Raw genomic sequence first — 57,671 nt, 5'->3', positions numbered from 1 at the left:
AGCTGGCAGCAGCAATTAAACTGGCTGGGCAACTTACAATTAACGCAGATCCAACCAGGCCAGTTCTGGCCGGACTATAGCGGTGAGCTAAATGGCAATATGCAGTTTACCGGTAACCTGACTGAGCAAGGTGGCTGGCAACTGGCACTGCCCGAACTTAAGCTTAATGGCACTTTACGTGATTATAAACTATTGCTTGAAGGTAGCCTCACTGCTGCAGATCACAGCGGACAAGGCGACTACCAGGTGAATACCCCCGGCTTGACACTGCGCCATGCGCAAAACCAGATCCAGCTGACTGGTTCGCTGGATAAAGACTGGCAACTGGCAATGGATATTGCCATCCCAACGCTGGAGCAAACCATAAGCGGTGCCAGCGGCGATATCAGTGCAAATTTCCAACTAAGCGGTAAACGCGACACACCGCAGCTTACAGGTAAGCTTAATGCCCGCAACTTGCAGTGGCAGGAAGCCAGCCTGGAGCAGTTAACTCTGGATACGGATCTTAGTTTAAGCAGTGAGCAAAACCTGACGACGGCGCTGTCACTACAGGCTATTAACGGCACATATCAACAGCAAAGTGTTGACCAGCTAAACCTGACACTTAACGGCACAGAGTTACGCCATCAGCTAACGCTGGAACTGACCAGCCCAGAGCACAACGCCAGCATTGAAATGAGCGGCAGCTTAAAAGCCGGCGAGTACTGGCAAGGCAAACTGGTATCTGCGCAACTGGACAGCCTGCTGGGGCTCTGGCAACTGGTTGACAGTACAGCACTGGATTACCGCTTTGCCAGTGCGCGCTTAACAGTACAGCCGCACTGCTGGCAACAGGAGCCAGCTAATTTATGTGCTGTTAAACCACTAAAAATCAGTGCTGAGCATATAGAGCTGGACCTTGCGCTGCAGCAGTTTGCCTTGTCGGCACTGGATGGCTTTTTACCAGAGCAGATGGCACTACAAGGCAGCGCCGATGCACAAGTCAGTGCCAACTGGCAGCAAGGCAAACAGCCACAAGCACAGGTTAAACTCAGTGGCAGCAGTGGTAACTGGCAGTATCAGATTGAACAACCACTAACACTGGGCTGGCAAAACTGGAAATTGGAGGCCGCACTGGCCAAAGATACCTTAACCAGTACTTTGCAATTGCAGCTTGATAACAACGCCAGCTTGCAAACTGAAGCCACCATCACCGACGTACAATCTGCCTCGCGTAATGTAGAAGGCAGACTGCTGCTGCAACAGTTCAGCCTGGCCTTTTTACAACCCCTGCTGGATCAAAGCAGTGAGCTTGCCGGCATGCTTAACAGCGACCTGCGCTTTAATGGCGACTTAACCAACCCGGCCATTAACGGCAACCTGGCACTGAGCGGCTTTAAACTCTCTGGCAGACAGGCGCCGCTGGACGTTACTGATGCCAACATAGAACTGAAGTTTGCCGGGCAACAAGCCACGCTCGATGGCCTGGTGAGTACCAGCAAAGGCGAGATTAATCTGAATGGCGATGCACAATGGCCGCAACTGGATAACTGGCAAGCAGCACTTAAAGTGAAAGGTGATGAGCTAAGCCTGCAAATTCCTCAGGCACGGCTACAAATAGCGCCAGACTTAACGCTGAGCGCCAAACCGGGCCTTACGTCACTTAAAGGCACAGTGCAAATTCCTTTTGCGCGGATCAGCATTGACAGCCTGCCGCAAACTGCGGTTGGGTTATCGGACGATACGGTGTTGCTGGATGAAGAGCTACAGCCTATACCGACAGAAGAAAAAGCCGCCTTTGCGCTGCAAACCGATATTAATGTCGTACTTGGCAGAAGAGTGCACTTATCGGCTTTTGGTCTGGAAACCCGCCTCAGCGGTAATTTACGCGTACGTCAGCAGCCTAACCAGCAACCTACGGTAAATGGTGATGTAAACCTGCAAAACGGCACCTTTCGTGCGTATGGCCAGGATTTGCTGATCCGTCAGGGCAAAATGAATTTTAATGGCCCATCCGACCAGCCCTTTTTAAATGTTGAGGCTATCCGCAACCCGGACAACATGGAGGATGCAGTCATTGCCGGTATTCGTGTTACCGGGCCGGCAGATGAGCCCACCATCACGATTTTCTCTGAGCCGGCAAAACCTCAGGCTAATGCGCTGGCCTATTTGTTAATGGGTCGCGACATCGGCAGTGACTCCGGCAGCACCAGTTCAGCACTGACCACCAGCCTGATTGGTATGTCTATCTCATCTACCGGTGCTTTAGTGGGCGAATTAGGCGAGGCCTTTGGCGTCCGCGACCTGACTCTGGATACTGCTGGCGCCGGCGATAACTCTCAGGTAACGGTGAGTGGTTATTTGTCACGCGATCTGCAGATAAAATACGGCTATGGCATTTTTAATGCCATCGGTGAATTTACCCTGCGCTACCGGCTGATGCGCAGCTTGTATCTGGAAGCCGTCACCAGCCTGGATAACGCCGTTGATTTACTGTACAAATTTGAATTTGATTAACCGGCTCTGAGCACTAAATGCTGGTAGCGCCCCAGCGAGGCATAGGGCTCAGTGCGGTTGTACTGTAGCTCCAGTGTCAGCAGTTGTTCAAACTGGCTCTGCTGCAAAGTGCGATCGCGCAGGTAATCATGAAAACAACGCACGCCGGTTTTACCCAGCAGGCTAAAACCGGCCTGGGCACACCAATGCAATACGTCCTGCGGCGCCAACGGATGCTGCGGGTTTAAACTGACCTTTTTCTTTACCTGAAAATCTGCTGCAACATAATCAAAATTACCAAACAAGATATTGCCAAATCGCTTGGCATCTTTGTTATAAAACATCAACGATAATATCCCACCCGGTGTCACCAATTGCCGTAGCTGGGCAATGGCCAACTGTGGCTGGGCCAGCCACTCCAGCATGGCATGGCACAACACCAGCTTATACTGCTGCTTGTGCGTTGCCGCCAGCTCCGCCAGCCCTATCTGGCTAAATGTTAACTGCGCCATTACCTGCTCTGTGGCTTGCTGCTGCGCCAGCTGCAGCATTTCGGCAGAAATATCGGTCAGATGCACGCTATGCCCCTGCCCGGCTAATGCCAGCGCTAACTGGCCCTGGCCCGCCCCGACATCAAGGATCTGACAAGGCTGGTGCAATACATCAAGCTCAGCTAAATCACGCATTAGCACCAACTGGCGCAGCTTACCTTTGGTACTGCTATAGATGTTGCGGCTAAATTTGGCGGCTATGCCATCAAAGCTACGATCGGTTTTTTGCTTCATGCCGGGTTATCAATATCAATAAATTGCACTTCAAGCCCCAATTGGCGGGCGATAAATTCGCCCAGCGCTTTTACACCATACCGCTCTGTCGCATGATGGCCGGCGGCAATAAAATGAATGCCCAGCTCACGCGATAAATGAATAGTTTGCTCTGACACTTCACCGCTAATAAACAACTGGGCGCCGGCAGCGGCAGCCTGTTCGATATAGCCCTGACCACCACCGGTACACCAGGCCAGTTTGCTGACAGCCGCACTATTGTCAATGGCGTGCAGCAATACCTTGCGACCTAAGGTGTTTTCCAGTTGCTGTGCTATATGCTCTGCACTTAACACGGCCGCCAGCTCGCCCTGCATCAGCACACCGTTTGGCTCCACCGCAGCAACAGCCGTGATATTTTCTGCGTTAAGTAACAAGCCTAACTGCGCGTTGTTGCCAAGTGTGGGGTGCACATCCAGCGGTAAATGATAGGCCAGTAAATTGATATCATGGCATAGCAACGTTTGCAGGCGTTTTTTCTTGATGCCGGTTACCTGGGCAGTTTCGTTTTTCCAAAAATAACCGTGGTGCACCAGTATTGCATCGGCATTAACGGCAACCGCAGCATCAAGTAACGCCTGGCTGGCGGTAACCCCGGTGACAATACGGCTAATAGTAGCTTTACCCTCAACCTGTAAACCATTGGGGCAATAATCCCGGATTTTTTCACTTTGTAATTCGTTGTTCAGAAATTTAACTAACTGGTCGCGATCTATCATCAACTGGTTTTCCGCTGCTGTTAATAGCCGCATTGTACTGCAACAGGTAAAAAAATCAGGCACATTTGTCTAACAGTGGCAAAATGTTGTATAAATAGCGAGCTAGTTGCTTAAATAACGTCTGTTAAGGATCCGTATGACTAAATTGGACAAAGATCAGGTTGTTGCCGAGTTTACCGCTGCTTATAAAGCTGCGTTTGGTAAAGCGCCGCAACTGGAACAAAAACCCGGCTGGTTTAGCGTAGATGGTGGTAAGAATCTCCGTCTGGCAGAGCTGGCTGAATTAGGTGCAAGTTACAGTGCCGACAAAGGTGCAGCTCAAAGTGCAGCCAAAAGTACAGCTAAAGCCAAACCGGCAGCAGAGAAAAAAGCTGCACCGGCCAAAGCAGCAGCCAAACCAGCTAAAAAGCCGGCTAAAAAAGCTGCCGCCAAGCCCGCAAAAGCAGCCAAGACTAAAAGTGGTAATGGTCAGTCTGCGGCTGATATCTGGGCAGCACAGTTAGATGACAAACAACGCCAGCCCCGCGGCTATCGTTAAGAGACTATCGTTAATCAGCGTCAGTCTGGCTGTGTTAATGCAGCCAGACGCGTTTTTGCTTCAATCCATTGCCCCATAAATTTAGTACTGCGGTAGTTATGGTGCCTGAGCATAAGTCCGGTAAAGTTCGCCTGACGGTGCCGCTGTAAATCCTGCATGACCACATTAAGCTGGTGCCAAATACGCGACTCATGTTGAGCCAGGCTGAATTTTTCCTGCACTATGCTAAAACCGCTACTTTGTAAAGGTTGCCATAGCTCGGGCTGTTGATACAACGCCACCGCCGCCTGGGCGATAGTATCGCTGTCTTGTGCGATAACACCGCCCCAATCACCCTGTAGTGTCATTCCTTCCGCACCCACCGCCGTGGTTACATTGGGCGTGCCGCAGCGCATAGCGTCCAGCAGCTTACCTTTTAACCCGGCACCAAATGCCAGTGGTGCCAAACACACCCGGGCTTGTTGCATCACGGCTAAGGCATCATCGGCCCAGCCTTTGACTAAAAACCCCTGCCTGGGGTTATGCAGTGCCGTGGCTTTGGGCGGCGGATAAGCACCATAAATATGCAGTTCAGCCTGTGGCAGCTGCTGGCGGATTAACGGCCAGATTTCCTGCTTTAACCACAGTACAGAGTGCCAGTTGGGCGCATGGCGAAAGTTGCCGATGGCAATAAAGTGTTGCCGCGTGTTAAAATCCGGCACCGCTGTTAATGGCAATTCATCAAGCAAAAACGGGCAGTAGCACAGCAACGCCGGTGGTACCTGGTAATGTTGCTGCAATAACTGCAGTTCAAACTCTGAAATGACCAGTGTTATATCACAGCGGTAAATGGCCGCTATCTCACGCAGTGCCAGTTCCGAGTTCAAATCTTCAGCAGCTATTTCTTTACCGGCATTAAAACTTTGCTGACGGGCTTCACGCAGCGCATGACAATCTTCCATATCCAGAATACGTAATGCCTGCGGGCATGCCTGCTCTACCCGCCAGCCAAATTGCTCTTCAAGCATAAAGCGATCAAACATTACCGCTTGCGGTGCTTGCTGACTGATCCACTGATCAAAGCTACTGTCGTTTAAACTGATACACTGCTCAGTTACGCCCAGATCTGCCAGTGGATAACGATGCTGCCCCAGCTCGGCCGCGCTGGCAAAGGTCACTTGCCAGCCACGTGCCAAAAACAGCTTAATTAAACTCAGCATACGGTAACCGGCTGCAGACGAGTTTGGTTCAGGCCAGACATAACCAATAATAATTAATAATGGCACCTTACTAAGGGGCATAGCTCCTCCGGATAAAACTGGCATTCTAACGGCAATTGTTGCCCGGTAACAGCTTGGCAGCGGGCTATGTCATGCTAAGATGCAGCATGCTTTCGCTGGTAATCTGATATGACAACCACTCACTACTCTCCCATTGAAGAACACTTACATGCCATAAGCCACGGTATTGGCGCAGTACTCAGCGTTGTTGCGCTGATATTAATGTGGCAGTTATCTGTGCAGGCAAATGACAACTGGCGTCTGTTTAGCAGTATTGTGTATGGCGGCAGCCTGATCCTGCTGTACAGCAGCTCTACGCTATATCACTCCATTCACCGTATTGAAATTAAACGTCGTCTGCGGCAACTTGACCATGCAGCAATCTTTATTCTGATTGCCGGCACCTACACCCCTTTTACACTGGTGAATTTACGTGATAACTGGGGCCTGCCGCTGTTTGGCCTGATCTGGCTGGTGGCATTAGTGGGGGTAATAATAGAGCTGGCTACTGCACTAAAATACAAAAAATTGTCATTAGGCCTGTATCTGGGTATGGGTTGGCTGGTAATTATTGCCATACAGCCGATGCTGAATCATGTAGATACCGGCGGCTTATTGCTATTACTTGCCGGAGGCTTAAGTTACTCTTTTGGCGTTATATTTTACGCCTGGAAACGTCTTTTTATGCACCATGCTATCTGGCACTTATTTGTGCTAGGTGGCAGCGTACTGCATTTTCTCGCGGTGTATTACTACGTACTACCGGTGTAAAAAAACAGGCCGGAACATGCCGGCCTGTTTGTTTTTATCAGTACTGATAACTGAAGGTTACACCACTAAAGGCCGTGTAGGCACGGATCCCCACATGCCAGGTACCGGCTTGTGGATTATTAATGGTACAGACTTCATTGTTACCGGTCAGATAAGGCCGGCAGGTGTACGCTGTTGTGGTAGGCTCGCTGCCATAACGTACATACAAATCCGCATCACCTGTGCCACCGGAGATCTGGAAGGTTACCGCAGATACGCCTGACGGGATCTGATAGCTGCCTCTTAACCACTGGCCACTTGCGGCAGACAAGTTAGGGAAAGTTGCACCACCGCCTTCTGGCGGTTCGCCACCACCTGAGCCGTCACAGCCATTGTTAGTCAGGTAATCATGCGCAGCTTTCGCTTTTACAATACCCCAACCGTAAGAGGTATCACGCCCGGCGGCCCCACGGTCTTCTGCAGTAGCATTAAGCGCATTACGAATTTGTGCCGGTGTACATTGTGAGTGATTGCTCCACACCAAGGCAGCAACACCCGCTACGTGAGGCGATGCCATAGAAGTGCCGCTGATGCTGTTGTAACCACCGTTGTTCCAGGTGGAGTTGACGCCAACGCCTGGGCCGGAAATTTCTACCTGAGAATTACGCTGTGAAAAACTGGCTAAGGCACCACTGGAGTTTACCGCTGCAACAGACACCACAGCATTATAAGACGCCGGGTATGAGAAGCTGGTATTGCCATCATTACCTGCGGCTGCCACTAACAACATACCGCCATTGTAGAAGTTGTTCATGGCCGTATTTTCAGTTTGGTTAGACGAACCACCACCCAGACTCATGTTTACCACTTTCGCACCAGCATCTTTACAAGACTGAATAGCCGTGATCAGGTTTGACGCTGTGGTCCAGTTGCCAGAGTTATTGAAGATTTTAACAATGTGCACACCGGCCTGACCTGAGCCAATAACACCCACTACACCGCTGTTATTGTTTAATGCCACCATAGTACCGGCAACATGAGTGCCGTGGCCATTACCGTCCTGATACCAGTTACCATGACCAGAAAACGAATACCCCGTCACGCCTGAGCTTTGTAAATCTTCATGGCCCGATGTCCAGCCGGTATCAATTACACAGGATTTAATATTGCCAGCGCTGCTATCACTTACCTGATTGGCCTGCACCATGGTAATACCATAAGGCGTGGTTTGAGCCATAGGCGTGATCACATCCATCAGATAACGTTTATGATCCTCTTCAATGTATTCAACCTCAGGATTTGCCTGCAGCAGCTTTAGCTGTTTAGGTGTCAGCTCGGCCACACTGGCATGCACTGATTTTAAATGCGACAGTGCATTAACGTTGGCTTTTTGTAATACTTGTTGTGCGCGTTGCACTGAAAATTCAGCACGCTGCTCTGTGCCGGTGGCACTCATTTGTGCCACTGGTTCTTTAAATTTAATAATGTAACGGTTGGATTTATCTTCAGTCAGCTCAGCAAGGCTAAACTCACGCTCTGTTGCCGGCTCTGCTTTTTTTATACCTTCTGCTACCGCTACCGACGTCAGGCTAAGTGCAAAACAACCAGCAGACGCGACTGCCAGTATAGTTGTCATTTTTTTCATCGTGTTTTTCATTATAGTACCCTTGGATTATAAGTTAAGGTCCATGTTGTACGTTCCGCATCCTGCTGCTTAGCAATTAACCAGATAACCGCCGTTGCCACCATTACAAAGGTCTTATAAATAATTTACAAATGTATGAGATAAACCCATTCCAGAAAAAATAGACAACCATCAGAAACAAAATGTTTTTTTGAGGTACAGCCATAAAGTAAAGATCAGTGATAAATACGTTTGTTAATATTTTAATCTGTTAAGACAGGTTGATGCTGTTGGGCCAATTTAAACCAAAACACACTGCCTTGCCCGGCTGAAGTGGTAAAGCCAATTTGACCATGATGGTTTTCGATGATTTTTTTACAAATAGCCAGGCCAAGCCCGGAGCCTTCTTTTGCCCGGCTGTCAGAGGAATCTGCCTGAGAAAATTTACCAAAAATATGCTTTTGAAATTCTACAGGAATACCATTGCCAAAATCTTCAACTTCAAACCGTATATTTTGCTGCACCTCAATCAGGCGCACCATTACCACACCTTGCACAGGTGAGAACTTCACTGCATTAGAAATAAGGTTGTCAATTACCTGCCGGAGCCTTAAAGCGTCGGCCTCTACCCACAAAGGTTGCTCCGGCTCTGATGCCAGCTGCAGTTCAACCTGATACCGGCTGGCATAAGGCTGCATAGCATTAACCGCGTGCCGGGTTAGCGCGCTAATATCCAGCCGGGTGATATTCAACGTGAAGGTACCGGCGGCAAATTTTTGTAAATCCAGTAAGTCGTTAATCAATTGAGCCAGGCGTTCACTGTTGGTTTGGGCAGTTTGCAGCATGTCCTGGTAAAGCGCAGAATCGGCAGTGACCACCTTTTGTGCTATCAGCCCTATGGCGCCCCGTATCGCAGTAAGCGGTGTACGTAATTCATGGCTTACGGTGGCAATAAACTCATCTTTTAGTTTATCCAGCCGTTTCAGCTCCTGGTTGGTTTTAGCCAACTCATCCAGGCTACGCTCTAACTGCCTTGTGCGCAGCGACAGCGTAACCGAGCTCTCCTCCAGTGCGCGGGTTCGTTCAGTAACACGGGTTTCTAACACGGTTTGTGCTTTAGCTTTATTTTCTACTGCGGCCTGCAACAGACGGTTGATTTGTCGCACATGGCGTAAACGATATTGATGCATCAACCACAGCAACAGGCTTACCAGTGCCACAAGCGAATAAATCACCCAGTTTTGCTGCCACCAGTGCGGCATAACACGTAAGGTTGCCACCTTAACGGGCTCGCTGAAAACACCATGGTTATTGGACGCTTTAAGCCACAACGGATAAGTGCCCACCGGCAGGTTAGCGTAAAATGCACTATTGCGTTCATTAGTAACAACCCAGCCTTTATCAATACCCTCAAGCTGATATTGAAACTGGTTACGCTGTGGGTCCTGATAGTCCAGAGCACTGAATTCAAAGTTCATCGTATGCTGATCCGGCGACAAACTTATGATATCCCAAGGTTGCTTATGCGGTTTTGTTTGTAATAGCTGGTAGTCAATCACCAACGCTGATAGCACCGGATTTGGTATTCTCTGGTTGCTTTGCAACTGATCAGGTTTTACCACTACTAACCCGGCAATAGCACCAAATAAAATACTGCTGTCGTCGGCAAATACCGCGCTGGTATTTAACTCAGAGCTTACCATGCCATCATTGCGGTTATAGTGAATAAAATACTGCTGTCCGGCCGGCCTTAATGCCAAACCTTTCGGAGTCATAACCCATAATTGCTGTTCCTGCTGCAACACCCCCAGAATATCATTGTCCGGTAAGCTGTCTTGCGTTGTCAGCAACTGTTGTTCACCTGTTGGCAGGTTAACCAGTAATAAACCCTCACGGGTGCAAACCGCCAGTTGATCTGCATATTCACTAACACAGTGAACATCATTGTGTGGCAATATTATACCCGATGTGGCCGCTGTATTGTGTTGTGTAACGTTGTCTGTGGCTAAATCTATCTGAAACAACCCACTGTAACGTGTTGCCACCCATAGCTGCTGCGAAGAGCCAACAAACAACTTTTGTACTGCATTGCCCACCATATTATCTGACAATCGGGTTAACCAGCGTTTGGCGTGCTGAGTTTCAGGCTGCCAGGCTATAACACCCTCCCCCCACATTCCGAGATAAAATCTGCCCTTAGCATCAATATATAAATCTCTTACATTGCGGTTGACCACTTTAGCCAATTCGAATGGCTCATCGGTTTTTACCAGCTCTGCCGTGCCGTTATACCTTAACAAGCCAATATCAGAAGCAATATAAACATCCCCCTGCGCAGTTGCAGCTATGGCATTAACTCTGCTGCCTGTTCGGAAAAATTGAAAATCTCCTGTGGGCAGTTTAATACGGTATATGCCATCAGAACTGCCAAGCCAAAGCGTATCTGGTTGTTTAAAAATAGCGGTAACAGAAAATGCTTTTTGTGCGCCAAGCGCTGTGGAGAAGGCACTGATATCATCAAATGCCTTAGTGGATAAAATATTGCGAAACAAACCACTTTCCCGCGAGCCCAGCCACAACACACCTGAGCTGTCGTGCAAAATGCTGCGTATATTGACATTACCCAGCTCTGCTTTTTGTACACTATGCCCCGGCTGATGGTATGGCGACAGGCGATACAAGCCGCTGTAACTGCCTATCAGCAGATCGTTAGTTGTGGCGTCAGATGACAGTATGTTAATCAATGGCTCTGGTTCGCCACCTTGAGCTACAGACACCGGCACAAACTGTTGCTGGCGGTTAAACAAAAACAGCCCTTGCCGGCTGCCAATCCATAACTGCTGCCCAAGGGCATACACCGCTCGTATTTCATTATCCCGGCTAAAATTACCGGGTAGTGCGTTATCTGCATGATCAACTAACTGATATACCTTACTCAAACCGTCATTTTGCTGCCAGCTGTGTAAACCGGCAGAGGTACCAATCCAGATCATCCCATCGGGGGTTTGGGTTAAACTCCAAATCCGCTGATCTGCCAGTGCCTGTTCAGACCCGGCATGGCCGATATTCGTGATCTGAAACTGAGCATCTATCCGGCTTAAACCCGATGTAGTCCCCACCCAGATATTACCGCCTGCGTCTTGCAACAAGCCCTGGATCTGATTTCCGGCCAGCCCGTTTTCACTGGTATAACGGGTTAATTCTCCGGTTTGGGCATCCAGCCTTGACAGCCCCAAGCCCCAGGTGCCGGCCCAGATATTATCAGCGTGATCTATCAGTACCACACCAACATCAGGTGTTTGATGACGTTGTAATTCGGTGTCGGTGAGCACCGCAAATTCGACAAAACGGTAGCCGTCGTAACGTAGTAAACCCGAGTTAGTCGAACCCAGCCATAAGAAGCCGGTGCTGTCTTGTTTAACACTGTAGATAGTGGCATTGGGCAGGCCATCGTCAACGCCAATGCGAACATAGTGCTGTTCAGCCGATGCTCCGGTGCAATATGCCAGCAACACCAACATACAGCGCACAATGAAAACTATCCCTATTTTCTGACCGTGCAAAATGCCCCCGACACTATCTGACAATCCAAGCAGCTAATATTAAAGCAGTTAAAGTAAGCGGTACAAACTAACCATAGCATAGCAAGCCAGGCTTTACAGTACGACGCAGATTAAATGTCAGGCGCCACTTTCGCTTGGGGTTGCATTCTTTTAGAATCGTCGCCATTACCGCTGTTAATTACGTAGTTTTCGGAGAAATTCATGTCTGATGTTAAACACAGCCGCCTGCTTATTTTAGGTTCAGGCCCTGCTGGCTATACTGCTGCGGTTTATGCTGCACGCGCTAACCTTAATCCGGTTTTAATTACCGGCATGCAGCAAGGCGGCCAACTGACCACCACTACTGAAGTAGAGAACTGGCCGGGCGATGCGCATGGTTTAACCGGCCCAGCCTTGATGGACCGCATGCGTGAACATGCTGAAACCTTTAATACTGAAATTGTGTTTGATCATATTCATACAGTGAACCTGCAGCAGCGGCCTTTCACCCTTACCGGTGATAATGCCGTATACAGCTGCGATGCGCTGATTATTTGTACCGGCGCCTCAGCTAAATACCTGGGGCTGCCGTCAGAACAAGCATTCAGTGGCCGTGGTGTATCAGCCTGCGCTACCTGTGATGGTTTTTTCTACCGTAACCAGAAAGTCGCGGTAGTGGGCGGTGGTAATACCGCCGTAGAGGAAGCATTGTACCTGTCTAATATTGCTGCTGAAGTGCATTTAGTGCACCGGCGTGACAGCTTTAAAGCCGAGAAAATTCTGATCGACCGTTTAATGGCCAAAGTAAACAGCGGCAATATTGTGCTGCACACTCACTGTGAACTGGACGAAGTGCTGGGCGATGACATGGGTGTAACCGGCGTGCGGTTAACCTCAACCAAAGGCGAAGCCGATAAAGACTTGGCATTACAGGGCGTATTTATTGCCATTGGCCATAAACCCAACACCGACATTTTTGCCGGGCAATTGGAAATGAATGGTGGCTACTTAAAAGTGCAAAGCGGTACTGAGGGCAATGCCACTCAAACCAGCATTGCCGGAGTATTTGCTGCCGGTGATGTATCGGATCATATTTACCGTCAGGCCATTACGTCAGCCGGTACCGGTTGTATGGCCGCGCTGGATGCCGAGCGTTATCTGGACGCGCTGAGCAAGTAAACAGGTCGCGACTGTGACCATTTACTTACCGGAGTTATCAGCACACGATGTCAGCTTTCCTGCGCTGCATCGTGCGCTGGTCGAGCCTGACGGCTTGCTGGCAATGGGCGGTGATTTGTCTGTACCCCGCCTTATCAACGCCTACTCGCATGCTATTTTTCCCTGGTTTAGTGAAGGCGATCCACTTTTGTGGTGGAGCCCCTCTGTACGCGCTGCTTTTGCTCCAGATAGCCTTAAACTAAACCGCACACTAAGAAAACAAATTAACCGCCATCAGTTACGCTTTAGTATCAATACCGCATTTTCCCAGGTAGTAGCTCAGTGCGCGGCCCCCAGAGCACGCCAACCTGCAACCTGGATCCTGCCTCAAATGCAGCAAGCTTATCTACAATTGCACTTGCAGGGGCACGCCCACAGTATTGAAGTGTGGCAACAAGACACCTTAGTTGGCGGTTTATACGGTGTGCTGGTAGGCAGCCTGTTTTGTGGTGAATCAATGTTTAACCGTCTGCCGGATACCGCCAAACTGGCATTAGTTGCCCTGCAGCAACATTTGCAGCAGGTTGCTCCCGGCTGGATTGACTGCCAGTTACCTAATCCGTTTCTTATGCAACTGGGGGCAAAAGAGATGCCTCGCAATGACTATGTGCAACTGTTACAGCACTATCGGCTGCAATTAACGCCGCCATCTCACTGGCAAGCACGCACGATCGAATTGGACAGTACCAATGCATGAGCTACGTTTTGGCCTGACAGCACCTGCCCCCTGCAGTTATCTGGACGTACAGCAGGAGCAATTAGTATTTCTGCTACCGGAACAGCCCGTTAGCGCCGCACTTTATCAGCAATTGCTTGAACTTAATTTTCGCCGCAGCGGTGAGCAGGTTTACACACCACACTGCCCGGCCTGCCGCGCCTGTGAATCTGTACGCATCAGCCATACTGATTTTATTGCCAGCCGCAGCCAGCGCCGTTTACTTAATAAAGCGCAGCGTATCGGTTGGCAGTACAAACTTTGTACCCGTGCCAGCACAGATTATTTCCCGTTGTTTGCCGCTTATATCTGCCATAAACATGCTGATGGCACTATGTATCCACCGGCCCAGGACCAACTGGATGCCATGTTAAATTGCTCATGGTTAAAAGTACGTTATCTGGAACAATATTATCAGCAGCAATTGGTGGCGGTAACGATTGTTGATGAAACAACAGAAGCATACTCGGCGGTGTACACTTTTTTTCATCCCGATGTCAGTGCATTGTCTCCCGGTATTTTAGCCGTATTGTATTTATTGCAATGTGCAAAGCGGGATCAAAAAAATTGGTTGTATCTGGGTTATCAGATTAATGCCTGCCAGAAAATGGCCTATAAGGCCGCTTTTTTGCCACAACAACGTTTTATTCAGGGACAATGGCATTCATTTGGCTAAAAAAGCGCTTGTTGCTTTACTTATGCCGATGATTTCGGCACAATCTGCGCAGTTTTTTTATGGTTCACCCAATATTAAGAGGCAAGTACGCTGAATGGCGAAGGAAGACGTAATTGAAATGCAAGGTACCATTTTGGATACCCTGCCAAATACCATGTTCAAAGTTGAACTGGAAAACGGCCATGTCGTTATCGCTCATATCTCAGGTAAAATGCGTAAAAACTATATCCGTATTTTAACCGGCGATAAAGTAACCGTAGAATTAACACCATACGACTTAACTAAAGGCCGTATCGTGTTCCGCCAGCGCTAAGCCGGCTTTTTTGCATTATGCCAGATAACACAAACCCGGCCTCGGCCGGGTTTACTGTTTTGCTGTAAAGCGATTTGCGTTAGCGTTAATCTGCCAGTGCAGCTTCCTCTGTGGTCTGATAAACAAAGCTTAGCTGACCATCAACCAGATCTACCCGCACATCACCACCATGCAGTAAACGGCCGAACAGAATTTCGTTCGCCAGTGGCTTTTTCAGCTGCTCCTGAATAACCCGGGCCATTGGCCGCGCACCCATTGCATGGTCGTAACCTTTATCAGCCAGCCACTGCCTTGCGGCGCTGCTGAGCTCCATTGATACCTGCTTTTTATCCAGTTGTACCTGTAAGTCACAGATAAACTTATCAACAATTTGCAGAATAATGTCCGCGCCCAGATGTTGAAACCAGATAATGCCATCTAAGCGGTTTCTGAACTCCGGGCTAAAGGTCCGGTTTATTTCCGACAAGGCATCATGGCTATGGTCTTGCTGTTTAAAGCCAATCGACTTACGGATGGTTTCCTGTACCCCGGCATTGGTGGTCATTACCAGCACCACATTACGAAAATCAATTTTGCGGCCGTTATTATCGGTTAAAGTACCGTGGTCCATTACCTGCAGCAGAATATTATAAATATCACTGTGGGCTTTTTCGATTTCATCCAGCAACACCACTGAATACGGATGTTTTGACACAGCATCGGTCAGTAAACCGCCCTGCTCAAAGCCCACATAACCCGGTGGTGCACCAATTAAGCGGCTGATAGCATGGCGCTCCATGTATTCCGACATATCAAACCGCAGCAGCTCTACACCGAGCGCTTTAGCCAGCTGTTTCGTTACCTCCGTTTTACCTACCCCGGTTGGGCCGGCAAACAGGAAGTTACCTATCGGTTTTTCTTCGTTGCCAAGGCCAGAGCGTGATAAGCGGATAGCAGAAGTAAGCACTTCAATTGGCTCATTCTGGCCAAATACCACCAGTTTTAAATTACGATCTAAATTCGCCAGCACATCTTTATCTGATGCCGATACTGACTTCTCCGGAATACGCGCCATTTTAGCAATCACATGCTCAATTTCCGGCACATTGATGACTTTTTTACGCTTAGATACCGGCAATAACCGTTGGCTGGCACCGGCTTCATCTATTACATCAATAGCTTTATCCGGTAAATGCCGCTCATTAATATATTTGGCCGATAATTCAGCCGCCGCGCGGATCGCCTTTTGCGTATAGCGCACATTGTGGTGCTGCTCGTAGCGCTCCTTTAAGCCCAGCAAAATCCGGGTTGTATCTTCCACACTGGGTTCAGCCACATCAATTTTCTGGAAACGACGCACCAGCGCAGTGTCTTTCTCAAAAATACTTTTAAATTCCTGATAAGTAGTCGAGCCCATACAACGTAAACGACCACTGGACAGTAGTGGTTTAATCAGGTTGCTCGCATCCATCACACCACCTGAGGCAGCACCGGCACCGATAACGGTATGAATTTCATCAATAAATAAAATCGCGTCCTTTTCACGCTCCAGCTCTTTTAGCAAAGACTTCAGCCGTTTTTCAAAGTCGCCACGGTATTTGGTGCCTGCCAGCAAAGCGCCCATATCCAGCGAGTAAATAGTGGCGTTAGCAATGACTTCCGGCACTTCTTTGTGCACAATACGGTACGCTAGGCCTTCGGCAATAGCGGTTTTACCCACCCCGGCTTCCCCTACCAGCAGCGGGTTATTTTTCTTACGCCGGCACAATACCTGAATGGCGCGTTCAACTTCATGTTCACGGCCAATTAATGGGTCAATGTGGCCGTTTTTGGCCTGAACATTCAAATTAGCGGTAAAGTTTTCCAGATACTTACTGTCGTCGCTCAGGGTTTCGCCAGCATCTTCCTGTGTATGTTCATCATGTTGTTCTAACTTTTCAGTTTTGGTTACACCATGGGAAATAAAATTCACCACATCTAGGCGTGCAATATCAATTTTCTTCAGTAAATATACCGCTTGCGATTCCTGCTCACTAAAAATTGCCACCAGCACATTAGCACCTGTCACCTCAGCTTTGCCGGATGATTGCACATGAAACACCGCACGCTGCAGCACGCGCTGAAAACCCAACGTAGGCTGGGTATCACGATCCATTTCACCGTCGGGTAACACTGGCGTGGTTGAATCAATAAAGCTGCCCAATTCCAGCCGTAGTTTTTCAATATTTGCGCCACAAGAGCGCAGCGCGTCACCTGCGGCCGGGTTGTCAAGCAACGCCAGCAGCAAGTGTTCTACCGTCATATATTCATGACGGCGCTCACGCGCAAACCTGAAAGCCAAATTCAGAGTTAACTCAAGATCTTTATTTAACATACACCACTCCTAATCCACCTGAGTAACGACACCAGAATCATGCCAGGACTTACCTTAAGCGCGCTCCATGGTACAGAGCAGCGGGTGTTGATGCTCTTTCGCATACTGCGTCACCTGCTGCACTTTAGTTTCCGCGATTTCTGCGGTAAAAACACCACATACCCCTTTGCCTTCGTAATGTACTTTTAACATTACTTCAGTTGCCTGTTCGTACTGCATATTAAAAAAGCGGCTTAACACATCGATGACAAAATCCATCGGGGTGTAATCGTCGTTATGCAGTACTACCTTATACATCGGTGGCGGAGCCACACGTTGCCGTGTCAGTTCCTCTAAACCACCATGTTGTACGTTACCTTCTTTATTTCCGCTCATAAACTATAGCCATGCCTGCGTATTCCATCAAAGGAGCTTTGGGTTAAATATTGGTAAAATTTTGGTTTAGTTTTGCAAATAACTTGACTACATGGTCAAATTATCTACATTAGTTGTTGGGATCAACAACAATCCCGCCGTAAAGACTAAGAATACAGAATTTAGCTAACTTAGAGAAGGAAGTAAGTTGTATGGCTACCGGTAAAGTGAAATGGTTCAATAACGCCAAAGGATTTGGATTTATCCGTGAAGATGGCCGTGATGAAGATATCTTTGCTCATTATTCAACCATTAGTATGGATGGCTACCGCACGCTAAAGGCTGGACAAGACGTTGAGTTTGACTTGTCTGAAGGCCCTAAAGGCTTACACGCTGTGAATATTAAACTGCCCGGCGATCTGACAGAATAATATATTTGCTTTGCTGTAACCCAGACCAACAAAAAAGCAGGCATCATGCCTGCTTTTGCTTATCTGATCGATTATTAAACGTTAGCCAGTGCCTGATTAAAGGTGTGGCTTGGTCGCATGGCTTTAGACGCCAGTTCTGGGTTTGGCCGGTAGTAACCGCCAATATCTACTGCTTTACCCTGCGCACCATTCAGCTCAGCAACGATAGTGGCTTCTTGCTGCTGCAGTACTGTGGCCAATTTAGCAAAGCGGGCCTGTAGCTCTGTGTTAGCCGTTTGCGCGGCTAAAGCCTCTGCCCAGTACATCGCCAGATAGAAGTGGCTGCCACGGTTGTCCAGTTCACCCAGCTTACGCCGTGGTGACTTATCATTATCGAGGAACTTGGCCGTTGCTGCATCCAGCGCATCAGCCAGCACTTTAGCTTTGCTGTTACCGGTAACCTGGCTTAAATGCTCCAGTGAAGCCGCCAGCGCTAAAAACTCGCCCAGCGAATCCCAGCGTAAATAGTCTTCTTCAATAAACTGCTCAACGTGTTTCGGTGCTGAGCCGCCGGCGCCGGTTTCAAACAAGCCACCGCCATTCATTAAAGGTACTACCGATAACATCTTAGCACTGGTGCCCAGCTCTAAAATCGGGAATAAATCGGTTAAGTAATCACGCAGTACGTTACCGGTTACTGAAATAGTATCCAGCCCCTGCTTAATACGTTGTAGTGACAAACGTGTTGCTTCAACCGGTGACAGGATCTGAATATCCAGACCACTGGTATCGTGGTCTTGCAGATAAGCTTTTACCTTGGTAATCAGCTGAGCATCGTGAGCGCGGGCACTGTCTAACCAGAATACCGCCGGCGTGTTGCTTAAGCGCGCACGGTTTACCGCCAGTTTTACCCAATCGCGGATTGGCGCGTCTTTTACCTGACACATACGCCAGATATCGCCTTGCTCTACGCTGTGTTCAAACACCACGTCACCTTTGCTGTTCAGTACCTGCACTTTACCGTCGGCAGCAATTTCAAAGGTTTTATCGTGTGAACCGTACTCTTCGGCTTTTTGTGCCATCAGGCCCACGTTTGGTACAGAGCCCATGGTGCGCGGGTCAAAGGCACCGTTTTTCTTACAGAAGTCGATAGTTTCCTGATACACACCTGCGTAGCAACGATCCGGGATCATCGCTTTGGTATCTTTTAACTTGCCATCCGGGCCCCACATCTGGCCTGAACTACGGATCATTGCCGGCATAGATGCATCGATAATAATATCGCTGGGTACATGCAGGTTGGTGATGCCTTTATCTGAATTAACCATAGCCAGTGCAGGCTGTGCAGCGTAACAGGCTTTAATATCTGCCAGCACTTCGTCTTGCTTGGCCTGTGGCAGCGTGGCAACCTTGGCAAACATATCGCCGGCGCCGTTGTTAACATCAACACCCAACTCAGCAAACAGCGCAGCGTGTTTATTAAACACCGTTTTGAAGAATACCGTTACCGCATGGCCAAACATAATAGGATCAGACACTTTCATCATGGTGGCTTTTAAATGCAAGGATAACAGAACATTCTGCTGTTTAGCCGATGCAATTTCGCGCAGATAAAAGTCGCGCAGAGCATTTTTGCTCATCGTAGCAGCATCAATTACTTCAGCGGCCAGTACCGCAACTTTGTCTTTTAATACTGATACAGTGCCATCTTTGGCGATATGCTGAATTTTCAGCGTATCAGCATTGGCAAAAGTGGCTGATTTTTCGCTGCCGTAAAAATCGCCCTCTGTCATATGAGCAACATGAGATTCAGAGCCCGACGCCCAGGCGCCCATACTGTGTGGGTTTTTCCTGGCATATTGCTTAACCGACGCAGGAGCACGGCGATCAGAGTTACCTTCACGCAGTACCGGGTTTACCGCACTGCCTTTAATTTTGTCGTAGCGCGCTTTAACATCACGCTCTTGTTCAGTCTTTGCTTCAGCCGGATAATCCGGTAAGGTATAACCCTGTTGCTGTAATTCTTTAATCGCTGCTTTTAACTGTGGAATAGACGCACTGATATTCGGCAGCTTAATGATATTTGCTTCAGGCTGATTCGCCAGCTCGCCCAGCTCAGTTAAGGCGTCAGCAATGCGTTGCTCAGGTTTTAGGAAATCAGGAAAGTTGGCAATAATACGGCCCGACAGAGAAATATCACGGGTTTCTACCGCGATACCGGCCGCTGCAGAAAACGCCTGCACGATAGGCAGTAATGAATAGGTGGCAAGTGCTGGTGCTTCGTCTGTTTCAGTGTAGATAATTTTTGCAATTTCGTTTGACATGTTAGTTCCTGTAATGTGTTTGCGATCAGCTGGCTTATGCTGGCCAGTTCGCACCTTCATTCGGGCGATGTTGATGTTTTAAACGCATTTGTTGCTAAGCGGCGGTAGTATAGCAGCATGACATTGAATAAAATAGGCAGCCGGATCCTATGAATTTCAGAGACAAAAATACAGTGAAACCGTTGCGAAGCAGGCCGAATTTGCAAAATAATCCATATGCGAAAAAACGCAATACGACCAAGGTCGGACAACCGGTATTAGTACTGTTTAACAAACCCTTTGACGTACTGTGTCAGTTTACCGATAACAGCACATCTCCACGCAAAACACTGGCAGATTATATCACTGTACCTGACGTGTATGCTGCTGGCAGGCTTGACCGCGACAGCGAAGGGCTTTTGCTGCTAACTAACTGTGGCAAAACTCAGCATCAGATTAGCGACCCTAAACATAAAATGGCCAAAACCTACTGGGTGCAGCTTGAAGGTAATATCAGCGACGACGCTCTGGCACAGTTAAGCGCAGGCGTGCAGTTAAATGATGGCCCCACTTTACCCGCAACAGCGTTGCGTTTACCTGAGCCTGATGTCTGGCCACGTCAGCCACCGGTGCGTCAGCGCGCTAATATTCCTACCTGCTGGATAAGTCTGACTATTACCGAAGGCCGTAACCGTCAGGTACGGCGGATGACTGCTGCGGTAGGTTTTCCCACCTTGCGCTTAATCCGCGCACAAATTGGCGATTGGCACCTTAACCAGTTAGCACCAGGCCAATTTACCGTAATGGATCTTAAATAAGGATAGCCACCAACCCATGAGCAGAGAACTGCTACATCTTACCGTTGCTGCCATAGTGTATTTTGAGCACAAATTTTTACTGGTAGAAGAGCGCGATAAACTAACCGGACAGCGGGTACTGAACCAGCCGGCAGGCCATGTTGAGCAGGATGAAGATTTGCTTGGCGCAGTAAAACGCGAACTGTTTGAAGAAACCGGCCTGACGCTTGAACCCTCAGCCTGGTTGGGTATTTCGCAGTTAAAAGCAGCGAATGGTCATCGCTATGTGCGGCTGAATATAGTGTTTGAGCCCACTAGCCTGCCAGCACAGTACCAGCCACAAGACAGCGATATTCTGGCTCTGCACTGGTATAGTGCAACTGAACTGTTGCAGGCCGCCTTACCGCTGCGCAGCCGTTTAGTCAGCGATGCTATCAGCTTATATACACAAGGGGTACACCTGCCGCTGTCACTGATTCAACCAACGCGATAACATGCGCAGCGGATAAATTTAATGTATAATCCGCGCCTTGTTTTTCCGGCCTTCAAAAGTGCAGTGCTATGCCAGATACCCGCTCAGCTAACAGCAGTAAAAAAGTCATCGTCGGCATGTCCGGCGGCGTAGATTCTTCCGTTTCAGCCTACATGTTGCTACAACAGGGTTATCAGGTTGAAGGCCTGTTTATGAAAAACTGGGAAGAAGACGATAACGACGAATACTGTGCTGCCGCTGAAGATATGCGCGATGCACAGGCTGTTTGTGACAAATTGGGTATAGTGCTGCATAAGGTGAATTTTGCTGCAGAGTACTGGGACAATGTTTTTGAGTACTTTCTGGCTGAATATAAAGCCGGCCGCACCCCTAACCCAGACATCATGTGCAATAAAGAAATTAAATTTAAAGCATTCCTCGAGTTTGCTGCCGAAGCGCTGGGCGCAGATTATATTGCCACCGGCCACTATGTGCAGCGGCGTTATGTTGATGGCCACTGGCAGTTATTACGCGGGCTGGATAACAATAAAGATCAAAGTTATTTCCTCTACACCATTGGTGAAGAGCATGTGGCACAAACGCTGTTTCCGGTGGGCGAACTGGAAAAACCCGCCGTGCGTGCTATTGCTGAGCAGCAGGGTTTAGTTACCCATGATAAAAAAGACAGCACCGGTATTTGCTTTATCGGCGAGCGTAAATTCAAAGATTTTCTGCAGCAATACTTGCCGGCACAACCGGGCGATATCGTTTCGGTCGACGGCGACATTATTGGCCGCCATGAAGGCCTGATGTATCACACCCTCGGCCAGCGTAAAGGCCTGGGCATTGGCGGCTTGCGCGATGGCGGCGATGAACCCTGGTATGTAGTTGGCAAAAATCTGGATACCAACCAGCTAATTGTGGCTCAGGGCCATGACCATCCGGGTTTACTGTCTAAAGGTTTAATCGCTAACCAGTTGCACTGGACCGACCGTAAAGGCCCGCAGCAAGCGCTGCGTTGCACCGTAAAAACCCGCTATCGCCAGACTGATATTCCCTGCAATTTAACTCCCAATGCCGACGGCACGGTAACGGTACTGTTTGATGCAGCACAAAAAGCAGTAACGCCAGGCCAGTCGGCCGTATTTTATCTTGACGATGTTTGCCTTGGCGGCGGCATTATAGATGTGGCTCTGAACTGATATGCAATATTCTCTTTCAACACAAATTATCGCTTTGGCCGGGTTAACTCAGGCGCTGAAACTGGTGCAAACGGTCGCCCGCAGTACCACCGTAGATAAAGAGCTTCTGAGCACAATGCTACACAGCGTTGCCGTTGTCGATGCTGAAGATCCGCTGCAAATATATGGCAACCAGCCTGCCAACCTGAAAACCGGTTTACAGCTTATTGTTGACCAATTGGGCGACAAACCACAAAAAGATGTCGAGCTGACGCGCTATATTGTTGGCGTACTGGCGCTGGAGCGTAAACTGAGCAAAACACCGGCTAATCTGAAAAAGCTGGGCGATAAACTGCAGCATTTAGAGCGGCAGTTACAGCATTTCCGTATTACTGATGACAACATGCTGGCCAATCTGGCCGATATCTATTCTGACTGTATCAGCAGTTTAGGTGGCCGTATTCAGATCTATGGCCAACCCGAATTACTTAAACTACCTGCCGTACAGCACAAAGTAAGGGCGCTGTTATTAGCCGCCATCCGCTCAGCAGTATTATGGCGCCAGGCCGGTGGTAGCCGTCTTAATTTTATCTTTAAACGTCGCAAGCTGGTCGCACAAGCAAAAGACATGCTTGCGCAACTGCCCTCATCAAGCTTATAGGAGCCTGTATGCAACTGAATGCCCTAACCGCTATTTCCCCCGTTGACGGGCGCTATGGCAGCAAAACTGTAGATTTACGCAACTACTTCAGTGAGTTTGGCTTAATTAAGTATCGCGTGATGGTAGAAGTGCGCTGGTTACAGCAACTTGCCGCGACAACCCAGATTGCTGAAGTGCCAGCCTTATCTGCCGAGGCTAACCTTGTCCTGAATGACATTGTCGACAATTTCAGCTTAAGCGACGCTGAGCGGGTAAAAGAAATTGAACGCACCACCAACCACGACGTTAAAGCGGTTGAGTACCTGTTAAAAGAAAAAGTGGCCGCAAACGCTGAACTCTCTGCAATCAGTGAATTTATTCACTTTGCCTGTACCTCAGAAGATATCAACAATTTATCGCACGGCCTGATGTTAAGCGAAGCCCGTGCTAACGTATTACTACCGCAATGTGATGCGCTGTTAGAGGCCATTAAGCAGTTAGCTAATGAGCATAAAACCGTACCGATGATGGCGCGCACGCATGGCCAGCCAGCCTCCCCTACTACCATGGGTAAAGAGATGGCTAACGTTTATATGCGCTTAAAACGCCAGCGTGATCAGATTGCCAGCGTAGAAATTCTTGGCAAACTTAATGGTGCAGTGGGTAACTACAATGCGCACTTATCCGCGTACCCACAGCTTAACTGGCATCAGCTGTCAGAGCAGTTTGTCACCGGTTTAGGCTTAAGCTGGAACCCGTTTACCACCCAGATTGAACCGCATGACTATATCGCCGAGCTGTTTGACGCTGTAGCCCGCTTTAATACCATTTTGCTCGACTTTGATCGCGATGTTTGGGGTTACATTGCGCTGGGGCACTTTAAACAGCGCACTATTGCCGGTGAAATTGGCTCTTCTACCATGCCGCACAAAGTTAACCCGATCGACTTTGAAAACTCAGAGGGCAACCTGGGTATTGCAAATGCGCTGTTTAATCATTTGTCAGCTAAATTGCCGGTGTCACGCTGGCAACGTGACCTGACCGACTCTACCGTGCTGCGTAATCTGGGTATGGGTTTTGGTTATACTGTTATTGCCTATCAGGCCACGTTAAAAGGCATCAGTAAGCTGGAAGTGAACGAGGCTAACCTGCGCGCCGAGCTCGATGCTAACTGGGAATTGCTGGCCGAGCCGGTACAAACTGTTATGCGTAAATACGCTATTGAACAGCCGTATGAAAAGCTCAAAGAGTTAACCCGCGGCAAGCGCATTACCCAGGCAGACTTACATGTGTTTATTGAAAAGCTGGCATTGCCCGACCAGGTAAAAGAGCAACTTAAGCAGTTGACTCCGGCCAATTATATTGGTGCTGCGGTAGAAATAACCGACACGCTACAGTAACAGGCTAAAGGCGCTGAATTCAGCGCCTTTTTTCTCAGGAATATCAAATGTATCAATTAAATTTGGCTGAACTTGGCATCACTGAATTTCTTAATGAATACTGGCAAAAAAAACCATTGCTGATTAAAGGCGGTTTTAAACATTTTGCCGACCCGCTAACAGCAGATGAACTGGCTGGCCTGGCACTGGAAGAAGAAATTGAGTCACGCATAGTCAGCTGTATTGATAAACAATGGGATATACAAACCGGCCCATTTGAAGATTTCTCTGCTTTTGGTGAAAAAGACTGGACCTTACTGGTGCAGGCCGTTGATCACTGGCATCCACAAGCCGCTAAACTGCTGGACCCGTTTCGTTTTATCCCCAACTGGCGTATTGATGATCTGATGGTCAGCTTTTCAGCGCCAGGCGGCGGTGTCGGCCCCCATTTGGACCAGTACGATGTGTTTATTATTCAGGGCGAAGGCAAACGTCACTGGCGTGTTGGTATGCCAGATACCAGCCTGCAGCAATTGTGCCCACACCCGCGTTTACTGCAGGTTAGCCCGTTTACAGCCTGTATCGACGTTATTACAGAGCCTGGCGACATTCTGTATATTCCGCCCGGCTGCCCGCATGAGGGCATTAGCATTGAGAACAGCCTGAATTATTCAGTTGGTTTTCGCGCTCCGGCACAAAAAGATCTGCTTACCGGCCTGGCCGATCATCTGATTGATCATGATATCACGGGTAAGCGTTTCAGCGATGCAGGGCGCAGTAGTGCGCAATCGGTTGGTGTTATTACAGATGATGATCTGAGCAAAGTGCAGCAGTTATTACAACAGCTGGTAAATGATAAAACCATGCTACCGCATTGGTTTGGCAGTTTAATTACCCGAGCCAAACATGAGCTGGATTTAAACGAGCCCGACCCGCATTACGGCGCCGACGAAATTGGCGAATACCTTGACGAAGGTTCAGTATTAAGCCGTACGGGCGGGCTGCGCTGCTGTTATTATCAGCAAAACACCAATAGCGATATTCTGCTGTTTATTAACGGTGAGCAGACCATCTTGCCACCAGATGAACTGCTAACGGCACAGTTATTGTGCGATCACACTGAGCTGCAATCGGAGCACAACCTGCATTTTAACCAGTCAGCCGAGCGGCTAATGCTGCTGACCAGCTTAATTAACCAGGGCTACTGGTATTTTAGTGAGTAAATGCACTGCATATTAAAAAGCTGATAAAAAACCGCAGATAATGCGGTTTTTTATTATTCGTAAAGCAATAAATACAGTTAACTGACAGCTTCGGCCTGCCAAAGCTGATCTTCGTTGAACATATCGTAAAGGTTGTGCGCGCGGTTAATCAGCAAATTGGCAAAATCCTGCTGGGTTTTATCTGTAATACCGGCATCAATAATCTGCTGGGCTTTTAGCTGCCAATGCATGGAAAATGCTCTTACCGCATCTCTGGCGTTAGGGGCTGCAGCAAACGCCATATGATCAGTCGGCAAGTCGCCGCTTATTACCCAATATGATTGTTTATCTTTCGTATTTAATTTCCATACCGCCATATAAGGTGGCAAATAGCGGCTTTCTGATGCAGCAACGTTGTCTGGCACAATACCTTTGCTGGCTAAATACTCGTTTGCTTTTTGGAACTGCGCTCTTACCCATTCAGCGCGGGCTTGTTCAATTTGTTGCTGAGTTAACTGCTCACTCATTATACGACGTCCTGCTTTTAAATTTCTGCTACTTTAGGTGACTCGCCACCGACAATCAAGTGTTGTCATATATTGTCGACAATCGCCTGGACAGACCAGATATTTTTTTGGTTTGATTCTGGTGAAACCCAGGTTGAAATGCTACATTTCGCCGCGCAAAAATGCCGCCGGCAACGCGGCCACTAACCAGGCACAGTGGCCTGAGTATTTCAGGCTATCAATAAACGGAGAAATCAGTCGTGGCAGTATTTAATCATTCTGAATTCGATAATCATGAACAGGTTGTGTTTTGCAGCGATGCAGAAACCGGTTTAAAAGCAATTATTGCCGTGCATAGCACAGCACTTGGCCCGGCTGTAGGCGGTTGCCGCTTATGGGACTATGTATCCGACGAAGCTGCTTTGAATGATGTTCTGCGTTTATCCCGCGGTATGACATACAAAAATGCCATGGCAGGCTTACCTCTAGGTGGTGGTAAATCCGTTATTATCGGCAATGCGAAAAAAATCAAATCCGAAGCATTATTCCGTGCTTTTGGCCGTATGATCCATCGTTTATCTGGCAGCTACTACAGTGCCGAGGACGTCAATATCACTACCGGCGATATTATGATCGTCAATAAAGAAACCCCTTTTGTTGCCGGTCTGGAAGGTAAAAGCGGCAACCCCGCACCGTTTACAGCTCTGGGTACCTATCGTGGTATTAAAGCTGCGGCAAAACATCAGTTTGGTTCGGACAATTTAACCGGTAAAACTGTCGCGGTGCAGGGCCTTGGCAGTGTGGGTTTCTATCTATGTGAATACCTGCACAAAGAAGGCGCTAAATTAATTGTTACCGACATTAATCAGGATGCCGTACAGCGCGCTGTAAGCCAGTTTGGCGCTGTTGCTGTAGCTCTGGATGAGATATATGCTGCGGAGGCCGATATCTATGCTCCTTGTGCTTTGGGTGCTACAGTTAACGACGACACCATAATGCAGCTTAAAGCCCGCGTGGTTGCCGGTTGTGCCAATAATCAGTTAAAAGAAGCCCGCCACGGTGATGTGTTACGCGAAAAAGGTATTTTATATGCACCGGATTATGTGATTAACGCTGGTGGTATTATTAATGTTGCCTCTGAAATGCGGCCGCAAGGTTACAGCGTTGAAGAATCCACTGCGAAAGTAAACGCCATCTACGATACTCTGCTGAATATTTTCCAGCGTGCTGATGCTGAAAACCAAGCTACCAGCCTGGTGGCTGACTTAATGGCGCAGGAAATCATTCGTCGCAACAAGCAATAATCGCTTAACGCAATCTATCTTAAAGCCACTTTTGCAGTGGCTTTTTTATTGCGTATCAAATAACCCTGCCAACTTTAACGGCACTATAGTGCTGGCTGTCTGATAACCGGTATTAAACAGTTCCAGCTTCTGCTCTGCTGTCAGGGCAAAATCTACTGCTGAAATGCTGCCGGTATTGATCACTATCGTATTATGCCAGTATTCGGCGTGTACATACTCACGTGACACTGCGCTCATAAAGGTGCGGATCAGCATATAAATATATGATACCAGAGGGAAATAACGGCTGGTTTGCACAGGTTTGGCTTCAGCGTCACTTTTTAACCGAAAGCAAATAAGCGGCAGCCCCGAGCCAGACCAGTCATGGTGCAATGCATCTTCAGACAATATCACCCCATCGGTCATAATATGATTTTTAAACGGCTGAAACGAAAAAAACAGCGGAATAGACATAGAAAAGCGCACCGCCTTTGAAACTTTAAGGTGTGGCGTATGCAGCCGGTTAAACACCACAGGGCCACCACCGTTAATATCGGTCGCCAGCACATGTAAGTCATATGGCAAATTAGCGAAGGTTACACCTTGTAATTGTTGGTCCAACCAGGCTTCAAATTTATCACCGTTGCATAAACCACCGGTGCGCAATAATGACGTAACTGAAAAGCTCCAGAACTGCCTGAAATCAGTTTGCAATGCCAGCGCTTTTAGGCTGGCAAGGTCCCAGCCGGTAGCATAGAGCGCTGCCACAATACTACCGCCAGATACGCCAACCAGATGCCGGAAACGAAATTGCATATCCTGCAATGCCTGTAATATGCCAATATAACAACTCAACCGGGTGCCGCCCCCCGAGAAGATGGGTACTATCTCTTTGCCTGTACTGATTGGCATACAGCATCCTTTGCCTGAACATCCGCTCCTTAGTATGGGGCAAATTCTGCTGCTTGCCATATAACACTGCAGCTATTTCAACCAAATTGAGCTAGTATAGTGCCCTAACACAATAACTTAGATAGGGAATGTCTGAATGATGTATAAAGCACTATTGTGTATTGCACTGCTGTGGCATCTGGCCTTACCGGCTCAAGCTACGCTGCAGGATAGCATCAAAAAAATAAAACCCTCTGTCGTGGCTATAGGCGTGTTTAGCCCGCTGGCATCCCCCCGCGTCCGGCTGGTTGGCACGGGTTTTGTTGTAGCCGATGGCAGTAAAATAATTACTAATTACCATGTTATTGCCAAAGCACCTGATGTAAAACGCAACGAATCCTATGTTGTTTTATCCGGCCAGGCAGACAATATACAAATCCACCAGATTACCGACACTAAAACCCAAACAGTGCATGACTTAGCGGTATTGACGATTGAAGCCAAACTGCCTGCGGCAACTCTGGCTGACGCTGACTTTATCAACGAAGGCACTGAAATCGCCTTTACCGGTTTCCCTATTACCGCAGTACTGGGCTTATACCCCGCCACCCACAGAGGTATAATTTCCGCGGTAACACCCATCGCAATTCCTGCGGATCATTCTGGTCAGTTGCAAGCGTCTGCGCTGCGCCAACTGCGACAACCTTTTATGGTATATCAGTTAGATGCAACAGCTTATCCGGGCAATAGCGGCAGCCCTTTGTTTGATGCCAATACAGCTCAGGTGATCGGTATTATTAATAAGGTTTATGTAAAATCGACACGGGAAGCGGTACTGAGTGACCCAAGCGGCATCACTTATGCAATTCCGGTAAAGTTTTTGCTGCCTTTGCTAAGACAATAAACCGCTCCAAATACATTTTCAGCTTTTATGGATAGACGCAGATGGAATTACTGACAGAATTAGCGTTGGATCGGATTGGCTTTGGTTTCGCCTGCGTTGCTAACTTGTTTTTCTTTCTGTTGACACTGGCCACCCGGGTTAAAAACCTGCCACGCTCCTTGCTGCTTGCCTGGTCACTGTTTAACACAGTCTGGGCGGCCTATTACATGCTGACAGGCTTTGCCCCCTACGTTACACCGGTATCGTTACTACTGGAGCTCAGCCGAAACCTGGTGCTGCTGTTGTTTTTACTGGCAGCACTTGGCAGTGCCGAACAATCACTAAGCCTGCTGTTAAAAAAGCGCTCAGTGCAGTTGCTAATCTTAATTATCAGCTGTTGGGGGTTACTGAGCTATTTGCAGCTGATTTCGATGAACCTGATTTTTACCGGCAGCCTGGCTATCTGTGTATTACAGCTGGCACTGCTGGAAACAATGTACCGTAAAGCCGCTGCTAACCGCTGGCAATATAAACCCCTGGTGCTGGGCATAACCGTTTGCGCATTGTTTGACTTCGTTTTGCTGGCTGAGTCGGCATTATTCGGGCAGGTAGATAACCAGCTCTGGTCAGCCCGTGGTTTTGTTTACGCTGCCATAGTGCCACTGCTGATTATTTCTGTCAGACGCGTACAAGCCTGGGGCATCAATGTTTATGTGTCACGCGACATTGTGCTACAAAGTTCGCTGGTGCTTGCTGCAGGTATCTATCTGTGCCTTATCGCAGTTGCAGGCTTTTATATTCGTTATATCGGCGGCACCTGGTCAAACCTGCTGCAAACTACCTTTTTAGTGCTGGGTTTTGCTATGTTGGCCGTATTGCTGCTATCGGGCGCAGTAAGACGCAAGCTAAAAGTATTTATTGAAAAACATTTTTTTGCCAATAAGTTTGATTATCGTGTGAAATGGCTTGAACTGACACGACAACTACGGCTTGTCGATATTACCAAGTCAGATCAATACCAGACTATTTTGCAAACCTGGATAAACTCTGTCAGTTACAGCCGGGGTTGCCTGGTCAAACTGGAAGGAACTTCTGCGCTAACCACATTGGCCCGTATTAACCGCCCTGCACTGAATGACAGTGAAACTGAATTACTACAACAATATGTACAACAATTTGCCGGTAAAAACTGGATAGTCGATCTGGCAGATAAAAAAGACCCGTTTTGTCAAAAACATAACTTAAGTGACATTGATATCCAATTAATCATTCCCATCCACTCCGACAATGAACTTTGGGGTCTGTGCCTGATAAACGCACCGGATGTCGATCGCCAATTCCTCAACTGGGAGCTTCGTGACTACCTGATGCTGGTGGCAGAGCAAATATCCAGCTACCTGCAGTTAATGCAAGCCAGTCAGAAACTCAGTGAAAACGCCCAATTCGCGGCATTTAGCCGCATGTCAGCGTTTGTTGTACACGATCTAAAAAATATCAAAGCGCAAATCGATTTAATGCTGACAAACAGTATAAAGCACCGGACTAATCCTGAGTTTATTAACGACAGCTTCGATACTCTCGCCGCTATGCAGCAACGCTTACAGAATATGCTATCGCAACTGAGCAGCAAACGTGCAGAGTCCAATCAGGATACTATGGTCAATATCTCAACCGTTGTGCATGAGGTCATTACTCAGCGCTGTGCAGCCAAACAACCAGTACCTCAATACACCGTCAGCCGTGATGCTCAGTTACTGATAAACAAAGAGCGTTTTTCCAGTGTGCTTTATCACCTGATTGACAATGCCCAGCATGCTACAGCCAGCGAGGGTCAAATACTGGTCGATGTGAATTGTGACAACTCACAGCTGTATATCAGCATTCAGGATACTGGCTGCGGGATGTCCGCAGAATTTATCAGCGAGCGCTTATTTAAGCCATTTGACTCAACAAAAGGTAATGCGGGTATGGGCGTAGGCGCTTATGATGCGCTACACTTTGCCAGACAGCATAATGGCCAGTTGCAGGTAGAGAGTACAGAAGGAGTGGGAACTACCTTTACGCTTATTCTTCCTTTACACTAATCACGTTTATTGATGTAAATACAAGGACTGTTTTATGAAGACCTTATTGGTCATAGAAGATGATATTGGCATCCAGAAGCAGCTGAAATGGAGTTTACCGGATTATGAACTGGTGTTTGCTCAGGATCGCTCTTCAGCACTGACACAACTAAGGCGATATGAGCCAGAGGTTGTCACACTCGATCTTGGCTTACCTCCCGATCCGGCAAATGCGACAGAAGGCTTAGCCTGCTTAAGTGAAATACTGTCAATGCAGCCAAACTGCAAAGTTATTGTCATCACCGGCAGTAATGATAACGATCATGCGCTTAAAGCTGTCGCGCTGGGTGCTTATGACTACTATCAAAAACCGATTAATATCGATGTGTTAAATGTGATCCTGACCAGAGCTTTTAAACTTAGCCAGTTAGAAACAGAAAATCAGGCACTAAAAGCTGCCGGAGTGACAAGCAGCGATATTATTGGCAACAGTGATGCCATTATGCGCGCCTGTCGCACAGTAGAGAAAATCGCCCCGACAGAGATTACCACCTTATTGCTTGGAGAAAGTGGTACTGGTAAAGAAGTATTTGCCAGAGCGATTCACCGACAAAGTCCAAGGGTAAATAAACCTTTTGTAGCCATTAACTGCGCATCGATACCAGAAAATCTGCTGGAAAGTGAACTATTCGGCTATGAAAAAGGCGCATTTACCGGTGCTAATAAAACCACCTTAGGCAAAATTGAATGTGCTAACGGCGGGACACTGCTGCTGGATGAAATTGGCGACATGCCGTTAAGCCTGCAAGCCAAGATGCTACGCTTTTTACAGGAAAGGGTTATCGAGCGTGTTGGCGGACGCCAGGAAATAGAAGTCGATGTCAGGGTAATTTGTGCAACACACCGTAATCTGGCGGAAATGGTTGCAGCACAAAGTTTCCGCGAAGATTTATACTACCGGGTAAGCGAAATCACCCTGGCAATCCCACCGCTACGCCAGCGTGGCCACGATATTATTGTTATCGCGAAAGCTTTACTAACGAAATTCAATATAGAGTTTAACAGCCATGTACAGGGCTTTTCAGACTGTGCTATGCAAGCCATGCTGCAGCATCCGTGGCCAGGTAATATTCGTGAACTGCAAAATAAGCTTAAATCAGCCGTAATCCTGGCAGATAGCAAATTGATTACTGCTGATGATCTTGGCCTTAGTAGCAAAGAAATGGTAAAAACCAGCACACTGCGTAAAGTAAGAGAACAAGCAGAAACACAGGCAATACGCCAGGCTTACACCCTGGCGAACGGCAACTTATCTAAAACATCCGACTTATTGGGTATCACCAGACCAACACTTTATGCATTAATAGATAAGTATCGCCTGCACGATTTAAGAAATGCTGAAGCCGAAATCTGAACTGCTAAAGCTGAAATCTGCATATGATAGTTAAAAAAAACCCCACTTCAGTGGGGTTTTTTATTACAGCGTAATGCCTTTTTGCTTCGCTTTATCTTTGATGTAAGATTCCCAGCCACGTACCTGACGCGACATAGCAGGATCTTTCTTCGCATTCATCAATGCAGCATAAGCTTCTTTATATTTCTTCTGATAGAAATAAGCATCCACTAAGCTCATATAGACACCGCTTGGTTTATCAACATTCATTGATAATGCTTTGTCATAAGCAGCAATAGCTTCATTATATTTCTGCACAGCAGAGTAAGCAGAACCCTGACGACGGTAAGCATCAGCATCATTCGTCAGCTTAGCAACTTCGCCATAGTAGTTAGCAGCCTTTAAAAACTCTCGAGCAGACTGATAATTAGAAGCAATAAAAGTCAAATTGGTTTTATCTTTCTTAACCAAACCGCTTTTCATGTGCTTTTCCATTACAGAAGCTGCTTTATAAGGGATGTTATTATTGGCATACATCTGCGCTAACATTCTTACTTCAGAGTCTTTTTCCAGATAGCCCTGCGAATAAGCTAATTGCAATGTAGACAGTGATTTGCCAAATTCTTCAGTCAAGGTATAAAAGTTACCCAGATAGACCCAGAACTGCTTATTCTCCGGGAACAGCTGCACCATCGTTTCCACTACTGCTACTAACTCCTTGTAGCGTTTCGTTTCATACAATGCTGCCATCTTAAGCTGGTAAGGTCCTTCAACTGGCTTAGTTGCAAAACGAATTGCATCATCTGCCGGAGCCAAAACCTTAGAATGCTGGTCCATTAAATAGTAAGCATTAGCAATCCGCATATAGGCATCTGAATTCTGCTCACCAGTGAACATCATCCAGTCTTCATACGCTTTTATTGCCGTTTGATATTGCTTGTCTTGCAACAACATATCTGCCAGCAACTTCATGGACGCAGACTGATCAGCAAACGTCAGCACATCTGGTTTTACCGCTAAAGTCAGATACTTTATTGCCTGCTTTTCGTCCTTGGTAGCATATAAGTTACCCAAAAAACGATTAAGCGTAGCAGTATCAAACTCATTGCTAGACTTAGCATCAAGCAACAAGGCTATTGCTTCGTCTAATTTTTCTTCGTTATACAGCTCAAAGGCACTAACCAGAACTTTACCAACCCGCTCGCCAACAATTTGTGTCTTACGGGCTTTTCGTTCTTCTACTTTTGCCATATTAGGCTGTACAGCTGCAGAAACCGGTAAACAAGCTCCTAAAACTGTCATTACGACAAGAGCTGAGGTAAGTTTTTTAAACTTCTTCATATTAACCCCCTGTCATATCTAGTGTGAAGTCCAGCTGAACTTGTTGACCAGTTTGCTTTAGCGGCTTACCGTCAACAACTTTCGGGCTGTATTTCCAGCGGCGCAGTGCACGTATAGCTTCACGGTCAAACACCCGGCGCGGCTCTGCTTCAATTACTTCAACTTCATCAACACTACCGTCTTCCATAATGCTGAAACGAAGTTTAACCCAGCCTTGTAAACCATCACGTGCTGCTTGTACCGGATAGCGTGGTTCAATACGAACGATAGGCGTTGCATCACCATCGCGCATCATGCCGGACGGATCGCCTAAGGCACCTGCGCCTGCACCCAAGTTAAGCCCAGGCATATTAAAACCTATCGCCCCCGCAGCGTTAGCTGTATCTGGCTCTGGCTGAGGCGCTTTAGGCGGCTGAGCCGGTGGTGGTGGTGGTGGTGGTGGTGGTGGCCGCCGGGTCTGTGTCTCTGAGTCAGGCGGCGTAGTGTTAATTTCAATAACAATACGCTCTTGCTCAACCGCTTTACGATCGCCACTCGACTTAAGTAAAGTGGCCATCATTAAGAACAACAGAAACGTTACCACACCACCGATTATTAACGATGTCAGGAAACGTACCATAATTACTTAGTCTCCCCGGCTATACTAATCACCAGAGATGGGTCAGCAGCTTTAATCTGATCCATAACTTCCATCACTATACCGTGTTTAGCTTCTTCATCTGCCTGCACGATAATAGTGTCTGTTGGTGATTCTGCTCTTAGCCGTTCAATGTTTGCTGAAACACGCTCAACATCCACTACGCGCTTATCCATCCATATTTCACCGTTTGCACGGATAGCGATAAAGATAGTTGCGCTTGGCTTCTTCTGCGCCTGAGCAGCTTCAGGTTTATTTACATCAATACCAGCCTCTTTTACGAAAGACGTGGTAACGATAAAGAAGATCAACATGATGAAAACGATATCCATCATCGGCGTAATATCGATCTCTGCCGTTTCAGCTTCGCGAATACGTTTGCGGGCCATAAAAAACTCTCTTTAATGATGCGGTAAGCTGTCGGCCAGGCTTGCTTTTTCTCGCTTCACCTGAACGTCTAACCGCGCACTGAAAAATACACCTGATATCGCCGCAACCAGACCCGACATTGTCGGTATAGTTGCCATAGAGATACCTGTTGCCATGGTTCTTGGGTTACCAGTTCCCTGTGTCGCCATAATATCGAACACAGCAATCATCCCGGTAACCGTTCCCAACAATCCAACCAGTGGACACAGTGCAACCAAGGTTTTAATGAGCAGCATACGCTGATCTAATTTATCTGACGCCTCGGAAATCCAGCAATCACGGATCTTATGCGCATACCATGATGTGGTATCTGCTCTGGCATCCCAGCGGGCAATAATATCCTTTTTAAGCTTCGGATATTCAGCCTTAAGAAACCAGAACCGCTCTATCATCAATACCCACATGATGAAGAGTACCAGGGCGACAACGTATAATACGTTGCCACCAGTATGGATAAAATCCTGAACAGATTCCCACAGCTCTACTAGCTGGAGTATCATTAGGCTTTCTCCTTCTCCGCATGCGCAGCAATAATACCAGCAGCCTGCTCATCTAAAATGTGCAGAATTGACTTGGCTTTTGAAGCTACCAGCGCATGAACGAATAATAATGGGATCGCAGCAACCAGGCCCTGAGCAGTTGTAACCAACGCCAGAGAGATTGAACCGGCCATTAACTTCGGATCACCTGTTCCGTATAGTGTAATTTGCTGGAATGTCAGAATCATACCGATAACAGTACCTAACAGACCCAGTAATGGAGCAACCGCGGAGAATAATTTAATTAAACCTATTCCTCGCTCTACTTTTGGCGTCTCACGTAAAATAGCTTCGTCCAGTTTTAACTCAAGATTTTCGACATCAGCTGCTTTGTTCTCGTGGTAAACACGCAAAATACGACCCAGCGGGTTATTATCAGACGGGTTAGCCAGGTTCTTCAGCTGTGAGCGAATTTTGCCGCCAACAACACTCAGAACAATAATACGCTCAAGAGCGATTAGCATACCGATAAAGAATACTGCAGTAATGATATAACCAACTTCTTCACCAGCCTGGTAATATTCAAACAGAGTTGAACGCTGCTGGTTTAAACGCAGTAAGCTGTTACCTTTAGTCGGATCTAAGTAAATGCCGGTAATTTCACCATTGCTGGCGTTATGGTATGCAGAAACTGAATCATGAATTTTTGACTGTGGGTTACGGCCTAATGGCTGCACCTGATCAGTATCATTGTTCAGGATCAGATACTCAGAATCAGTGGTCAGATGGAAAGTACCAAAACGTGTTACACGCTTTGTTTCTACGCCACCATCCAGCTTAACTACCTGAGCATCAAACTTGGCAACTTTACCTGACTCAGTCATCTCGGTCAGCAATGCCATCCACAAGTCTTCCATTTCACCCAAAGTAGGCAGCTCTGTTGCTGACGCTACTGTACGCAGAGGAACATCACGACCTGGGTACTGCGCACTAACGATTGAGCCAGTGATAGTACCGATAGACTGGTTAGCTGACTGGCGAACAACACCAAACAACTCGCCCATTGTGCCCAATGCACTTTCTAATTCCTGCTGTTTCTGACCGATCAGAATATCGTTATCAGCGTATTCTTTTTGTAAACGCTTACCACGGTTTTCTTCTTCAGTGAATTGTCTTTTAGCAGTATTCAGTAACGCCTGCTTATCGGCACGTTCTGCCAGAAACGCACGCTCACGCTCCTGATTAACACGACCTTCAACAGTACGTTCTTTCTTCAGTTGTTCTAGTAATTGGTCCAACTTCTCAGTATTGGCCGATGCGTTAAATGCAACACCAGCGGACAGAGTTACCGCTGCGGCAATTAACATTGACTTAAATGCTTGTTTCATGTGTTCTTACTCCGCTGCGATAAGTGGTACGCGATCCATCTCAAGCGTGGCTTCACGACGTGCCATCTTGATAAACTGAGATACTGATGTCAGGTAAGAACCTGGCAGCTCATCCCAGCTTGATGTTTGCTTGTTCCACACCCAGCCGGCGTTGCCATCAAGTGCCAGCGCCATTAAAGCCAAACGGCCAACATGAACGTAATCAACGGTAATTTCCTGCCCATTCAGTGGCAAAGTACCCTGGAATGATGCCAGCTCTGAACCGTAGCCTACTTCAATGCTGTAAGCTTCCAGAATCTGACGGTATTGCTCAGATAATTGCACATCTGAACGGCCCATCAGTTCACGTAAATTTTCTACGCGGGCGATACGGCGCTCAGTGCGTAAAGGAATATCAGCTTTAACAAACTCTTCCAGTGCATCAATCATACGGAACATCAGAGGAACTGTACCTTTACGGGTATCTTCCAGACCGTTAATCTGACGCTGAACAGAGTCAATCTGACGCTTCTGGTCAGTAACCAAAGTTGCTAAAAAGTCGTTATAAACTTTCAGGTTCTCAGTTTGGTCAGTTACCTGCCGGTACTCACCTAATAATTCCTGAGACTGCTCATATATAGTGTTAATTTTTTCTTGAGACTGCACTGCTGCGCGCTGGATCTGACTACCTTCCTGGTGCAAAGCTTTTAAATCTGTTGCCAGTGCACTCGCCGAAAGGGCGAAAGTACCGGCCAGAGCTGTTGCAACAAGACTCTTGCGAATTTTATTGTTAAACATAGTTCCCAACCAATTATTGCTGATTAACGTAACCTGAAGTTGTAAGGACCCTACCGTTCTTACAGACAGAGAGGCCCTCGGTTAGAGGGTAAACCATCCGCATCATTACAGGTAAAAACTCCCTTGTCAATACAACACAGGCGTCTGAATGTCTGCTCTGATGCAGCTATTTATATGGCTTAGCACCCAATTTATGCACTATTAAACAAATAAGGATCTATTTGTTATAGTTCATTAATTTTTTAGCTTATTTTATGTTCGGCGTCAGTTTCCCTGACACATATAAAGCCACCATATCGTCCAGTGATATAGCTTTGATTTTACTGCCATGGCCTGCAGCGTTAAACGCTTCATACCGGGCAATACAAATTTCTGTCATCGCTTTTACCGATGCCTGTAAATATTTACGTGGGTCAAACTCTGCCGGGTTCTGCGTCATATAGCGACGGATAGCGCCGGTAGAAGCCAACCGTAAGTCGGTATCAATGTTGACCTTGCGCACTCCGTATTTAATACCTTGCTGAATTTGCTCAACCGGCACGCCATAGGTCTCCGGAATTTTACCGCCATTTTCGTTGATAATTTGCAACCATTCCTGCGGTACTGAAGACGAACCATGCATTACCAGATGCGTATCCGGAATACGCTCGTGGATCGCTTTAATCCGGTCTATCGCCAGGATATCTCCTGTTGGTGGCCGGCTGAACTTATAAGCACCGTGTGAAGTGCCACAAGCTATCGCCAAGGCATCAACCTGGGTCTCCCGCACAAACTGTGCGGCTTCTTCCGGATCAGTCAGCATTTGATCATGGCTTAGTATGCAATCTGCACCTATGCCATCTTCTTCACCAGCAGCACCGGTTTCCAGCGAACCTAAACAACCTAACTCGCCCTCTACAGACACACCACAAGCATGCGCTATTTCTACAACTTTGCGCGTTACATTGGCATTATAAGCATAATCCATTGGTGTTTTACCGTCTTCACCTAAGGAGCCATCCATCATTACAGAAGAAAAACCCAGTTGAATGGAGCGTTGGCAAACACCCAGTGAAGTACCATGATCCTGATGCATGACTACCGGAATATGTGGAAACTCTTCTACTGCAGCAAGAATAAGGTGGCGCAAAAACGGTGCACCGGCATATTTGCGGGCTCCGGCTGAAGCTTGCACAATAACCGGGCTGTCGGTTTTGTCCGCAGCCAGCATAATAGCGCGCATTTGCTCAAGGTTGTTTACGTTAAAAGCGGGTATGCCGTAACTAAACTCAGCGGCGTGATCCAACATTTGACGTAGTGAAATAAGGGCCATGAAATCCTCTCTTAATCTTTTAGGGTACAGTTTTAGTATGACATTTTTATTATTTTGTGGTTGCGCGTTGTTCCAGTATAGCTACTGCTGGCAGGGTTTTGCCTTCTAAAAACTCCAGAAAGGCCCCACCACCTGTCGATATATATGAAATGTTGTCTGCAATATTATATTTATCTATCGCTGCCAGCGTATCTCCACCACCAGCAATTGAGAAAGCATCACTGTCTGCAATTGCCTGCGCCAGTTCTTTAGTACCGGCAGCAAACTGGTCGAATTCAAAGACACCCACCGGGCCGTTCCATACGATAGTACCGGCTGATTTTAAGATTTTAACCAGTTGTGCTGTTGTATCCGGGCCGATATCAAAAATCATATCGGCATCGTCTACCGCAGCTACCTGTTTTAATGTGGCAACGGTGGTTTCACTGAATGCCTGCCCTACCACAACATCAGTTGGTACCGGAATATTACCGCCACGGGCTCTGGCTTGTGCCATTAAACGCTGTGCTTCAGGGATTAAATCAGCCTCATACAGCGACTTACCCACATTATTGCCATTAGCAGCGATAAAGGTATTGGCAATGCCACCGCCAACGATTAACTGATCAACAATACCCGACAATGACTCCAGCACAGTCAGTTTGGTTGATACTTTAGAGCCGCCTACAATAGCAACTAACGGCCGCTTCGGGTTCTTCAGTGCTGCCGCTAATGCATCCAGCTCTGCCACCAACAGTGGGCCAGCACAAGCTACGGGGGCGAACTTGGCTACACCGTGGGTAGAAGCCTGGGCGCGGTGCGCAGTGCCAAAGGCATCCATGACAAACACATCACACAGTGCAGCCAGCTTTTGCGCTAAGGCATCATCGTTTTTGCCTTCGCCTTTGTTAAAACGCACGTTTTCAAACACCACTACTTCACCGGCATTGATGTCGATACCATCCAGATAATTTGCAGCTAAGCGCACCGGAGCTGCTAATGCCTCAGCCAGGTAATCGACTACCGGTTGCAACGATGACTCAGCGTCATACACGCCCTCTTCTGGCCGGCCCAGATGCGACATCACCATCACTTTAGCACCTTTGCTCAGTGCCAGTTCAATGGTAGGTATTGCCGCTTTTAAACGGGCATCCGAAGTTACTTTGCCATTTTTAACCGGTACGTTTAAATCTTCGCGGATCAGCACGCGTTTGCTGTTAAGATCCAAATCGCTCATGCGAATAACAGACATTTCAAGCTCCTTATTATAAAGTCGGTTGCATCATGGCTCGCGCCGTATCAAGCATACGATTGGCAAAACCCCATTCGTTGTCACACCACACCAGACATTTTACCAGCCGTTTGTGGCTGACACGGGTTTGTGAGCCATCAACAATGCAGGAATGCGCATCGTGGTTGAAGTCCACTGACACCAAAGGCTCCTCGGTATAATCCAGAATACCGGCCAGCTCACCCAAGCGGGCTTGCTGCAACGCCTGATTCACCGCGCTGATACTGACATCCTGATGCAGTGTCACACTTAAATCCATCGCCGTCACATTTACTGTTGGCACCCGCACTGCAATCGCCTCAAAACGGCCGGCAAATTGCGGCAGTATGCGCTCTATACCCAGTGCCAGCTTAGTATCTACCGGTATTATCGACTGGCTGGCCGCGCGGGTACGGCGTAAATCCGGATGGTAAGCATCTATTACCTGCTGATCATTCATTGAAGCGTGAATAGTAGTAATAGTGCCACTTTCTACGCCAAAATGCTGATCCAGCACCTGAATAACCGGTACTATGCAGTTAGTGGTACAAGACCCTGCCGACACCACTGTCATATCCGCCGTTAAGCTGCTCTGGTTAATGCCATATATAATTGTGGCGTCAATATCGGTATCTGCCGGGTGTGAAAACAACACCTTTTTGGCGCCTGCAGCTAAGTGCCAGTTTGCATGCTCACGGCTGTGAAATACCCCGGTACATTCTAATACCACATCTACGTCAAGCTCATTCCAGGGCAGTGCCAGCGGATCGGCTTCTGCAAATAACGCTATATCTTTACCATCAACGTTAATACCACCATGATATGAACTGACGCTGAAACCAAAGCGCCCATGTGAGGTATCGTACTTTAGTAAATGTGCTACGCCTTTAGCATCGGCCAACTCATTAATAGCGACAACATTAAGCTTATGCTGCCAGCCATTTTCATAAATAGCGCGCAAAATATTACGCCCGATACGGCCAAAGCCGTTTATTGCCAGTCTGATTGCCATAACACCACGCTACATGACATAAAAAAACAAGACATAAGAAAATGGGACCAAACCTGGTCCCATTATACTAACTATTACGCCAGTAGCTGTTCTGCCGCTTCGAGTACTTTTGCGGTGGTGATACCAAAGTGCTCAAATAGCTGCTCTGCCGGTGCCGACTCGCCAAAGCTGGTCATACCGATAATTTTGCCGGTTAAGCCAACATATTTATACCAACAATCGGTAATACCCGCTTCTACGGCAATGCGCTTGCTTACTGAGGCGGGTAATACCGCTTCGCGGTAAGCGGCATCCTGTTGTTCAAACACATCGGTTGATGGCATAGATACCACCCGAACCGCTTTACCCTGCTCGGTCAGCTTAGCTGCAGCTTGCATTGCCAGTTCAACTTCAGAGCCGGTGGCAATAATAATCAATTCTGGCGTACCGTTGCAGTCACGCAGGATATAACCACCACGTTTTACATCGGCCAGTTGCTGCGTATTACGCTGCTGCTGTGCCAGGTTTTGTCGGGTGAAAATTAAGGTACTTGGGCCATCAGTGCGCTCAATCGCCGCTTTCCAGGCCACTGCCGACTCCACCTGATCACAAGGGCGCCAGTTCATTAAATTTGGCGTAGCGCGCAGTGCCGCTAACTGCTCTACCGGCTGGTGCGTTGGGCCATCCTCACCTAAACCGATAGAATCGTGGGTGTAAACGAAGATTACCCGCTGCTTCATCAGCGCTGCCATACGCACCGCGTTACGGGCATATTCCATAAACATCAGGAAGGTCGCACCGTAAGGTACAAAGCCGCCGTGTAGTGCAATACCATTCATAATGGCCGACATGCCAAATTCACGTACACCGTAATAAATGTAGTTACCGCTGGCGTCTGTGTTGGTAAGTGGCTTAGAGCCAGACCAGATAGTCAGGTTGGAACCAGCTAAATCCGCCGAACCACCCATAAATTCTGGCAGTATAGGGCCAAAAGCATTTAATGCATTTTGTGACGCTTTACGGCTGGCAATATTGGCAGGGTTGGCTTGCAGCTGATTAATATACGCCTGAGACTTTTCTGCCCAGTCTGATGGCAAATTCCCCGCTACACGGCGGCTGAACTCTGCGGCTTGTTCAGGAAATGCTGCACTATAACGGGCAAACAGCTGCTGCCAATCTTGCTGCTGTGCACTGCCTTTGGCTTTAGCATCCCAGTCAGCATAAATGTCAGCAGGAATATCGAACGGCGCATGTGGCCATTGCAGGAAATCGCGTGCAGCAGCAATTTCAGTATCACCCAGCGGCGCACCGTGGCTGTCGTGGCTGCCGCCTTTATTCGGCGCGCCATAGCCGATTACCGTACGGCAACAAATCAGGGTAGGTTTGCCGGTTTCGGCTTTTGCCTGTTTAATTGCTGCTTCTACAGCTGCGGCGTCATGACCATCCACATTACTGATAACATGCCAGCCATAGGCTTCAAACCGAGCCGGGGTGTTATCGGTAAACCAGCCTTCAACATGGCCGTCAATAGAAATACCATTGTCGTCCCAAAAAGCAATCAGCTTGCCTAAACCTAACGTGCCCGCTAAAGAACAGGCTTCGTGTGAGATACCTTCCATCAAGCAGCCGTCACCTAAAAAGGTGTAAGTGTGATGGTCAACTATGTCGTAACCCGGTTGGTTAAACTGTGCTGCCAGGGCTTTTTCAGCAATAGCCATACCTACTGCATTGGTAATGCCCTGCCCCAGCGGGCCTGTAGTGGTTTCTACCCCTGGCGCATAACCGTATTCCGGGTGACCAGGCGTTCTGGAATGTAGTTGCCGGAACTGCTTTAAATCATCAATGCTTAAGTCATAACCGCTTAAATGTAACAAAGAATACAACAGCATTGAGCCGTGGCCATTTGATAAGATGAAACGGTCGCGGTTTGGCCACTTTGGATCCTGCGGATTATGCCGGAGAAAATCACGCCATAACACTTCGGCAATGTCGGCCATACCCATAGGGGCACCCGGATGACCTGATTTAGCTTTTTGCACCGCATCCATGCTAAGCGCACGGATCGCATTGGCGAGTTGTTTACGAGATGGCATGTTCACTCCTGACATTGCGCGGCTTCTGTATAACGAAGCAGATTATTATTTAGCTGAAATGTTAAGGCAGAAAGAGGCGCTATTTTCCCAGAGCCCCCGCCAGATGGCAAATTTAAATCTGCTGGCATGAAGAATTTTCAGTCACGCAGATCTAACTGTCTGTACTAACGTAATAAGCAACTTAAAATAGCATTAAAGACGTCTGGGTGGCAGATTTTTCTGGCAATGCGTTAACGCTTTCTCTAGAATACCCGCCTATTTTTTTGAGTTCGGCATGGCACTTTGTGCCGTAACGGACTTAACTGCATTAACCTTATTTTTGGAATACAACAGATGGCACAACACATTTTTACTTCTGAGTCGGTATCTGAAGGACATCCGGATAAAATTGCCGATCAGATTTCTGACGCCGTACTGGATGCAATCCTGGAACAAGATCCTAAAGCCCGCGTTGCCTGCGAAACCTTCGTTAAAACCGGTATGGTGCTGGTAGGTGGTGAAATTACTACCTCTGCCTGGGTTGATATTGAAGAAATTACCCGTAAAACCGTGCGCGAAATTGGTTACGTACACTCAGATATGGGCTTTGACGCCGATTCATGCGCCGTACTAAATGCCATTGGTAAACAATCACCGGATATTAACCAGGGTGTAGACCGCGCTGATCCAAAAGAGCAAGGCGCCGGCGACCAGGGTTTAATGTTTGGTTACGCCAGTAATGAAACTGACGTGTTAATGCCTGCCCCTATTACTTATTCACACCGTTTGGTGCAGCGCCAGGCACAAGTGCGTAAAGACGGCACCCTGCCATGGCTGCGCCCGGATGCAAAATCCCAGTTAAGCTTTATTTACGAGGACGGCAAACCGGTAGGTATTGATGCGGTAGTATTGTCTACCCAGCACTGCGATACCATCAGCACCGCTGATTTACGCGAAGCGGTGATGGAGACCATTATTAAACCGGTACTACCGGCACAGTGGTTAACCAGCAAAACTAAGTTCTTTATCAACCCGACCGGCCGTTTTGTGATTGGCGGGCCGATGGGTGACTGCGGCTTAACCGGCCGTAAAATTATTGTTGATTCATACGGCGGTATGGCGCGTCACGGCGGCGGTGCTTTCTCCGGTAAAGATCCTTCAAAAGTAGACCGTTCAGCCGCTTACGCTGCCCGTTATGTAGCAAAAAACATTGTAGCTGCCGGTTTAGCTGACCGCTGTGAACTGCAAGTGTCTTACGCTATCGGTGTGGCAGAACCTACCTCTATCAGTCTGGAAACCTTCGGTACCAGCAAACTGACTGAAGATCAGCTGATCAAGCTGGTGCGTGAACATTTTGACCTGCGCCCTTACGGCCTGATTGAAATGTTACAGCTGGAACGGCCAATATACCTGCCAACTGCGGCCTACGGTCACTTTGGCCGTGATGAGTTCCCGTGGGAGCAAACCGATAAAGCGGAGTTACTGCGCCAGTACGCGAAGTAAATCCTGCTTGTTAGTTCTGTAGAAAAGGAGAGCCCGGCTCTCCTTTTTCACACCTGCTGTTATTAAACCATACCGATAATTTCGCCTTATCATCAGCAGCTTTTTGTGTATTATAAGCCGTTGTGTTGTATCCGGGGTCCTCTGCCAGTGAGCAGAGTGAAACAAAACTATAAGAAAGGAACATGTATGTCTGAACAAACCGCCAACGCCGCTAAAACCGGCTGGCTTAACCGTGCGCTTAATGCCATAGAAGTGGTCGGTAATAAATTACCCGATCCGGCCGTATTATTTGCCCTGCTGATGATAGTGGTCTGGGTAGTATCCTGGGCTCTGGCCGGTGTTAGCTTTAATGAAGTCGATCCGCGCACCGGCGCCGCTATTCAGGTAAACAACCTGCTGGCCGCCGATTCCATGACCACCTTTATGGCCAAAATGGTCAATACTTTTGTTACCTTTGCCCCGCTTGGCGTGGTGTTGGTGGCTATGCTGGGTTTAGGTGTCGCCGAGCATACCGGCTTTATTAATGCCGGTTTACGCTCTGTACTATCGGTTACGCCGAAAATGCTGTTAACGCCGGTACTGATTGCGGTCGGTGTTGCCAGCCATATGGCGGTAGATGCCGGTTATGTGCTGGTTATTCCGCTTGGCGCCGTTATATTCTATGCTGCAGGCCGTCATCCGCTGGCCGGTATCGCCGCAGCCTTTGCCGGTGTATCTGGTGGTTTCTCTGCAACTATACTGCCATCAAGCCTTGACCCGCTGTTATCGGGCCTTACTCAGGTATCGGCACGTTTATCATCTGACCCTGCCGCAGCTGAGCTGTTTGTCAGCCCGATGAACAACTACTACTTCACTACCGCCTCTACCTTTTTGGTGGTTATTGTCGGTTGGATAATCACGGACAAGTTTATTGAGCCAAGACTTAAATCTACTGTGGTAGACGGCGACCCGGCCGATATGCCGAAAATGGACGACTTAAAACCCAACGAACGTAAAGGTTTGCGCTGGGCCAGCTTTTCCATGCTGTTAAGCATAGTACTGTTAATTGTGTCGGCCTTGCCGGAAACCTCTGCCTGGCGCGCACCTGCCGGCACAGTATTGGCAGAAGGCCAAAGCAACCTGCTGGTTTTCGCCGCACCGTTAATGCAATCTATTGTCAGCATTATCTTTGTGTTCTTTTTAATTCCGGGCGTGGTATACGGCTATGTCTCCGGTAATGCAAAAAACCATCGCGACATTATTAAAGGCATGAGCAAAGCCATGAGCGGCATGGGCTATTACATTGTGATGGCGTTTTTCTGTGCTCAGTTTATCTATGCTTTTGGCCAGTCTAACCTTGGCGCCCTGCTGGCGATTAAAGGCGCTAACTGGCTGCAGGAAATGGCCTTCCCGATGGGCTTTACGTTGATTGGTATCGTGTTTTTATCCGGCTTTGTTAACCTGTTAGTTGGCTCAGCGTCAGCTAAATGGGCGCTGATTGGTGCCATTATGGTACCTATGTTGATGGAGCTTGGCGTATCGCCGGACTTAACCCAGGCCGCTTACCGTGTGGGTGATTCTTCTACCAATATTATTACGCCGCTGCTGCCGTACTTCCCGTTAATCGTGGTGTTTTGCCAGAAGTATGTTAAATCAACCGGTATCGGTACCCTTATCGCGTTGATGTTACCGTACTCTATCGCCATGCTGGTATTGTGGACCGCCTTCCTGCTCGGTTTCTGGGCGTTGGATATTCCACTGGGCGTTGGCGCCAGTTACAGCTACCCTGCGATAAACTAATCCGCTTGTGCCTTTAACAACCCTGCCCCGGCAGGGTTTGTTTTTTCTGTTGCTTGCCGTTGCCGCCTGCTACCATAACGGCATTGTTCAGTTGCAGAAGTTTTTATGCGTATTCCAAGAATTTATCAACATGGTGCTATTGCACTTAACCACGAATTTGCCCTGGATGACGATGCCGCCAACCATGTTGGCCGGGTGCTGCGCATGCCTGTTGGCAGCGAATTGCTGCTGTTTAACGGCGATGGTTTTAACTACCCTGCCCGCATCAGCAGCAGCGATAAAAAACGCGTTAATGTTATTGCTACAGCACAGCAAGACAACCCGGTTGAGTCGCCACTAAGGATTCATCTGGGCCAGGGTATCTCGCGCGGTGACAGAATGGATTTTGCCATTCAAAAGGCGGTTGAGCTTGGTGTTAGCGAAATTACCCCACTGTTTACCGAACGCTGTGGCGTAAAGCTGGACGGCGAGCGCCTGGCTAAACGTAACGAGCAGTGGCAAAAAATTGCTATCAGTGCCTGCGAGCAAAGCGGCCGCAGTATAGTGCCAACCGTACATCCGGCCATTTCACTGGACAGCTGGCTTAGCCAAAGCACAAAAGAATTAAAGCTAACCTTGCATCCTTGGGCAAAAGACACCATTAAGACACTTATACCCAACCACAATATCCGGTTAGTAATAGGCCCTGAAGGCGGCTTCAGTGAACAGGAAATGGCGCAAACCTCCGCGGCTGGCTTTAGCGGCATTCAGTTGGGGCCACGCGTACTGCGCACAGAAACCGCAGCACTTACCGCTATCAGTGCGTTACAACTGCAATTTGGCGATCTGGCCTGAGGATACAGCATGAGTAAACCGATAAAACTTGGCATAGTGATGGACCCTATTTCGGCCATCAATATTAAAAAAGACTCCAGCTTCGCTATGTTGCTGCAAGCTCAGCAACGTGGTTATCAAATTCATTATATGGAAATGGCCGATTTATACTTGCTGGAAGGTCAGGCGCGTGCCAGTACCAAGCTATTAACGGTGCAGCAAGATCCGGCCGGTTGGTATCAGTTTGGTACTGAGCAGGATATTGCCCTTAGTGAGCTGGATGTGATCTTAATGCGTAAAGATCCACCGTTTGATACCGAATACATCTACGCCACTTATATTCTTGAGCGGGCAGAAGATCATGGCACGCTGATTGTGAATAAACCGCAAAGTTTGCGTGATGCCAACGAAAAGCTCTACACCAGTTGGTTTAGCCAGCATACGCCGAAAACCCTGGTTAGCCGTGACGCCAAACGCTTAAAAGCTTTTTATCAGGCTGAACAGGACGTAATCTTAAAACCACTGGATGGTATGGGTGGCGCCTCTATTTTCCGTTTAAAGCCGGGTGATGCTAATGTTAGCGTGATCATTGAAACGCTAACCGAACATGGCAGCCGTTATGCCATGGCGCAGCGATTTATCCCACAAATTAGTGACGGTGATAAACGAATACTGGTAGTAAACGGTAAACCCGTGCCATACTGCTTAGCACGCATTCCGGCAAGCGGCGAAACCCGTGGCAACCTCGCAGCAGGTGGTCGTGGTGAAGCCAGACCTTTGTCAGATTCTGACTGGGCAATTGCCAATGCGGTAGCACCCACGCTAAAAGCCAAAGGCCTGATTTTTGTCGGTCTGGATGTAATAGGCGACAAGTTAACTGAAATTAACGTTACCAGCCCAACCTGTATCCGCGAAATTGAAGCGGCGTTTCCAATCAGCATCACCGGTTTGTTATTTGATGAAATTGAACAGCTGCTGGCAGCCCGCCAGTGACAACCACGTTGTAACGAGGTCACTATGCAGAGTTTTCAGAATCATTTTTTAATTGCTATGCCGTCATTAGATGATCCACTGTTTAAACGCAGTGTCGCCTATATTTGTGAGCACAATGATGAAGGCGCCATGGGTATTGTGATTAACCACCCGCTGGACGTGAAAGTAGCCGATTTGCTGCAACAACTGCAAATTGAATACAACACCAGCAGCCCGGCAGCAACTGCCCATGTTTGCGCCGGTGGCCCGGTGCAGCACGACAGAGGCTTTGTGCTGCACACCGCCAAAGAAGGTTACAGCAGCAGCATGCGCTTAAATGACGAGCTGATGGTTACCACCTCAAAAGATATTCTGTTTGATTTAACCACAGCACAAGCGCCGGAAAAGTTTATTCTGGCGCTGGGTTATGCCGGCTGGACCGCAGGCCAGTTGGAGCAGGAAATAGCCGATAACGCCTGGTTAATTATTCCGGCCGACAGTGGTATTATTTTTGACTTAACCCACGCCGAAAAATGGCAAAGTGCTACGGCAAAAATTGGTATTAAACCCTGGCAGCTAACTAACGAGGCCGGTCACGCTTAATGAGTCGCACCATTTTAACCTTTGATTACGGTACCAAAAGCATAGGCGTGGCGGTAGGTCAGGAACTTACCGGCACCGCCTCACTGCTTAGTGCACTAAAAGCCCAGGACGGCACCCCGGACTGGGCTGTACTGGAAAAGCTGATTAACGAATGGAAACCTCAGTTATTACTGGTAGGCTTACCACTAAATATGGATGGCACCGAACAACCGTTTACTGTGCGTACGCGTAAATTTGCTAACCGGCTGCATGGTCGTTTTGGCCTGCCGGTAGAGCTGCATGACGAACGCCTTACCACCACTGAAGCACGTAGCATGCTGTTTGCCGACGGCGGCTACCGTAATCTGGCCAAAGACAAAGTAGACAGTTTATCGGCCAAAATTATCTTCGAGAGTTGGTATGAACAACGCGCCTGAATCACCCGTTCAACCTGGTTACTATCAGCATTATAAAGGTGCGTATTATCAGGTCATTGACTGTGCCCGCCACAGCGAAACCGAACAGTGGCTGGTAATTTACCGCGCGCTGTACGGCGATTTTGGCCTTTGGGCGCGGCCGCTGGATATGTTCACTGAAAACGTCGCCATTGCCGGCAAATCGCAGCCGAGGTTTCAGTATCTTGGCCAAACTAAACCGCAATAACCGGCCCGCTAATACCCTGTTTTATTCCCGGTTTCACCTCTTATCACCGTATTTTACCGTTAGTCACTTTTTTACGCTGTACTGTGTTGCCGGCAGGTACTCTTGCTATGTCACCAACAACAACAGGACAGCGCCATGTTTGAACAAACCGAGTTTTTTCACCAATTAAGCCAAATGAGCCCGTTATTATGGGTAGCCTTTATCCCCGCTTTTGTGGCAATTTACTTTTTACCCAGTATTATTGCCAGCTTTCGCAACCGCCGGCATCTGGGTAAAATTTTTCTGGCCAATATCCCGGCCGGCTTTTCCCTGATAGCCTGGATGGCACTTATAATCTGGGCTTTTACCGGCAAGCAGAAAAAAGCGGCTGAACAAGGCACACAATAGATAGTACACTGTGTTTATTCAGCTTTCTGTGCGCTCAGGTATTACAATAGCAGCTATGACAACACTAACAACATTTCGCCGGAGCATCGCAGCAGACAGTTGCAGCAGCGCCTATTTATGGGCGCAGCTGTTTACAATGTTGATTTATCTCGGCTATTTTATAGCCTATACCCTACCCTTGCTAACACCTGAACAGCCCCGCTTATATTGGCTGTTTTTAGTAAAATACAGCATTGAAGCCGCCTGCTTTGTGCTGCTGAGCCATGTGTTGCTGCGCCCCGTGCTGAAAGCCGACAATATCACCACGCTAAAGCGCTGGTCAGTATTTGTTTTGCTGTTGCTGGTAGCGGCAATACTGCAAACCATCATTTCCTATTTTCTCTCCAGCATTGAAGTGCTTAAAGATACCGATATGAGCAAGGTAACCGTAGTAACGGACAAGAGCGATACGCCGTTACAAATGAACTTTAGCACCAGCTTTATGTTGGTGGCACTAATGACCTCTTTTAGTGTGATGTATCTGGTGTGGGGAGCCGGCTATATTGCCTGGCAAAGCCGCCAGGCACGTAAAGCGCTGCAGCAACAGATGCAACAGGCGCAGCTGCAACAGCTTACTAACCAACTTAGCCCGCACTTTTTATTTAATGCCTTTAACAGCATCCGCGCGCTGATTTTTGAAGATCAGCATAAAGCCGCCGATACCGTGACACGCTTATCTGAGCTGTTCCGTTTTCACCTGCAGGCACATTTACAGCCCGAGTCTACGCTGCAACAAGAATGGCAGTTAACAGAGCAATATCTGGCCATTGAGCAAGTGCGGCTGGAGCAACGCCTGCAATTTAGCTGCGATATAGATAGCAGCCTTTGGCAACACAAGCTGCCGACACTAAGCCTGCTGACGTTGGTAGAAAACGCCGTAAAACATGGTATTGCGCCCAATATCGCACCCGGTAATCTGAGCATCAGTGCTAAAGCGACCGGTAAGGGCTGGCAACTAAGCGTAATCAACACCACGGCCGGTGCAACGCAACAAGCCGGCACCGCAACCGGGCTGAGTAATTTACGCCAGCGCCTGCAGTTAATGTACCCCGGCAAAGCCGTGTTGCAGCTACAGCAGGCTGATAATCAATTTAGTGCGCAGTTGGAGTTTGGCCATGTATAACTGCCTGTTGGTCGATGACGAGCGCCTGGCCCGCAGCGAATTAAAACGCCTGCTTAAGGCTCACCCGCAATGCGTTATTGTGGCAGAAGCTGGTAGTGGCGAAGAAGCCTTACAACAGCTGGCTGCTATGCCAATTGACCTGGTGTTTCTCGATATTCAAATGCCGGGTTTAACCGGCCTGCAACTGGCAGAGCATATTCCGGCCAATACTCAATTTATCTTTTGCACCGCCTTTAATAGCTTCGCACTGGATGCATTTGAGCTAAACGCAGTAGATTATCTGCTAAAACCAATAGCACCAGAGCGGCTGGCTAAAGCGCTGCAAAAGCTACGCCCGGCAAATGCCGATGCAGCGCCGCACTTTTTGGCTGAACAACACGGCATTTTACTTAAATTCGGCGACAGCCAGCGTGTGGTGCGACTGAATGAAATCAGCCGCTTTGAAAGCATCGGTAACCATGCCGCGGTGTATACGCCCTACGGCAAAAGCTTTATTCACAGCTCACTGGCAAAGATTGAACAAAAGCTCGACCCGGCGCTGTTTTTCAAAGCCAGCCGTGCCGATATAGTGCGCATCAGCGCCATCAGCCATATTGAGCCGGCGATAGCCGACGGCGGTTTGGTTGCCATCTTGCAAGATGGCCAGCAGGTAGATGTCAGCCGCCGCCAGGCGCAGCAGCTGAAACAGCAGTTTACTGCGTTTTAGCCGCTAACGTTTTGACCACTAAAGCTGCTGGCGATACCATTCGCCTAAGATCAGGCTGGCCGCGACGCTGACATTCAGCGATTCTACCTTGCCCGAGCCCGGAATTTGCAGCGCAATATCGGCGCTTTTAGCGACGTTTTTTGACACGCCAAACATCTCTTCACCAAATACGATCACCACCTTGGCCGGAAGCGTGCTTTGATACAGCGAGGTGCCAGCGTGGCTGGAGGTGGTAATCAGTGTATAACCGGCTTCTTTGCACAGCTGTAATGCCAGCGGCAGGTTGTCGCAACTTAAACCATCGACAAATTCACCGCCGCCCTCGGCAGTGCGCAGCGCCGCGCCCGATTGCAGCAGCTCGGGTTGCTTCATAATAATTCCGCCCACGCCAAAATGCGCGCAGCTGCGCGTTATCGCACCTAAATTGTGTGGGTTACCCACGCCATCAAGTGCCAGCAGGCAATCACGTTTACGGCCTTTTTGCTGCAAATACGCCGCCAGGCTTTGCTGGGGTTTACGTTTTACCAGCACCACCACGCCGCCGTGATGGCCGCTACCGGCAACCTTTTCCAGCTCAGCGTCATCAACAATATGGTAGGCCTTTTTCGCCGCAGCTAAATACTTCATCACATCAGCAAATTTAGCGGCCATTTTCTGTGACACATAAAGCCGGATCAGCGCATCCGGCCGTTGGCTAAATAACACCCTGCAGGCGTTTTCGCCGTACACCTTGCCTTCATTGTCCTGCACAGTACGCACGGCTTTAACCGGCTGCGCTTTATCCGCTGCAGGGCGTTTAGCTTTATTGGCTGCGGGCCCGGCGTTTTTAGCACCGGCATCTTTGGTCCAGGGCTTGTGCAGTGGATTGGCCGCTTTGCCGCCTTTGGCTTTGTGTTGTGACATAAAACATCCTGCGTACGCCGCATGGCGGCGGTAAATCAATAATGCGGCGGATTTTACCAGCTGCAAGGCAACAATACTTGTATTTTTCTGCACGCGCAGTATGCTGACGGCCTTTAAATTTGCCGCTAAAGGCCTTGTTTATGCTCAGTTATCGCCACAGTTATCATGCCGGTAATCATGCCGATGTGGTGAAACATCTGGTACAGGTGGCTATTGTTGATTACCTGCTGCAAAAAGATAAACCCTTTTGCTACCACGACAGCCATGCCGGCGCCGGCTTGTACAGCTTGCTGGCCGAACAGGCGCAAAAAACCGGCGAATACGAAGGTGGTATTGGCCAACTGTGGCAGTATCAGGCTACAAGCCCGGCATTGGCGCACTATATTGCACTGATAAAACAGCTGAACCCTGATGGTGAGCTGGCGTTTTACCCCGGCTCACCGAAAATTGCTGCCATGCTGCTGCGTAATGGCGACAGCATTCAGGCCACTGAGCTGCACCCAACCGACTACCCCATTCTAGCCAGTCAGTTTGCACGACGCCGCCATAGCCGGATTGAGCATATGGATGCCTGGGCCGGTTTTAAAGCCATGCTGCCACCGCTGCATAAGCGCGGTTTGGTACTGATAGACCCACCCTACGAGCTGAAAACCGAATACCAGGATGTAGTAGCCGGCTTACAAAGCGCTTATCAGCGTTTTCCGCAAGCGACCTATGCTATCTGGTATCCGGTAATAGAGCGCGCGGCTGTGGAAGCATTTATCAGTGCTATTGTCGCTACCGGTATTAAAGATCAGCTGCGGATTGAATACTGCCCGCAACCTGATAAAGCTGGCTTTGGTATGACCGGCAGCGGTATGCTGGTGATTAACCCGCCCTATACACTGGCGGTAGATATAAAGCAGGCACTGGCCGAGCTAAGTCCGCTATTAAGCACTGAAGGTGAATTTCAGGTGCATCAGTTAGTAACGGAATAACATTGTGGAGTAGGTTATGCGTGTATTGCTTGCTGCTCTGCTGCTAATAATCAGCCTGCCAGGCCAGGCGTTTAGCAAAACCGGCCATCAGCTGATTTGCGATATGGCATATCAGTTGGCAAGTGAAAATACCCGTTTGCAAATTGATAGCCTGTTAAAACACACGGCCTACTCCGGTTTTGGCCCGGCCTGTTCATGGGCCGATGATATCCGCTTACAACCGGAGTTTGCCTGGAGCTCACCGCATCACTATGTCAATATGCGCCGTGGCGATACCGCTGTCAGCATGGCGCATTGCCCACCACAAGGCTGTATTTTATCTGCGATTAACGATATGCAACAGCATTTGTATAACAACAATAACGACTGGCAGGCACTGCTGTTTCTGGCACATCATCTGGGCGACTTACACCAGCCATTACATGTTAGCTTTTTGGATGATTTAGGCGGCAACCGCACGGCGGTGTATTTTTTTGGCTTGCCAAATAACCTGCATGGTGTCTGGGATTTTGCCCTGTTAAAACAGGCCGGGTATGAAACCGAGCATGGTTCTCAAACCAGGCATACTAAAACCACCAGGCTGCTGAACACTATAAACGCCGCACAGCAGGCAAACTGGCAACAAGGCGATGTGCTTAGCTGGGCAAATGAGTCAGCAAGTCTGACCATCGATATTTACCAGCGTTACCGGCCCGGAATGTTGCTGGGTGACGACTATATGCTGCTGTATCTGGACACACTGGAGCAGCGCCTGCAACAAGCGGCTGTGCGTCTGGCGCTGCTGCTGGATCAGTCCCTTGGCGGCACCGCTAACTGAGTAGCTAACCAGCTAAACACCTGTTGTTGTTGCTCAGCGTTAAATTCATGGCCATATTGCGGATACAGTGTAGTTGTCAGCTTATCTGCTGCGCCATGCGCCTGCCACACTTTAGCCAGTTGCTGATACGCTTGCTCTACCCCGGCCTGCGGCATCAGCTTGTCTTTCGCGCCATTAATAAACAGCATCGCTTTGGGTGCAGCCAGTGCTGCAATATCAGGCAGATCCAGTTTTGCTGCCAGGCCCGGGTGTAACATATAAAACGCCGACTGGCCTTTAAGGATATTATTGCCGGGCGTGAGTAAATGCCGGTAGCTGTTTAGCCAGGCTACGGCCACAGCGGCCTTTATATCGTCGGTTAAGGCGGCCAGTTGCCAGGCACGAAAGGCCCCCATCGAAAAACCCAGCACCGCCAGGCGCGAGCTGTCGGCTTGTGGCAATTGCTTTATAAACTGCACCAGGCGTAAATCTTCATAAGCCGCCATACCCGCCAGCGAGCGGCCAAGCATAAACATATTACCGGCCAGTGCCTGTTGGGCGCCAAATTCTACCGGGCCGCGGTCACTCCAGCCTAAGGTATCAGCAGCTATCACCAGATAGCCCTGTTTGGCCAGTGCATCGCCGACAAAGTTACCGCTGAAGTATTTATCGGCCCACTGCTGTGCCGATGGCAAGCGCACGTCGGTTGCAAAGGGCTGTACCCATTTTTCTTTGCCGATATCAAAGCGGGCACCGTGATCATGCAGCAGTAATACCGCTGGCACAGGCTTAGCCGCATCGGGTTGTAATAGCAGCAGTTGTACCCGGCTTTGTTTAATTAGCTGCACTGACCACAGCTGTGCACTATAGCCACCACGCGCTTCGGTTTTAAGCAGTTTTGCAGCAAAATCAACCGGTTCATCCGGCCATAGCAATGCCTCGCGCAGTGCTGCCCGGCCCTGGGTGCGCCAGTGCTGAATATCGCTAAAGTGCTCGGGTTGCCAGCTTAGCGGATAAGTTGTTGGTGGTATCAGTTGCTGATAAAAATCCGGTAGTTGCTGGTCAATCAGGTTGTCGGCCTGCAACGGCAACGCCAAAACTAACAGTAATAAGCAGTAGCGCATTAACGGATCCAGCCACGACTGATCTGGCGGAAGGTATCTGTGCCGCAGCACTGCAGCCATTCAAACGCCAGCATTTCTTTGCTGATAATCTGCGCCCCGGCCTGCTGCATGCGGCTAAGCGCCAGCTGTTTGTTTTGCTCGGTGCGCGAGCCTACCGCTTCAACGACCACAAATACCTGGTAGCCCAGCGCAAGTAAATCCATTACCGACTGCAGCACACACACATGCGCCTCGGTGCCCAGCACCACTATTTGCTTGCGCTCAGTGCAGGCCAGGCTGCTGGCAATATGCGGCTCTTTTAACGCACTAAAGTGCATTTTTTGCAGCACCTGCGCTTCGGGGATCAGCTCTGCCAGTGCAGGCAGCGTGGCGCCAATACCTTGTGGATATTGCTCAGTAGCACACACCGGCACTTCCAGTTGCAGTGCTACTTGCAATACCCAGGCAGCCGCTTGCTCAACTTCTTTATGTTCAAAAATAGCTGGTGCCAACTTTTGCTGCATATCTATCAGTAACACCAAACTTTGTGATGCTTGCAGTAACATAGCAGTTCCCGTTAATGAAAATCGCGTGAGGACAAGCTAAGTTCGGCCAAAAGCGCAGATAAGTCAACCAGCTTACCGGCGATAATATGGGTTACTTCACCTTCGCGCTGTAAAATACCGTCTACCTGCAGGATATGCGCCGTTAAAAAGGTTTTCTGCTGCGCCTGGGCTGTGGCCAGCCATACCAGCACATTGGCGGTGCCGGTTTCATCTTCCAGCGACATAAAAGTTACCCCGGCAGCAGTGCCCGGCCGTTGGCGTAATGTTACCAGGCCGCTAACCCGCACCGGGCTGTTATGCCTTACCTGGCTAAGCTCAGCCACCGGTACGCTGCGGGGCAACTTACTGGCCTGGCGCAGTAACGCCATCGGATGCACAGCCAAGGTCAGGCCGGTGGCGGCATAATCTTCCAGCACTTCGGCAACCGGGCCTGGCGCAGCTAAATAGCTGGGCTCTGCCTCGGCTATCTGCTGAGCAGTCCCTGTGGCTTGTGCACTAAACAGCGGCAGGCTATGCTGGTTATCCATCAGTTGCCAGCGGCTGTTATAACGATCACCACTGATACTGCTTAGCGCATTCGCGCTGGCCAGTGCCTGTAAACTGCTGTGGCTAAGCCCGGTTTGGCGCAACTGGGCTAAATCCCGAAAGCCGCCGGCAGGGCGCAGCGTTAGCAGTAACTGCGCCGCCGCTTTGCTAAAGCCTTTTACCTGGCGTAAACCCAGCCGTATTGCTTTACCCTGCTGTTGCAGGCTGTAATCCCACTGCGATTGGTTTACACATACCGGCAACACCGTCACGCCGTGGCGCCTGGCGTCCTGCAGCAATTGCGACGGGGTGTAAAACCCCATTGGATAACTGTTAAGCAGCGCGGTGCAAAACGCCGCCGGATAATAGTATTTCAGCCAGGCCGACACATAGGCCAGTACGGCAAAACTGGCCGAATGTGATTCTGGAAAACCATATTCACCAAAACCACAAATTTGCTGATAAATGCGCTCAGCATACTGCTGGGTGTAACCGCGGCTTTGCATGCCGTCGATCAGCTTATGTTTAAACTGCAGCAGCTCGCCGGTTTTTTTCCAACTGGCCATGGCCCGGCGCAGCTGATCGGCCTCACCACCGGTAAAACCGGCCGCTACCATTGCCAATTGGATCACCTGCTCCTGAAAAATCGGTACGCCCAGGGTACGGCTTAATACGCTTTGTACTTCTGCCGAAGGATACTCTACCGCTTCTTCACCGTGGCGCCGTTTTAAATACGGGTGCACCATATCGCCCTGAATTGGCCCGGGCCGCACTATGGCTATTTGCACCACCAAAT

54 protein-coding genes (2 of these 54 only partly in view) are annotated in these 57,671 nt (G+C 48.6%); 30 read left to right on the top strand and 24 right to left on the bottom strand.

The window, feature by feature from the left end:
- Window positions 1-2,496, top strand: partial view of an autotransporter assembly complex protein TamB gene (gene tamB / locus AR688_RS06740; protein WP_068230816.1) — the 3' portion only. The gene continues 1,257 nt to the left of window position 1, outside the view; only the last 2,496 of its 3,753 coding nucleotides appear in the window; the start codon falls outside the window, past its left edge; its stop codon occupies window positions 2,494-2,496.
- Here the strand turns inward: tamB and AR688_RS06735 are convergent.
- Together AR688_RS06735 and AR688_RS06730 are read right to left on the bottom strand one after the other, a co-directional pair.
- A complete protein-coding gene (locus AR688_RS06735) occupies window positions 2,493-3,260 on the bottom strand; it encodes a methyltransferase domain-containing protein (protein ID WP_068230813.1) in 768 nt (255 codons plus the stop codon). The genes tamB and AR688_RS06735 overlap by 4 nt on opposite strands.
- The gene (locus AR688_RS06730) at window positions 3,257-4,018 is read right to left on the bottom strand and encodes a Nif3-like dinuclear metal center hexameric protein (protein ID WP_068231291.1); all 762 of its coding nucleotides are present in this window, start codon (window positions 4,016-4,018) and stop codon (window positions 3,257-3,259) included. Before AR688_RS06730 ends, AR688_RS06735 begins: the two co-directional genes overlap by 4 nt.
- A gap of 136 nt (window positions 4,019-4,154) precedes the next feature.
- Between AR688_RS06730 and AR688_RS06725 the strand changes: the two genes are divergently transcribed.
- On the top strand, window positions 4,155-4,556 hold the full coding sequence (locus tag AR688_RS06725) for a hypothetical protein (RefSeq protein WP_068230811.1): 402 nt from the start codon (window positions 4,155-4,157) through the stop codon (window positions 4,554-4,556).
- Window positions 4,557-4,576: 20 nt separating this feature from the next.
- Here AR688_RS06725 and AR688_RS06720 read toward each other — a convergent pair whose 3' ends face one another.
- Window positions 4,577-5,836, bottom strand: coding sequence for a glycosyltransferase (locus AR688_RS06720; RefSeq protein ID WP_068230808.1), 1,260 nt, complete (start codon window positions 5,834-5,836; stop codon window positions 4,577-4,579).
- A 108-nt stretch (window positions 5,837-5,944) separates the two neighbouring features.
- Here AR688_RS06720 and trhA point away from each other — a divergent pair, with 108 nt between their 5' ends.
- Window positions 5,945-6,586: a PAQR family membrane homeostasis protein TrhA gene (gene trhA / locus AR688_RS06715; RefSeq protein WP_068230805.1), complete on the top strand. Its 642-nt coding sequence runs from the start codon at window positions 5,945-5,947 to the stop codon at window positions 6,584-6,586.
- Window positions 6,587-6,623: 37 nt separating this feature from the next.
- On the opposite strand, the gene AR688_RS06710 is transcribed toward trhA, so the two are convergent.
- Complete coding sequence (locus tag AR688_RS06710) at window positions 6,624-8,222, bottom strand: S8 family serine peptidase (RefSeq protein ID WP_231731991.1); 1,599 nt, start codon at window positions 8,220-8,222, stop codon at window positions 6,624-6,626.
- A 230-nt stretch (window positions 8,223-8,452) separates the two neighbouring features.
- A complete protein-coding gene (locus AR688_RS06705; protein WP_068230802.1) occupies window positions 8,453-11,710 on the bottom strand; it encodes a sensor histidine kinase in 3,258 nt (1,085 codons plus the stop codon).
- A 243-nt stretch (window positions 11,711-11,953) separates the two neighbouring features.
- On the opposite strand from AR688_RS06705, the gene trxB reads away from it, so the two are divergent.
- From trxB to infA, 4 genes are all read left to right on the top strand, one after another.
- Entirely contained in the window at window positions 11,954-12,910 is a 957-nt protein-coding gene (gene trxB, locus AR688_RS06700) for a thioredoxin-disulfide reductase (RefSeq protein ID WP_068230799.1), read from the top strand.
- A 13-nt stretch (window positions 12,911-12,923) separates the two neighbouring features.
- A complete protein-coding gene (aat, locus tag AR688_RS06695) occupies window positions 12,924-13,646 on the top strand; it encodes a leucyl/phenylalanyl-tRNA--protein transferase (RefSeq protein WP_068230796.1) in 723 nt (240 codons plus the stop codon).
- Window positions 13,639-14,340, top strand: coding sequence for an arginyltransferase (locus AR688_RS06690; RefSeq protein WP_068230794.1), 702 nt, complete (start codon window positions 13,639-13,641; stop codon window positions 14,338-14,340). Before aat ends, AR688_RS06690 begins: the two co-directional genes overlap by 8 nt.
- 94 nt (window positions 14,341-14,434) lie before the next feature.
- Window positions 14,435-14,653: a translation initiation factor IF-1 gene (infA, locus tag AR688_RS06685; RefSeq protein WP_008610216.1), complete on the top strand. Its 219-nt coding sequence runs from the start codon at window positions 14,435-14,437 to the stop codon at window positions 14,651-14,653.
- 85 nt (window positions 14,654-14,738) lie between these two features.
- Here infA and clpA read toward each other — a convergent pair whose 3' ends face one another.
- On the bottom strand, window positions 14,739-17,006 hold the full coding sequence (gene clpA, locus AR688_RS06680) for an ATP-dependent Clp protease ATP-binding subunit ClpA (protein WP_068230791.1): 2,268 nt from the start codon (window positions 17,004-17,006) through the stop codon (window positions 14,739-14,741).
- 54 nt (window positions 17,007-17,060) lie between these two features.
- The gene (gene clpS, locus AR688_RS06675; protein WP_068230788.1) at window positions 17,061-17,381 is read right to left on the bottom strand and encodes an ATP-dependent Clp protease adapter ClpS; all 321 of its coding nucleotides are present in this window, start codon (window positions 17,379-17,381) and stop codon (window positions 17,061-17,063) included.
- Window positions 17,382-17,572: 191 nt separating this feature from the next.
- On the opposite strand from clpS, the gene cspD reads away from it, so the two are divergent.
- The gene (gene cspD / locus AR688_RS06670) at window positions 17,573-17,791 is read left to right on the top strand and encodes a cold shock domain-containing protein CspD (RefSeq protein ID WP_068230786.1); all 219 of its coding nucleotides are present in this window, start codon (window positions 17,573-17,575) and stop codon (window positions 17,789-17,791) included.
- 74 nt (window positions 17,792-17,865) lie between these two features.
- Here the strand turns inward: cspD and AR688_RS06665 are convergent, their stop codons facing one another.
- Complete coding sequence (locus AR688_RS06665; RefSeq protein WP_068230783.1) at window positions 17,866-20,094, bottom strand: NADP-dependent isocitrate dehydrogenase; 2,229 nt, start codon at window positions 20,092-20,094, stop codon at window positions 17,866-17,868.
- 200 nt (window positions 20,095-20,294) lie between these two features.
- Between AR688_RS06665 and AR688_RS06660 the strand changes: the two genes are divergently transcribed.
- From AR688_RS06660 to AR688_RS06635, 6 genes are all read left to right on the top strand, one after another.
- Window positions 20,295-20,891: a pseudouridine synthase gene (locus AR688_RS06660; RefSeq protein WP_231731989.1), complete on the top strand. Its 597-nt coding sequence runs from the start codon at window positions 20,295-20,297 to the stop codon at window positions 20,889-20,891.
- Between the two features lie 16 nt (window positions 20,892-20,907).
- Window positions 20,908-21,363, top strand: a complete 456-nt coding sequence (locus tag AR688_RS06655; RefSeq protein ID WP_068230777.1) for an NUDIX domain-containing protein — start codon at window positions 20,908-20,910, stop codon at window positions 21,361-21,363.
- A gap of 68 nt (window positions 21,364-21,431) precedes the next feature.
- Complete coding sequence (mnmA, locus tag AR688_RS06650) at window positions 21,432-22,544, top strand: tRNA 2-thiouridine(34) synthase MnmA (RefSeq protein WP_068230775.1); 1,113 nt, start codon at window positions 21,432-21,434, stop codon at window positions 22,542-22,544.
- A gap of 1 nt (window position 22,545) precedes the next feature.
- A complete protein-coding gene (gene hflD / locus AR688_RS06645) occupies window positions 22,546-23,184 on the top strand; it encodes a high frequency lysogenization protein HflD (RefSeq protein ID WP_068230771.1) in 639 nt (212 codons plus the stop codon).
- A gap of 8 nt (window positions 23,185-23,192) precedes the next feature.
- The gene (gene purB, locus AR688_RS06640; protein ID WP_068230768.1) at window positions 23,193-24,563 is read left to right on the top strand and encodes an adenylosuccinate lyase; all 1,371 of its coding nucleotides are present in this window, start codon (window positions 23,193-23,195) and stop codon (window positions 24,561-24,563) included.
- 47 nt (window positions 24,564-24,610) lie between these two features.
- A complete protein-coding gene (locus AR688_RS06635; RefSeq protein ID WP_068230765.1) occupies window positions 24,611-25,765 on the top strand; it encodes a ribosomal protein uL16 3-hydroxylase in 1,155 nt (384 codons plus the stop codon).
- A gap of 77 nt (window positions 25,766-25,842) precedes the next feature.
- Here AR688_RS06635 and AR688_RS06630 read toward each other — a convergent pair whose 3' ends face one another.
- Window positions 25,843-26,271: a DUF4826 family protein gene (locus AR688_RS06630; protein WP_068230762.1), complete on the bottom strand. Its 429-nt coding sequence runs from the start codon at window positions 26,269-26,271 to the stop codon at window positions 25,843-25,845.
- A 239-nt stretch (window positions 26,272-26,510) separates the two neighbouring features.
- Here AR688_RS06630 and AR688_RS06625 point away from each other — a divergent pair, with 239 nt between their 5' ends.
- Window positions 26,511-27,554, top strand: a complete 1,044-nt coding sequence (locus AR688_RS06625; RefSeq protein ID WP_068230759.1) for a Leu/Phe/Val dehydrogenase — start codon at window positions 26,511-26,513, stop codon at window positions 27,552-27,554.
- 45 nt (window positions 27,555-27,599) lie between these two features.
- On the opposite strand, the gene AR688_RS06620 is transcribed toward AR688_RS06625, so the two are convergent.
- A complete protein-coding gene (locus AR688_RS06620) occupies window positions 27,600-28,445 on the bottom strand; it encodes a patatin-like phospholipase family protein (RefSeq protein ID WP_068230757.1) in 846 nt (281 codons plus the stop codon).
- Between the two features lie 136 nt (window positions 28,446-28,581).
- Here AR688_RS06620 and AR688_RS06615 point away from each other — a divergent pair, with 136 nt between their 5' ends.
- The 3 genes from AR688_RS06615 to prsR are packed head-to-tail and all read left to right on the top strand — an operon-like array spanning window position 28,582 to window position 32,784.
- Window positions 28,582-29,328 (top strand): S1 family peptidase, encoded by a 747-nt coding sequence (locus AR688_RS06615; RefSeq protein WP_231731986.1) that lies wholly within the window; start codon window positions 28,582-28,584, stop codon window positions 29,326-29,328.
- A gap of 41 nt (window positions 29,329-29,369) precedes the next feature.
- Window positions 29,370-31,391, top strand: a complete 2,022-nt coding sequence (gene prsK, locus AR688_RS06610; RefSeq protein ID WP_068230754.1) for an XrtA/PEP-CTERM system histidine kinase PrsK — start codon at window positions 29,370-29,372, stop codon at window positions 31,389-31,391.
- 34 nt (window positions 31,392-31,425) lie between these two features.
- On the top strand, window positions 31,426-32,784 hold the full coding sequence (gene prsR / locus AR688_RS06605) for a PEP-CTERM-box response regulator transcription factor (RefSeq protein WP_068230752.1): 1,359 nt from the start codon (window positions 31,426-31,428) through the stop codon (window positions 32,782-32,784).
- 63 nt (window positions 32,785-32,847) lie between these two features.
- Here the strand turns inward: prsR and AR688_RS06600 are convergent, their stop codons facing one another.
- The 10 genes from AR688_RS06600 to tkt form a co-directional block, all read right to left on the bottom strand.
- Window positions 32,848-34,104, bottom strand: coding sequence for a tetratricopeptide repeat protein (locus AR688_RS06600; RefSeq protein ID WP_068230749.1), 1,257 nt, complete (start codon window positions 34,102-34,104; stop codon window positions 32,848-32,850).
- Window position 34,105: 1 nt separating this feature from the next.
- Window positions 34,106-34,723: an energy transducer TonB gene (locus AR688_RS06595; RefSeq protein WP_068230746.1), complete on the bottom strand. Its 618-nt coding sequence runs from the start codon at window positions 34,721-34,723 to the stop codon at window positions 34,106-34,108.
- 2 nt (window positions 34,724-34,725) lie between these two features.
- Window positions 34,726-35,130, bottom strand: coding sequence for an ExbD/TolR family protein (locus tag AR688_RS06590; RefSeq protein ID WP_068230744.1), 405 nt, complete (start codon window positions 35,128-35,130; stop codon window positions 34,726-34,728).
- Window positions 35,131-35,142: 12 nt separating this feature from the next.
- Window positions 35,143-35,670 carry a MotA/TolQ/ExbB proton channel family protein gene (locus AR688_RS06585; RefSeq protein ID WP_231731979.1) on the bottom strand — a complete coding sequence of 176 codons (528 nt, stop codon included), beginning with the start codon at window positions 35,668-35,670 and terminating at the stop codon, window positions 35,143-35,145.
- Window positions 35,670-37,037: a MotA/TolQ/ExbB proton channel family protein gene (locus tag AR688_RS06580; protein ID WP_068230742.1), complete on the bottom strand. Its 1,368-nt coding sequence runs from the start codon at window positions 37,035-37,037 to the stop codon at window positions 35,670-35,672. The genes AR688_RS06585 and AR688_RS06580 overlap by 1 nt, the downstream gene beginning before the upstream one ends.
- A gap of 6 nt (window positions 37,038-37,043) precedes the next feature.
- Window positions 37,044-37,814 carry a DUF3450 domain-containing protein gene (locus AR688_RS06575; protein ID WP_068230739.1) on the bottom strand — a complete coding sequence of 257 codons (771 nt, stop codon included), beginning with the start codon at window positions 37,812-37,814 and terminating at the stop codon, window positions 37,044-37,046.
- Between the two features lie 247 nt (window positions 37,815-38,061).
- On the bottom strand, window positions 38,062-39,126 hold the full coding sequence (gene fba / locus AR688_RS06570; protein ID WP_068230736.1) for a class II fructose-bisphosphate aldolase: 1,065 nt from the start codon (window positions 39,124-39,126) through the stop codon (window positions 38,062-38,064).
- Between the two features lie 49 nt (window positions 39,127-39,175).
- On the bottom strand, window positions 39,176-40,357 hold the full coding sequence (locus AR688_RS06565; protein WP_068230733.1) for a phosphoglycerate kinase: 1,182 nt from the start codon (window positions 40,355-40,357) through the stop codon (window positions 39,176-39,178).
- A 13-nt stretch (window positions 40,358-40,370) separates the two neighbouring features.
- Window positions 40,371-41,387 (bottom strand): erythrose-4-phosphate dehydrogenase, encoded by a 1,017-nt coding sequence (gene epd, locus AR688_RS06560; protein ID WP_068230731.1) that lies wholly within the window; start codon window positions 41,385-41,387, stop codon window positions 40,371-40,373.
- A 74-nt stretch (window positions 41,388-41,461) separates the two neighbouring features.
- Window positions 41,462-43,459 carry a transketolase gene (gene tkt / locus AR688_RS06555; RefSeq protein WP_068230728.1) on the bottom strand — a complete coding sequence of 666 codons (1,998 nt, stop codon included), beginning with the start codon at window positions 43,457-43,459 and terminating at the stop codon, window positions 41,462-41,464.
- A 333-nt stretch (window positions 43,460-43,792) separates the two neighbouring features.
- Here tkt and metK point away from each other — a divergent pair, with 333 nt between their 5' ends.
- The 10 genes from metK (at window position 43,793) to AR688_RS06505 (ending at window position 52,005) form a co-directional block, all read left to right on the top strand.
- Window positions 43,793-44,941 carry a methionine adenosyltransferase gene (metK, locus tag AR688_RS06550; RefSeq protein WP_068230725.1) on the top strand — a complete coding sequence of 383 codons (1,149 nt, stop codon included), beginning with the start codon at window positions 43,793-43,795 and terminating at the stop codon, window positions 44,939-44,941.
- A 186-nt stretch (window positions 44,942-45,127) separates the two neighbouring features.
- Window positions 45,128-46,720 carry an AbgT family transporter gene (locus tag AR688_RS06545; protein ID WP_068230722.1) on the top strand — a complete coding sequence of 531 codons (1,593 nt, stop codon included), beginning with the start codon at window positions 45,128-45,130 and terminating at the stop codon, window positions 46,718-46,720.
- A gap of 105 nt (window positions 46,721-46,825) precedes the next feature.
- Window positions 46,826-47,554 (top strand): 16S rRNA (uracil(1498)-N(3))-methyltransferase, encoded by a 729-nt coding sequence (rsmE, locus tag AR688_RS06540; protein WP_068230719.1) that lies wholly within the window; start codon window positions 46,826-46,828, stop codon window positions 47,552-47,554.
- A 9-nt stretch (window positions 47,555-47,563) separates the two neighbouring features.
- Window positions 47,564-48,526 (top strand): glutathione synthase, encoded by a 963-nt coding sequence (gshB, locus tag AR688_RS06535; protein ID WP_068230717.1) that lies wholly within the window; start codon window positions 47,564-47,566, stop codon window positions 48,524-48,526.
- A 24-nt stretch (window positions 48,527-48,550) separates the two neighbouring features.
- On the top strand, window positions 48,551-49,108 hold the full coding sequence (locus tag AR688_RS06530; protein ID WP_068230714.1) for a YqgE/AlgH family protein: 558 nt from the start codon (window positions 48,551-48,553) through the stop codon (window positions 49,106-49,108).
- Window positions 49,108-49,524: a Holliday junction resolvase RuvX gene (ruvX, locus tag AR688_RS06525; RefSeq protein ID WP_068230712.1), complete on the top strand. Its 417-nt coding sequence runs from the start codon at window positions 49,108-49,110 to the stop codon at window positions 49,522-49,524. The genes AR688_RS06530 and ruvX overlap by 1 nt, the downstream gene beginning before the upstream one ends.
- Window positions 49,508-49,750 carry a DUF1653 domain-containing protein gene (locus AR688_RS06520; protein WP_068230709.1) on the top strand — a complete coding sequence of 81 codons (243 nt, stop codon included), beginning with the start codon at window positions 49,508-49,510 and terminating at the stop codon, window positions 49,748-49,750. The genes ruvX and AR688_RS06520 overlap by 17 nt, the downstream gene beginning before the upstream one ends.
- Before the next feature lie 135 nt (window positions 49,751-49,885).
- Window positions 49,886-50,137, top strand: a complete 252-nt coding sequence (locus AR688_RS06515; RefSeq protein WP_068230705.1) for a superinfection immunity protein — start codon at window positions 49,886-49,888, stop codon at window positions 50,135-50,137.
- 136 nt (window positions 50,138-50,273) lie between these two features.
- Window positions 50,274-51,299 (top strand): sensor histidine kinase, encoded by a 1,026-nt coding sequence (locus tag AR688_RS06510; protein WP_197412129.1) that lies wholly within the window; start codon window positions 50,274-50,276, stop codon window positions 51,297-51,299.
- Entirely contained in the window at window positions 51,292-52,005 is a 714-nt protein-coding gene (locus AR688_RS06505) for a LytR/AlgR family response regulator transcription factor (protein ID WP_068230701.1), read from the top strand. Before AR688_RS06510 ends, AR688_RS06505 begins: the two co-directional genes overlap by 8 nt.
- Before the next feature lie 18 nt (window positions 52,006-52,023).
- On the opposite strand, the gene AR688_RS06500 is transcribed toward AR688_RS06505, so the two are convergent.
- Complete coding sequence (locus AR688_RS06500) at window positions 52,024-52,908, bottom strand: tRNA/rRNA methyltransferase (RefSeq protein ID WP_068231278.1); 885 nt, start codon at window positions 52,906-52,908, stop codon at window positions 52,024-52,026.
- Window positions 52,909-53,048: 140 nt separating this feature from the next.
- Between AR688_RS06500 and AR688_RS06495 the strand changes: the two genes are divergently transcribed.
- Together AR688_RS06495 and AR688_RS06490 are read left to right on the top strand one after the other, a co-directional pair.
- Window positions 53,049-53,885 carry a 23S rRNA (adenine(2030)-N(6))-methyltransferase RlmJ gene (locus tag AR688_RS06495; RefSeq protein WP_068230698.1) on the top strand — a complete coding sequence of 279 codons (837 nt, stop codon included), beginning with the start codon at window positions 53,049-53,051 and terminating at the stop codon, window positions 53,883-53,885.
- 16 nt (window positions 53,886-53,901) lie between these two features.
- Window positions 53,902-54,702 (top strand): S1/P1 nuclease, encoded by an 801-nt coding sequence (locus tag AR688_RS06490; RefSeq protein ID WP_068230695.1) that lies wholly within the window; start codon window positions 53,902-53,904, stop codon window positions 54,700-54,702.
- Here AR688_RS06490 and AR688_RS06485 read toward each other — a convergent pair.
- The 3 genes in view from AR688_RS06485 to AR688_RS06475 are tightly spaced (at most 11 nt apart) and all read right to left on the bottom strand, a layout consistent with a single transcriptional unit that may run on beyond the window.
- Window positions 54,675-55,805, bottom strand: a complete 1,131-nt coding sequence (locus AR688_RS06485; RefSeq protein WP_068230693.1) for a dienelactone hydrolase family protein — start codon at window positions 55,803-55,805, stop codon at window positions 54,675-54,677. The two genes, AR688_RS06490 and AR688_RS06485, sit on opposite strands and share 28 nt — an antisense overlap.
- Window positions 55,805-56,350: an isochorismatase family protein gene (locus AR688_RS06480; protein WP_068230690.1), complete on the bottom strand. Its 546-nt coding sequence runs from the start codon at window positions 56,348-56,350 to the stop codon at window positions 55,805-55,807. The genes AR688_RS06485 and AR688_RS06480 overlap by 1 nt, the downstream gene beginning before the upstream one ends.
- An 11-nt stretch (window positions 56,351-56,361) precedes the next feature.
- A protein-coding gene (locus tag AR688_RS06475; protein WP_068230687.1) for an error-prone DNA polymerase crosses the window boundary here: on the bottom strand, window positions 56,362-57,671 show its 3' end. The gene runs 1,780 nt beyond the window's last position; 1,310 of the gene's 3,090 nt are visible here — the last part of the coding sequence; its start codon lies off the right edge, out of view; the stop codon is at window positions 56,362-56,364.

Origin of the sequence: Rheinheimera sp. EpRS3 (assembly GCF_001513785.1) — a bacterium.
Lineage (GTDB): Bacteria > Pseudomonadota > Gammaproteobacteria > Enterobacterales > Alteromonadaceae > Alishewanella.
Note: the sequence above shows the minus strand (reverse complement) of the source record. Positions and strands in the feature narration are given on the sequence as shown.

Bases quoted from the DNA above. Each gene is read 5' to 3' on its own strand.
- AR688_RS06735 (WP_068230813.1), bottom strand. From the start codon at position 3,260: ATGAAGCAAAAAACCGATCGTAGCTTTGATGGCATAGCCGCCAAATTT.
- AR688_RS06730 (WP_068231291.1), bottom strand. From the start codon at position 4,018: ATGATAGATCGCGACCAGTTAGTTAAATTTCTGAACAACGAATTACAA.
- AR688_RS06725 (WP_068230811.1), top strand. From the start codon at position 4,155: ATGACTAAATTGGACAAAGATCAGGTTGTTGCCGAGTTTACCGCTGCT.
- AR688_RS06720 (WP_068230808.1), bottom strand. From the start codon at position 5,836: ATGCCCCTTAGTAAGGTGCCATTATTAATTATTATTGGTTATGTCTGG.
- trhA (WP_068230805.1), top strand. From the start codon at position 5,945: ATGACAACCACTCACTACTCTCCCATTGAAGAACACTTACATGCCATA.
- AR688_RS06710 (WP_231731991.1), bottom strand. From the start codon at position 8,222: ATGAAAAACACGATGAAAAAAATGACAACTATACTGGCAGTCGCGTCT.
- AR688_RS06705 (WP_068230802.1), bottom strand. From the start codon at position 11,710: ATGTTGGTGTTGCTGGCATATTGCACCGGAGCATCGGCTGAACAGCAC.
- trxB (WP_068230799.1), top strand. From the start codon at position 11,954: ATGTCTGATGTTAAACACAGCCGCCTGCTTATTTTAGGTTCAGGCCCT.
- AR688_RS06690 (WP_068230794.1), top strand. From the start codon at position 13,639: ATGCATGAGCTACGTTTTGGCCTGACAGCACCTGCCCCCTGCAGTTAT.
- infA (WP_008610216.1), top strand. From the start codon at position 14,435: ATGGCGAAGGAAGACGTAATTGAAATGCAAGGTACCATTTTGGATACC.
- clpA (WP_068230791.1), bottom strand. From the start codon at position 17,006: ATGTTAAATAAAGATCTTGAGTTAACTCTGAATTTGGCTTTCAGGTTT.
- clpS (WP_068230788.1), bottom strand. From the start codon at position 17,381: ATGAGCGGAAATAAAGAAGGTAACGTACAACATGGTGGTTTAGAGGAA.
- cspD (WP_068230786.1), top strand. From the start codon at position 17,573: ATGGCTACCGGTAAAGTGAAATGGTTCAATAACGCCAAAGGATTTGGA.
- AR688_RS06665 (WP_068230783.1), bottom strand. From the start codon at position 20,094: ATGTCAAACGAAATTGCAAAAATTATCTACACTGAAACAGACGAAGCA.
- AR688_RS06655 (WP_068230777.1), top strand. From the start codon at position 20,908: ATGAGCAGAGAACTGCTACATCTTACCGTTGCTGCCATAGTGTATTTT.
- mnmA (WP_068230775.1), top strand. From the start codon at position 21,432: ATGCCAGATACCCGCTCAGCTAACAGCAGTAAAAAAGTCATCGTCGGC.
- hflD (WP_068230771.1), top strand. From the start codon at position 22,546: ATGCAATATTCTCTTTCAACACAAATTATCGCTTTGGCCGGGTTAACT.
- purB (WP_068230768.1), top strand. From the start codon at position 23,193: ATGCAACTGAATGCCCTAACCGCTATTTCCCCCGTTGACGGGCGCTAT.
- AR688_RS06635 (WP_068230765.1), top strand. From the start codon at position 24,611: ATGTATCAATTAAATTTGGCTGAACTTGGCATCACTGAATTTCTTAAT.
- AR688_RS06630 (WP_068230762.1), bottom strand. From the start codon at position 26,271: ATGAGTGAGCAGTTAACTCAGCAACAAATTGAACAAGCCCGCGCTGAA.
- AR688_RS06620 (WP_068230757.1), bottom strand. From the start codon at position 28,445: ATGCCAATCAGTACAGGCAAAGAGATAGTACCCATCTTCTCGGGGGGC.
- AR688_RS06615 (WP_231731986.1), top strand. From the start codon at position 28,582: ATGATGTATAAAGCACTATTGTGTATTGCACTGCTGTGGCATCTGGCC.
- prsK (WP_068230754.1), top strand. From the start codon at position 29,370: ATGGAATTACTGACAGAATTAGCGTTGGATCGGATTGGCTTTGGTTTC.
- prsR (WP_068230752.1), top strand. From the start codon at position 31,426: ATGAAGACCTTATTGGTCATAGAAGATGATATTGGCATCCAGAAGCAG.
- AR688_RS06600 (WP_068230749.1), bottom strand. From the start codon at position 34,104: ATGAAGAAGTTTAAAAAACTTACCTCAGCTCTTGTCGTAATGACAGTT.
- AR688_RS06595 (WP_068230746.1), bottom strand. From the start codon at position 34,723: ATGGTACGTTTCCTGACATCGTTAATAATCGGTGGTGTGGTAACGTTT.
- AR688_RS06590 (WP_068230744.1), bottom strand. From the start codon at position 35,130: ATGGCCCGCAAACGTATTCGCGAAGCTGAAACGGCAGAGATCGATATT.
- AR688_RS06585 (WP_231731979.1), bottom strand. From the start codon at position 35,670: ATGATACTCCAGCTAGTAGAGCTGTGGGAATCTGTTCAGGATTTTATC.
- AR688_RS06580 (WP_068230742.1), bottom strand. From the start codon at position 37,037: ATGAAACAAGCATTTAAGTCAATGTTAATTGCCGCAGCGGTAACTCTG.
- AR688_RS06575 (WP_068230739.1), bottom strand. From the start codon at position 37,814: ATGTTTAACAATAAAATTCGCAAGAGTCTTGTTGCAACAGCTCTGGCC.
- fba (WP_068230736.1), bottom strand. From the start codon at position 39,126: ATGGCCCTTATTTCACTACGTCAAATGTTGGATCACGCCGCTGAGTTT.
- AR688_RS06565 (WP_068230733.1), bottom strand. From the start codon at position 40,357: ATGTCTGTTATTCGCATGAGCGATTTGGATCTTAACAGCAAACGCGTG.
- epd (WP_068230731.1), bottom strand. From the start codon at position 41,387: ATGGCAATCAGACTGGCAATAAACGGCTTTGGCCGTATCGGGCGTAAT.
- tkt (WP_068230728.1), bottom strand. From the start codon at position 43,459: ATGCCATCTCGTAAACAACTCGCCAATGCGATCCGTGCGCTTAGCATG.
- metK (WP_068230725.1), top strand. From the start codon at position 43,793: ATGGCACAACACATTTTTACTTCTGAGTCGGTATCTGAAGGACATCCG.
- AR688_RS06545 (WP_068230722.1), top strand. From the start codon at position 45,128: ATGTCTGAACAAACCGCCAACGCCGCTAAAACCGGCTGGCTTAACCGT.
- rsmE (WP_068230719.1), top strand. From the start codon at position 46,826: ATGCGTATTCCAAGAATTTATCAACATGGTGCTATTGCACTTAACCAC.
- gshB (WP_068230717.1), top strand. From the start codon at position 47,564: ATGAGTAAACCGATAAAACTTGGCATAGTGATGGACCCTATTTCGGCC.
- AR688_RS06530 (WP_068230714.1), top strand. From the start codon at position 48,551: ATGCAGAGTTTTCAGAATCATTTTTTAATTGCTATGCCGTCATTAGAT.
- ruvX (WP_068230712.1), top strand. From the start codon at position 49,108: ATGAGTCGCACCATTTTAACCTTTGATTACGGTACCAAAAGCATAGGC.
- AR688_RS06520 (WP_068230709.1), top strand. From the start codon at position 49,508: ATGAACAACGCGCCTGAATCACCCGTTCAACCTGGTTACTATCAGCAT.
- AR688_RS06515 (WP_068230705.1), top strand. From the start codon at position 49,886: ATGTTTGAACAAACCGAGTTTTTTCACCAATTAAGCCAAATGAGCCCG.
- AR688_RS06510 (WP_197412129.1), top strand. From the start codon at position 50,274: ATGTTGATTTATCTCGGCTATTTTATAGCCTATACCCTACCCTTGCTA.
- AR688_RS06505 (WP_068230701.1), top strand. From the start codon at position 51,292: ATGTATAACTGCCTGTTGGTCGATGACGAGCGCCTGGCCCGCAGCGAA.
- AR688_RS06500 (WP_068231278.1), bottom strand. From the start codon at position 52,908: ATGTCACAACACAAAGCCAAAGGCGGCAAAGCGGCCAATCCACTGCAC.
- AR688_RS06495 (WP_068230698.1), top strand. From the start codon at position 53,049: ATGCTCAGTTATCGCCACAGTTATCATGCCGGTAATCATGCCGATGTG.
- AR688_RS06490 (WP_068230695.1), top strand. From the start codon at position 53,902: ATGCGTGTATTGCTTGCTGCTCTGCTGCTAATAATCAGCCTGCCAGGC.
- AR688_RS06485 (WP_068230693.1), bottom strand. From the start codon at position 55,805: ATGCGCTACTGCTTATTACTGTTAGTTTTGGCGTTGCCGTTGCAGGCC.
- AR688_RS06480 (WP_068230690.1), bottom strand. From the start codon at position 56,350: ATGTTACTGCAAGCATCACAAAGTTTGGTGTTACTGATAGATATGCAG.